The 56306-nt window shown below is 70.2% G+C and carries 56 protein-coding genes and 1 tRNA gene (1 of these 57 running past the window's edge); 23 read left to right on the top strand and 34 right to left on the bottom strand.

The genetic code is table 11. From position 1 onward, the window contains the following. Nucleotides 1-326: 326 nt before the first annotated feature. Both meaB and ABD747_RS11485 read right to left on the bottom strand, forming a co-directional pair. Nucleotides 327-1289, bottom strand: a complete 963-nt coding sequence (gene meaB, locus ABD747_RS11480) for a methylmalonyl Co-A mutase-associated GTPase MeaB (protein WP_344804549.1) — start codon at nucleotides 1287-1289, stop codon at nucleotides 327-329. Nucleotides 1290-1319: 30 nt separating this feature from the next. Next, nucleotides 1320-2513 carry an acetyl-CoA C-acetyltransferase gene (locus ABD747_RS11485; protein WP_344804552.1) on the bottom strand — a complete coding sequence of 398 codons (1194 nt, stop codon included), beginning with the start codon at nucleotides 2511-2513 and terminating at the stop codon, nucleotides 1320-1322. Between the two features lie 79 nt (nucleotides 2514-2592). Between ABD747_RS11485 and mce the strand changes: the two genes are divergently transcribed. The 4 genes from mce to ABD747_RS11505 all read left to right on the top strand — a co-directional run bounded on the left by mce (nucleotide 2593) and on the right by ABD747_RS11505 (nucleotide 6241). Beyond that, the gene (gene mce / locus ABD747_RS11490) at nucleotides 2593-3105 is read left to right on the top strand and encodes a methylmalonyl-CoA epimerase (protein ID WP_425562511.1); all 513 of its coding nucleotides are present in this window, start codon (nucleotides 2593-2595) and stop codon (nucleotides 3103-3105) included. A 33-nt stretch (nucleotides 3106-3138) separates the two neighbouring features. Beyond that, complete coding sequence (locus tag ABD747_RS11495; protein WP_344804554.1) at nucleotides 3139-4338, top strand: DivIVA domain-containing protein; 1200 nt, start codon at nucleotides 3139-3141, stop codon at nucleotides 4336-4338. A gap of 19 nt (nucleotides 4339-4357) precedes the next feature. Further along, a complete protein-coding gene (locus ABD747_RS11500) occupies nucleotides 4358-4963 on the top strand; it encodes a hypothetical protein (protein ID WP_344804556.1) in 606 nt (201 codons plus the stop codon). A 180-nt stretch (nucleotides 4964-5143) separates the two neighbouring features. Continuing rightward, nucleotides 5144-6241, top strand: a complete 1098-nt coding sequence (locus ABD747_RS11505) for a hypothetical protein (protein WP_344804558.1) — start codon at nucleotides 5144-5146, stop codon at nucleotides 6239-6241. Here ABD747_RS11505 and nucS read toward each other — a convergent pair. Continuing rightward, a complete protein-coding gene (gene nucS / locus ABD747_RS11510; protein WP_344804967.1) occupies nucleotides 6193-6912 on the bottom strand; it encodes an endonuclease NucS in 720 nt (239 codons plus the stop codon). The genes ABD747_RS11505 and nucS overlap by 49 nt on opposite strands. Nucleotides 6913-7130: 218 nt before the next feature. Here nucS and ABD747_RS11515 point away from each other — a divergent pair, with 218 nt between their 5' ends. From ABD747_RS11515 to ABD747_RS11535, 5 genes are all read left to right on the top strand, one after another. Beyond that, nucleotides 7131-8342, top strand: coding sequence for a 3-hydroxyacyl-CoA dehydrogenase (locus ABD747_RS11515; RefSeq protein ID WP_344804560.1), 1212 nt, complete (start codon nucleotides 7131-7133; stop codon nucleotides 8340-8342). Continuing rightward, the gene (locus ABD747_RS11520) at nucleotides 8342-8614 is read left to right on the top strand and encodes a hypothetical protein (RefSeq protein ID WP_344804562.1); all 273 of its coding nucleotides are present in this window, start codon (nucleotides 8342-8344) and stop codon (nucleotides 8612-8614) included. Before ABD747_RS11515 ends, ABD747_RS11520 begins: the two co-directional genes overlap by 1 nt. Beyond that, the gene (locus ABD747_RS11525) at nucleotides 8614-9450 is read left to right on the top strand and encodes an alpha/beta fold hydrolase (RefSeq protein ID WP_344804564.1); all 837 of its coding nucleotides are present in this window, start codon (nucleotides 8614-8616) and stop codon (nucleotides 9448-9450) included. Before ABD747_RS11520 ends, ABD747_RS11525 begins: the two co-directional genes overlap by 1 nt. Nucleotides 9451-9524: 74 nt before the next feature. Then, on the top strand, nucleotides 9525-9653 hold the full coding sequence (locus ABD747_RS11530) for a hypothetical protein (protein ID WP_344804566.1): 129 nt from the start codon (nucleotides 9525-9527) through the stop codon (nucleotides 9651-9653). Continuing rightward, nucleotides 9650-9817: a hypothetical protein gene (locus tag ABD747_RS11535; protein WP_344804568.1), complete on the top strand. Its 168-nt coding sequence runs from the start codon at nucleotides 9650-9652 to the stop codon at nucleotides 9815-9817. Before ABD747_RS11530 ends, ABD747_RS11535 begins: the two co-directional genes overlap by 4 nt. On the opposite strand, the gene ABD747_RS11540 is transcribed toward ABD747_RS11535, so the two are convergent. Further along, nucleotides 9798-10292 (bottom strand): hypothetical protein, encoded by a 495-nt coding sequence (locus tag ABD747_RS11540; protein ID WP_344804570.1) that lies wholly within the window; start codon nucleotides 10290-10292, stop codon nucleotides 9798-9800. The two genes, ABD747_RS11535 and ABD747_RS11540, sit on opposite strands and share 20 nt — an antisense overlap. Between ABD747_RS11540 and ABD747_RS11545 the strand changes: the two genes are divergently transcribed. Further along, on the top strand, nucleotides 10255-11250 hold the full coding sequence (locus tag ABD747_RS11545; RefSeq protein ID WP_344804572.1) for a hypothetical protein: 996 nt from the start codon (nucleotides 10255-10257) through the stop codon (nucleotides 11248-11250). The genes ABD747_RS11540 and ABD747_RS11545 overlap by 38 nt on opposite strands. On the opposite strand, the gene ABD747_RS11550 is transcribed toward ABD747_RS11545, so the two are convergent. Next, a complete protein-coding gene (locus ABD747_RS11550; protein ID WP_344804574.1) occupies nucleotides 11228-11920 on the bottom strand; it encodes a peptidylprolyl isomerase in 693 nt (230 codons plus the stop codon). The genes ABD747_RS11545 and ABD747_RS11550 overlap by 23 nt on opposite strands. Before the next feature lie 97 nt (nucleotides 11921-12017). Here ABD747_RS11550 and ABD747_RS11555 point away from each other — a divergent pair, with 97 nt between their 5' ends. Beyond that, nucleotides 12018-12650 (top strand): cob(I)yrinic acid a,c-diamide adenosyltransferase, encoded by a 633-nt coding sequence (locus ABD747_RS11555; protein ID WP_344804576.1) that lies wholly within the window; start codon nucleotides 12018-12020, stop codon nucleotides 12648-12650. Beyond that, the gene (locus tag ABD747_RS11560; RefSeq protein WP_344804578.1) at nucleotides 12647-13693 is read left to right on the top strand and encodes a sugar phosphate isomerase/epimerase family protein; all 1047 of its coding nucleotides are present in this window, start codon (nucleotides 12647-12649) and stop codon (nucleotides 13691-13693) included. The genes ABD747_RS11555 and ABD747_RS11560 overlap by 4 nt, the downstream gene beginning before the upstream one ends. A gap of 92 nt (nucleotides 13694-13785) precedes the next feature. Here ABD747_RS11560 and ABD747_RS11565 read toward each other — a convergent pair whose 3' ends face one another. The 23 genes from ABD747_RS11565 to lysA all read right to left on the bottom strand — a co-directional run bounded on the left by ABD747_RS11565 (nucleotide 13786) and on the right by lysA (nucleotide 36949). After that, complete coding sequence (locus ABD747_RS11565; protein WP_344804580.1) at nucleotides 13786-14778, bottom strand: glycoside hydrolase family 5 protein; 993 nt, start codon at nucleotides 14776-14778, stop codon at nucleotides 13786-13788. Nucleotides 14779-14907: 129 nt separating this feature from the next. Continuing rightward, complete coding sequence (locus ABD747_RS11570; protein ID WP_344804582.1) at nucleotides 14908-15366, bottom strand: DUF2550 domain-containing protein; 459 nt, start codon at nucleotides 15364-15366, stop codon at nucleotides 14908-14910. 59 nt (nucleotides 15367-15425) lie between these two features. Beyond that, nucleotides 15426-15827 carry a F0F1 ATP synthase subunit epsilon gene (locus ABD747_RS11575; protein ID WP_344804584.1) on the bottom strand — a complete coding sequence of 134 codons (402 nt, stop codon included), beginning with the start codon at nucleotides 15825-15827 and terminating at the stop codon, nucleotides 15426-15428. Nucleotides 15828-15833: 6 nt separating this feature from the next. Beyond that, entirely contained in the window at nucleotides 15834-17288 is a 1455-nt protein-coding gene (gene atpD / locus ABD747_RS11580; protein ID WP_344804586.1) for a F0F1 ATP synthase subunit beta, read from the bottom strand. A 43-nt stretch (nucleotides 17289-17331) separates the two neighbouring features. Beyond that, entirely contained in the window at nucleotides 17332-18243 is a 912-nt protein-coding gene (locus tag ABD747_RS11585) for a F0F1 ATP synthase subunit gamma (RefSeq protein ID WP_344804588.1), read from the bottom strand. 34 nt (nucleotides 18244-18277) lie between these two features. Then, nucleotides 18278-19912, bottom strand: a complete 1635-nt coding sequence (atpA, locus tag ABD747_RS11590) for a F0F1 ATP synthase subunit alpha (protein ID WP_344804590.1) — start codon at nucleotides 19910-19912, stop codon at nucleotides 18278-18280. Nucleotides 19913-19974: 62 nt separating this feature from the next. Beyond that, the gene (locus ABD747_RS11595; RefSeq protein WP_344804592.1) at nucleotides 19975-20769 is read right to left on the bottom strand and encodes a F0F1 ATP synthase subunit delta; all 795 of its coding nucleotides are present in this window, start codon (nucleotides 20767-20769) and stop codon (nucleotides 19975-19977) included. A 195-nt stretch (nucleotides 20770-20964) separates the two neighbouring features. Further along, the gene (locus ABD747_RS11600) at nucleotides 20965-21516 is read right to left on the bottom strand and encodes a F0F1 ATP synthase subunit B (RefSeq protein WP_344804594.1); all 552 of its coding nucleotides are present in this window, start codon (nucleotides 21514-21516) and stop codon (nucleotides 20965-20967) included. Between the two features lie 11 nt (nucleotides 21517-21527). Then, the gene (locus ABD747_RS11605; RefSeq protein WP_344804596.1) at nucleotides 21528-21758 is read right to left on the bottom strand and encodes an ATP synthase subunit c family protein; all 231 of its coding nucleotides are present in this window, start codon (nucleotides 21756-21758) and stop codon (nucleotides 21528-21530) included. Nucleotides 21759-21810: 52 nt separating this feature from the next. Continuing rightward, nucleotides 21811-22599, bottom strand: coding sequence for a F0F1 ATP synthase subunit A (gene atpB, locus ABD747_RS11610; protein ID WP_344804598.1), 789 nt, complete (start codon nucleotides 22597-22599; stop codon nucleotides 21811-21813). A 30-nt stretch (nucleotides 22600-22629) separates the two neighbouring features. Continuing rightward, nucleotides 22630-22857 carry a hypothetical protein gene (locus ABD747_RS11615; RefSeq protein ID WP_344804600.1) on the bottom strand — a complete coding sequence of 76 codons (228 nt, stop codon included), beginning with the start codon at nucleotides 22855-22857 and terminating at the stop codon, nucleotides 22630-22632. 99 nt (nucleotides 22858-22956) lie between these two features. Continuing rightward, nucleotides 22957-23454, bottom strand: a complete 498-nt coding sequence (locus tag ABD747_RS11620) for a hypothetical protein (RefSeq protein ID WP_344804602.1) — start codon at nucleotides 23452-23454, stop codon at nucleotides 22957-22959. Nucleotides 23455-23628: 174 nt separating this feature from the next. Then, nucleotides 23629-24762, bottom strand: a complete 1134-nt coding sequence (locus ABD747_RS11625) for a glycosyltransferase family 4 protein (RefSeq protein ID WP_344804604.1) — start codon at nucleotides 24760-24762, stop codon at nucleotides 23629-23631. Next, nucleotides 24763-25785: an L-threonylcarbamoyladenylate synthase gene (locus tag ABD747_RS26705; RefSeq protein WP_425562512.1), complete on the bottom strand. Its 1023-nt coding sequence runs from the start codon at nucleotides 25783-25785 to the stop codon at nucleotides 24763-24765. A 57-nt stretch (nucleotides 25786-25842) separates the two neighbouring features. Continuing rightward, the gene (prmC, locus tag ABD747_RS11635) at nucleotides 25843-26712 is read right to left on the bottom strand and encodes a peptide chain release factor N(5)-glutamine methyltransferase (protein WP_344804606.1); all 870 of its coding nucleotides are present in this window, start codon (nucleotides 26710-26712) and stop codon (nucleotides 25843-25845) included. A 30-nt stretch (nucleotides 26713-26742) separates the two neighbouring features. Next, nucleotides 26743-27822 carry a peptide chain release factor 1 gene (gene prfA / locus ABD747_RS11640; RefSeq protein WP_344804608.1) on the bottom strand — a complete coding sequence of 360 codons (1080 nt, stop codon included), beginning with the start codon at nucleotides 27820-27822 and terminating at the stop codon, nucleotides 26743-26745. 108 nt (nucleotides 27823-27930) lie between these two features. Beyond that, nucleotides 27931-28155, bottom strand: a complete 225-nt coding sequence (gene rpmE, locus ABD747_RS11645) for a 50S ribosomal protein L31 (RefSeq protein ID WP_344804610.1) — start codon at nucleotides 28153-28155, stop codon at nucleotides 27931-27933. A gap of 283 nt (nucleotides 28156-28438) precedes the next feature. Next, nucleotides 28439-30469, bottom strand: a complete 2031-nt coding sequence (gene rho / locus ABD747_RS11650) for a transcription termination factor Rho (RefSeq protein ID WP_344804612.1) — start codon at nucleotides 30467-30469, stop codon at nucleotides 28439-28441. 349 nt (nucleotides 30470-30818) lie between these two features. Next, nucleotides 30819-31763 carry a homoserine kinase gene (gene thrB, locus ABD747_RS11655; RefSeq protein WP_344804614.1) on the bottom strand — a complete coding sequence of 315 codons (945 nt, stop codon included), beginning with the start codon at nucleotides 31761-31763 and terminating at the stop codon, nucleotides 30819-30821. Nucleotides 31764-31771: 8 nt separating this feature from the next. Then, nucleotides 31772-32851 carry a threonine synthase gene (gene thrC, locus ABD747_RS11660; RefSeq protein WP_344804969.1) on the bottom strand — a complete coding sequence of 360 codons (1080 nt, stop codon included), beginning with the start codon at nucleotides 32849-32851 and terminating at the stop codon, nucleotides 31772-31774. A 28-nt stretch (nucleotides 32852-32879) separates the two neighbouring features. Next, nucleotides 32880-34223, bottom strand: a complete 1344-nt coding sequence (locus tag ABD747_RS11665; protein ID WP_344804616.1) for a homoserine dehydrogenase — start codon at nucleotides 34221-34223, stop codon at nucleotides 32880-32882. Between the two features lie 655 nt (nucleotides 34224-34878). After that, on the bottom strand, nucleotides 34879-35544 hold the full coding sequence (locus ABD747_RS11670; protein WP_344804619.1) for an HAD family hydrolase: 666 nt from the start codon (nucleotides 35542-35544) through the stop codon (nucleotides 34879-34881). 4 nt (nucleotides 35545-35548) lie between these two features. Further along, complete coding sequence (gene lysA, locus ABD747_RS11675) at nucleotides 35549-36949, bottom strand: diaminopimelate decarboxylase (RefSeq protein ID WP_344804621.1); 1401 nt, start codon at nucleotides 36947-36949, stop codon at nucleotides 35549-35551. 99 nt (nucleotides 36950-37048) lie between these two features. Here lysA and ABD747_RS11680 point away from each other — a divergent pair. Both ABD747_RS11680 and ABD747_RS11685 read left to right on the top strand, forming a co-directional pair. After that, nucleotides 37049-37123, top strand: a tRNA-Arg gene (locus ABD747_RS11680). Between the two features lie 40 nt (nucleotides 37124-37163). Then, entirely contained in the window at nucleotides 37164-38438 is a 1275-nt protein-coding gene (locus ABD747_RS11685; protein WP_344804623.1) for a glycosyltransferase family 87 protein, read from the top strand. A gap of 257 nt (nucleotides 38439-38695) precedes the next feature. On the opposite strand, the gene ABD747_RS11690 is transcribed toward ABD747_RS11685, so the two are convergent. Genes ABD747_RS11690 through ngcE form a run of 3 tightly spaced genes read right to left on the bottom strand, consistent with a single transcriptional unit; the run spans nucleotide 38696 to nucleotide 42002 of the window. After that, nucleotides 38696-39592: a carbohydrate ABC transporter permease gene (locus ABD747_RS11690; protein ID WP_344804625.1), complete on the bottom strand. Its 897-nt coding sequence runs from the start codon at nucleotides 39590-39592 to the stop codon at nucleotides 38696-38698. After that, nucleotides 39589-40587: a carbohydrate ABC transporter permease gene (locus ABD747_RS11695; protein ID WP_344804627.1), complete on the bottom strand. Its 999-nt coding sequence runs from the start codon at nucleotides 40585-40587 to the stop codon at nucleotides 39589-39591. Before ABD747_RS11695 ends, ABD747_RS11690 begins: the two co-directional genes overlap by 4 nt. Further along, a complete protein-coding gene (gene ngcE, locus ABD747_RS11700; RefSeq protein ID WP_344804628.1) occupies nucleotides 40584-42002 on the bottom strand; it encodes an N-acetylglucosamine/diacetylchitobiose ABC transporter substrate-binding protein in 1419 nt (472 codons plus the stop codon). Before ngcE ends, ABD747_RS11695 begins: the two co-directional genes overlap by 4 nt. A 254-nt stretch (nucleotides 42003-42256) precedes the next feature. Here ngcE and ABD747_RS11705 point away from each other — a divergent pair, with 254 nt between their 5' ends. The 4 genes from ABD747_RS11705 to ABD747_RS11720 all read left to right on the top strand — a co-directional run bounded on the left by ABD747_RS11705 (nucleotide 42257) and on the right by ABD747_RS11720 (nucleotide 48935). Further along, entirely contained in the window at nucleotides 42257-43216 is a 960-nt protein-coding gene (locus ABD747_RS11705; RefSeq protein ID WP_344804630.1) for an N-acetylglucosamine kinase, read from the top strand. A gap of 165 nt (nucleotides 43217-43381) precedes the next feature. Continuing rightward, the gene (locus tag ABD747_RS11710) at nucleotides 43382-47335 is read left to right on the top strand and encodes a multifunctional oxoglutarate decarboxylase/oxoglutarate dehydrogenase thiamine pyrophosphate-binding subunit/dihydrolipoyllysine-residue succinyltransferase subunit (RefSeq protein WP_344804632.1); all 3954 of its coding nucleotides are present in this window, start codon (nucleotides 43382-43384) and stop codon (nucleotides 47333-47335) included. A gap of 19 nt (nucleotides 47336-47354) precedes the next feature. Beyond that, on the top strand, nucleotides 47355-47534 hold the full coding sequence (locus ABD747_RS11715; protein ID WP_344804634.1) for a DUF6104 family protein: 180 nt from the start codon (nucleotides 47355-47357) through the stop codon (nucleotides 47532-47534). Between the two features lie 732 nt (nucleotides 47535-48266). Then, the gene (locus tag ABD747_RS11720; RefSeq protein ID WP_344804636.1) at nucleotides 48267-48935 is read left to right on the top strand and encodes an SPFH domain-containing protein; all 669 of its coding nucleotides are present in this window, start codon (nucleotides 48267-48269) and stop codon (nucleotides 48933-48935) included. Nucleotides 48936-49123: 188 nt separating this feature from the next. Here the strand turns inward: ABD747_RS11720 and ABD747_RS11725 are convergent, their stop codons facing one another. Continuing rightward, the gene (locus ABD747_RS11725) at nucleotides 49124-50095 is read right to left on the bottom strand and encodes a zinc-binding dehydrogenase (protein WP_344804638.1); all 972 of its coding nucleotides are present in this window, start codon (nucleotides 50093-50095) and stop codon (nucleotides 49124-49126) included. 163 nt (nucleotides 50096-50258) lie between these two features. On the opposite strand from ABD747_RS11725, the gene galK reads away from it, so the two are divergent. The 4 genes from galK (at nucleotide 50259) to ABD747_RS11745 (ending at nucleotide 54403) form a co-directional block, all read left to right on the top strand. Beyond that, nucleotides 50259-51413 carry a galactokinase gene (gene galK / locus ABD747_RS11730; RefSeq protein WP_344804640.1) on the top strand — a complete coding sequence of 385 codons (1155 nt, stop codon included), beginning with the start codon at nucleotides 50259-50261 and terminating at the stop codon, nucleotides 51411-51413. Nucleotides 51414-51566: 153 nt separating this feature from the next. Beyond that, nucleotides 51567-52448 carry an ABC transporter substrate-binding protein gene (locus tag ABD747_RS11735; protein ID WP_344804642.1) on the top strand — a complete coding sequence of 294 codons (882 nt, stop codon included), beginning with the start codon at nucleotides 51567-51569 and terminating at the stop codon, nucleotides 52446-52448. 123 nt (nucleotides 52449-52571) lie between these two features. Next, the gene (locus ABD747_RS11740; protein WP_344804644.1) at nucleotides 52572-53558 is read left to right on the top strand and encodes an amino acid ABC transporter permease; all 987 of its coding nucleotides are present in this window, start codon (nucleotides 52572-52574) and stop codon (nucleotides 53556-53558) included. Nucleotides 53559-53599: 41 nt separating this feature from the next. Beyond that, the gene (locus ABD747_RS11745; protein WP_425562515.1) at nucleotides 53600-54403 is read left to right on the top strand and encodes an amino acid ABC transporter ATP-binding protein; all 804 of its coding nucleotides are present in this window, start codon (nucleotides 53600-53602) and stop codon (nucleotides 54401-54403) included. A 51-nt stretch (nucleotides 54404-54454) separates the two neighbouring features. Here ABD747_RS11745 and ABD747_RS11750 read toward each other — a convergent pair whose 3' ends face one another. Next, nucleotides 54455-54907, bottom strand: a complete 453-nt coding sequence (locus tag ABD747_RS11750) for a hypothetical protein (RefSeq protein WP_344804646.1) — start codon at nucleotides 54905-54907, stop codon at nucleotides 54455-54457. 271 nt (nucleotides 54908-55178) lie between these two features. Between ABD747_RS11750 and ABD747_RS11755 the strand changes: the two genes are divergently transcribed. Beyond that, nucleotides 55179-55430: a WhiB family transcriptional regulator gene (locus ABD747_RS11755; RefSeq protein ID WP_344804647.1), complete on the top strand. Its 252-nt coding sequence runs from the start codon at nucleotides 55179-55181 to the stop codon at nucleotides 55428-55430. Nucleotides 55431-55903: 473 nt separating this feature from the next. On the opposite strand, the gene ABD747_RS11760 is transcribed toward ABD747_RS11755, so the two are convergent. Next, a protein-coding gene (locus ABD747_RS11760) for a sensor histidine kinase (RefSeq protein ID WP_344804649.1) crosses the window boundary here: on the bottom strand, nucleotides 55904-56306 show its end. Its footprint extends 1076 nt past the window's final position; 403 of the gene's 1479 nt are visible here — the last part of the coding sequence; its start codon lies off the right edge, out of view; the stop codon is at nucleotides 55904-55906.

The raw sequence follows: 56306 nt of genomic DNA on the forward strand, positions 1-56306 counted from the left end.
CCGCACCCACCACCACAACCTCCCAACGCCGAGGTGTTGCGATGACTACTGGAGACCGCCCGCTCGACGTCCTTCACGCGCGAACTAGGTCGAAGCCGCGCGAAGTTGCCCGCCGGGCCGCGTACGTGACTCGTCCGCCCGAGGCGCCCCGCCAGACTTCCTCCGAGCGCACCCCCGGCCAGCGTCCGATCCACAGCCGCGCCACATGACCAGAAAACCCCGCCGCGGCGGGAAAATCGGGCCCGAAACGGTCGATGGGCCCCGAAAATCCCGCCGCGGCCGGAATCTGGGGCCTGCACTGTGATCGAAGCAGCCGTCTCGAGCAATCAGGGTTCGCCCAGCTGGGCGACCAGCTCGTCCGAGGCGCTGTACGGGTCCAGCCGGCCGTCGCGGACGGCCTCGGCCAGTGAGGCCAGGCCCGCATGCCCGTCGACCCGGAACCGGCTGCGCAACTCGCCGAGGGCGATCGCCTCCACCTCGCGGGCGGCCCGGGCGGTCCGCCGGCGCTGCCAGTTGCCATCGGCGCGAGCGTGCTCGACGAACCGGTCGATCGCCCCGAGCAGCGCATCGGTCCCCTCGCCCCGGGACGCCACCGTGGTGAGCACCGGCGGCTTCCATTCGGTCGCGGCTCGGTCGGCCATCGCCACCATGTTCCGCAGGTCGCGGACCACCGCCTGCGCGCCGTCCCGGTCGGCCTTGTTCACCACGAACACGTCACCGACCTCGAGGATGCCGGCCTTCGCGGCCTGGATCCCGTCGCCCATCCCGGGCGCGACCAGCACCAGGGTGACGTCCGCCAGGCCGGCGATCTCCACCTCGGACTGGCCGACTCCGACCGTCTCCACCACCACCACGCCGCAGCCGGCGGCGTCGAACACGCGCAGCGCCTGGGGTGCCGCGGCGGCCAGCCCGCCGAGGTGGCCGCGGGTCGCCATCGACCGGATGAAGACCTCCGGATCGAGCGTGTGCTGCTGCATCCGGATCCGGTCGCCGAGCAGCGCGCCGCCGGTGAACGGCGAGCTCGGGTCGACCGCGAGCACCCCGACCCGCTCACCCCGCTCGCGCAGCGCGCTGACGAGCGCTGTGGTCGTGGTCGACTTGCCCACCCCCGGCGATCCGGTCAGCCCGATCACGATCGCGCGGCCGGTGTCGGGCGCCAGCGCGCGGAGCACCTCACGCAGCTGCGGTGAGCCGTTTTCGATTAGCGTGATCAGCCGGGCCACGGCTCGCGGCCTGCCCGCCCGGGCCCCCTCGACCAGGGCAGCGACGTCGGACGCCGTGCGCGTCACGGGTCGCGAGGGCTGGGCCATCGGCGCCGCTCAGCCGGCGGTGAGGATCAGGGCGTCGCCCTGCCCCCCGCCGCCGCAGAGCGAGGCCACCGCCGTACCCCCGCCACGGTGGTGCAGCGCGGCTGCCAGGTGCAGCACCAACCGCGCGCCGGAGGCGCCGATCGGGTGACCGAGCGCGATCGCGCCACCGTTGACGTTGACCCGCTCATCGATCTGGCTGTCGCTCAGGCCCAAGGCCCGGGCGCTGGCCACGCCGACCGCCGCGAACGCCTCGTTGATCTCGATCAGGTTCAGGTCGGCGACCTCGATCTGCTGCTTCTTCACGGCGGTTTCGATCGCGTTCGCCGGCTGCAGCTGTAGCGACGAGTCCGGACCGGCCACCGTCCCGTAGGCGCCGATCTCGGCCCACACCGTGAGGCCCAGCCGCTCGGCCGCGGCCCGGCTGGCGACGATCACCGCCGCCGCGCCGTCGGAGATGGGCGAGGACGAGGCGGCGGTGATGGTGCCGCCCTTGCCGAACGCCGGTCGAAGGCCCGCCAGCGACTCCGCGGTCACCCCGGACCGGATGCCCTCGTCCCGGCTCACCGGCACCGGGTCGCCCTTGCGCTGCGGCACCGGCACCTCGACGATCTCGCGGGCGAAGACGCCGTCGGTGCTGGCCGCCTCGGCCCGCTGGTGGGAGCGGGCGGCGAACGCGTCCTGGTCGGCGCGGCTGACCAGGTTCGCTCCGGTGTTGCAGGAGTCGGTGAGCGCGCCCATGGGCTGGTCGGTGAAGGCGTCCCACAACCCGTCGTACGCCATGTGGTCCAGCATCGTCACGTCGCCGTACTTGAAACCCTGACGCGACTTCGGCAGCAGGTGCGGCGCGTTCGTCATCGACTCCATCCCGCCGGCCACCACGACGTCGGCGTCGCCGGCCCGGATCATCAGGTCGGCCACCGCGACCGCGTTGAGACCCGACAGGCAGACCTTGTTAACGGTCAGCGCATCGACCGACATGGCGATGCCGCCCTTGATCGCGGCCTGCCGGGCCGGGATCTGCCCGCAGCCGGCCTGCAGCACCTGGCCCATCACCACCGAGTCGACCTGCTGCGCGTCCAGACCTGCCCGCTGCAGCGCGCCGGCGATAGCGATACCGCCGAGGTCGGTCGCGGACAGACCGGCGAACGCGCCGAGCAACTTCCCGATCGGGGTCCGCGCCCCGCCGACGATGACCGATCCCATGCCCGTGCCGCCTCCCTGCGTCCAGCCCGACCTCTCAGGCCACCCCGACCTCTCAGGCCAGTCTGGCACGCTGGACGGCGTGACCTCCCCCCCTCCGAGCGACCACACGGCCGACCATCCCATCGACCACCCGGCCGGCGGCCTGCTCGGCGAGCTCGTCCTCGCCATCGACCACGTCGGTGTCGCGGTGCCGGACCTGGACGCGGCGATCGCGTTCTACACCGGCACGCTCGGACTGGTGGTCCGGCACCGGGAGGTTAACGAGGAGCAGGGCGTGGTCGAGGCGATGCTCGCCCCTGCCTCGGCGCCGGCCGGCGCGACCCAGCTCCAGCTTCTCGCCCCGCTGGGCCCGACCTCGACCATCGCGCGCTTCCTGGACCGCTCCGGGCCGGGCCTACAGCAACTCGCCTGCCGGGTCGACAATGTGGACCACGCCGCGGGCGTCCTGCGGGGAAAGGGGATCCGGCTGCTTTATGATGCAGCGAGACGGGGAACAGCAAATTCCATGATCAACTTCGTACACCCCAAGGACGCCGGCGGAGTGCTCATCGAGCTCGTCCAGGCCACCGGCTCCTCGGACGACACCGAGTAGTCCGGCAGCGAGCAGGACCCGAGAGGACAAGGCGTGGCACAGGCAGGAAACGACGGGCTGGGGCTCTTCGAGGATGCGGCCAGCGCGGCCGGCAACTTCCCTACCGCTCTTCGCGGATACGACCGGACGGCGGTCGACGACTACGTCCGCCAGCTCGAGGCCGACGCCGTCCAGCGGCGTCGCCACACCAGCGGGCTGGAGCAGCAGGTCCGGGCTCTCCAGGAGGAGGTCGCCCGGCTGCGCGACCAGTCGGTGCCGGACGACGCGGTGGCGAAGGTCGGCGGTCGCACCGGTGAGATCTTGTCGCTGGCCGAGGAGAAGGCCCAGGAGATCATCGACTCCGCGGTCGCTCAGGCCGAGCAGGCCAAGGAGGCGGCCCAGCGCGAGGCCGACCAGCTGCGGACCAACGCGCAGCGTGAGTCCGGCGAGTTGAAGAACAGCGGTATCGCCGAGATCGAGCGGCTGCGCCGCCAGCTCGAGGAGGACACCCGCAACGCCAACGAGAAGACCGCGGCCGAGTCCGCCGCGATCATCGCCTCCGCCCGCCGTCAGGCCGAGGCGCTGAGCGGCAGCGCCGAGCACGAGGCGCAGACGGTGCGGCAGAGCGCGTACATCGAGACCGAGAACCTGCGCCGGCACACCGAGAGCGAGGCCGCGCGGCTGCGGGCCGACGTCGCCGCCGAGCAGGAGGCCGCGCTGGACACCCTGCAGCGGCTGCACGACGAGCACAAGGCGAAGATCGACGCCATGCTCGCCGACGCGGAGCAGCACAACGCCGACTCCTCGGCCCGGCTCGAGTCCGACATCGCCGAGGCGGCCCGGATCCGGACCGAGGCCCTCGCCGAGGCGCAGCAGGTCAAGCTCGCCGCCATCAAGGAGGCCGAGGAGCGGCTGAGCGCGGCCAAGGCCGAGGCGACCGCGATCTCGGAGCGGACCCAGCAGGAGTTCACCTGGCGCAAGGAGCAGCTCAAGCGCGAGACCGAGCGGCTCGGCCGGCGCAAGCAGGCCGTACTCACTCAGCTCGCCAGCCTGTCGGCGATGGCGGAGGAAACCGCCGAGTCGTTCCCCGACCTCGAGGACCTCGACCAGGACTCGTCCGCCGCTGCCCCGGCCGACGCGACCGTGGTGATGCCGAAGCAGAACGCGGAACCGAAGGACGCAGAGACCGACCAGGAGCTGGACGACAAGCTCGACGCCCCGACCGAGCCGGCCGCTGCCGGTTCGAGCCGCTGAGCAGGGGGCGTACGTCGGCATGACGAGTCCCGCACCGGTGTTCCGCCGCGTCCGCGCCGGCTACGAGCCGGAGTCGGTCGATCGCCACCTCGCCCAGCTCGCCGGACGGGTTCGCGCGGCGGACGCCCGGGCTGCCGAGACCGAGTCCGCGCTCGCCGACCGGGAGGCCGCTCTCGCCGCCGCCCAGGCCGAGCTACAGGCGGCTGCCCGGCAGGCCAGGCCCGACCTGGTCGCGTCCGACCTGGTGGTCGACGCGAAGCGGCAGGCCGAGGAGCTGCTCGCGGCGGCTCGCCGGGAGGCGGCACAGATCCGGCTCAAGGCGCAGACCGACGCCGAGCGGCTGAACCAGCAGGCCCGGACCGAGACCGAGGCGGTGCTCGGCCGGGCCCGGCACGCCGCGGCCGTGGTCGACGAGCGGGCCCGCCAGGAGTTCTTCTGGCGCCGCCGCCAGCTGCAGGCCGACGCCGACGAGCTCCGGCTCGAGCAGGAGCGGATCAACCGGCAGCGGGTTCAGCTCAAGGAGCAGCTGAACGCGCTCAGCGCACTCGCGCTGCAACAGGCCACCGCCGCTCCGGCCGTCGAGTTCATGCTGGACGACGACCTGATCGACCAGGCCGCCTCCTGACCCGACCCGCTCCCGGGGAAAGTGTGCGGTTCCGGCAGTGGTGAAGCGCTTCGGATTGTCGTACCTGCACACTTTCCGGAGACGGTGACGGCTCGGCAACCGCGCAGCCTGACAGTTGTCACGGGCAGGAGGTGACGGTCGCGCTAGGCAGTGGCCTGCGCGCGGCGTGACCGTAGGGGCATGAGCTCCGCATCCCGCACTCCCCGCCTCCTGCCGGTCGCCACCCTGGCGCTGTTCTCACCGCTGATGGCCGAGTTCGTGCTCGGCGACCAGTACCTGTCCGGCACCATGAACCCCGGTCAGCAGATCGGCGAGTTCGTACTGTTCGTGCTCTGGTACGGAGCCGGCGCCGTCCTGATTCGCGAGCTCGCTCGCCGCACCGGCCGCGGCTGGCCGACCATCCTGCTGCTCGGGCTCGGTTTCGCGCTGGTCGAGGAGGGTCTGCTGACCCAGTCGCTGTTCAACCCGCACTATCTCGGCCTGGACCTGATCTCGTACGGCCATGTCGGCTGGCTCGGCACCGCGCTGCCCTGGGCGATCTTCGTGCTGTCCATCCACGTGGTCTGGAGCATCGCCACTCCGATCGCCCTGATCGAGGCCATCTTCTCCGGTCCGGTCACCGGCCCTGCACCCGAGCGCTTCCGAGCCAGCCATCCCGATCTCACCGGTCACCCGACCCCGTGGCTCGGCCGGGTCGGGCTCGGGATCGTCGCGGCAGTCATGCTGCTCGGCGGGGCGGCGACGTTCGCGATCAGCTGGGCGATGGGCGGCCACTTCCTGGCCCACCCGGCCCAACTGGCCGGGGCCGCGCTGCTGGCCGCGATCGTCGTCACGATCGCGTTCCTGCTCCGCCCGCGGGCCGTACGTCCGGTCCGGCCCTGGCCGCCGGCGCTGCTGGCCGGTCTCGTGCTGAGCACCGGCTACCAGTTGCTGCGCTACTACCTGCCGGGGCACGTCGACGCCTGGGTCACCACGCTGGTGATGATCGCGGTGCTGGCGCTGGCGATCGTCCTGGCGGCCGTGCTCCGGCTGGACGTGACCGGTCTGGCGGCCGGCGCGGCGCTGACCTACGGCTGGGTCGGCATGATCGCCGCGGTCCCGTTCGGCGTACCCGGCATCGTCGAGCAGTCCGTCATCGTCACGGCGGTACTCGCCGTCGTCGTCCTCGCGCTGGTCAGGCGAGGCAGGCCCGGGGAACCGATCGCTGACGACCGGGCCGGCACGGCGGATCAGAACAGCCGGTCCTCGGACCTGTCCATCCCCCGCAGCGCGTCGTAGTCGACCGTGACGCAGGCGATCCCCCTGTCCAGCGCCAGCACCCGTGCCTGTGGCTTGATCTGCTGGGCGGCGAACACCCCCTGGACGTCGCCCAGCAGTGGGTCGCGGCGGAGCAGATCCAGATAGCGGGTCAACTGCTCGACCCCGTCGATCTCGCCCCGGCGCTTGACCTCGACCGCGACGTACGCGCCGGCCGGGTCACGGCAGAGCAGGTCGACCGGGCCGATCGCGGTGGGATACTCGCGCCGGACCAGCGACCAGCCGTCCCCGAGCGTCTCCGGATGCTCGGCCAGCAGCGCCTGCAGATGGGCCTCGACGCCGTCCTTGACCAGCCCCGGGTCGATGCCGAGCTCGTGACTGGAGTCGTGGTGGATCGCGGCCAGCGAGATCTGCAGCGTGTCGCCGTCGCGGCCGCGGACCTCCCAGACCTCGGTCAGCCCCGCCTCGGTCTCGGCCCCCTCGGCCGGCCGCTCGGTCACCGAGCAGGGCGGGCTCATCCAGTTCAGCGGCTTGTAGGCGCGATCGTCGGCATGGATCGACACCGAGCCGTCCGCCTTGACCAGGATGAGCCGCTTGGCCATCGGCAGATGCGCCGTCAGCCGTCCCGCGTAGTCCACCTGGCACTCGGCAATCACCAATCGCACGGTCGCCCAACCTAGCCGACTCCCCAGCGCCTCGTACGATCCCGGATCCCCTATGGCTTCTCGGATCCCTTGTACGCGATCCAAACTGCTCCAAGGGATCCGAAGACGGCTCGGATCCCCTGCGCAACCCCGGATCCCCTGCACGGGATCCGAACCGCTCCAGGGGATCCGAGGACGGCTCCGGCGCCGGGACGACCCGACCGCTGCCCTCGTACGTGTTCGCGCGGGCATGGAAGACTCGGCGCGTGAACGAGCAGAGTGGAACCTCAGTGGGACGAGCAGCGGTGGTCGGGCTCGGCACGATGGGAGCCGGCATCGCGGAGGTGTTCGCCCGCAACGGCTGGCAGGTCAGCGGGATCGAGGTCACCGACGCGGCGCTGGAGCGGGGGAAGTCGATCCTCGTCAGGTCGACCGATCGAGCGGTCGAGACCGGCAAGCTGAGCACGGCCGACCGCGACGACCTGGTGGGCCGGATCGAATTCGGCGGCGACCTCGCCGCCGTGGCCGACGCCGACGTCGTGGTGGAGGCCGTCTTCGAGGACCTGGCGACGAAGCGGAACCTGTTCGCCGACCTCGACCGGCGCACCCGGCCCGATGCCCTGCTCGCGACCAACACCTCGTCGCTGTCGATCACCGCGATCGCGGCGGCGACCGAGCATCCCGAGCGCGTGGTCGGCGTGCACTTCTTCAACCCCGCACCGGTCCAGCGCCTGGTCGAGCTGATCAGCACCGTACTGACTGCGCCCGAGACGATCGAGCGCGCCCAGCAGTTGCTGGACGACCTCGGCAAGACCACCATCACCTGTGCCGATCGCGCCGGCTTCGTCGTCAACACGCTGCTGGTGGGCTACCTCAACCGGGCCGCCCGGCTCTACGGCGAGGGATTCGCCAGCCGGGAGGAGATCGACGCCGCGATGGTCGAGGCCGGCAATCCGATGGGCCCGCTCACCCTGATGGACCTGGTCGGCCACGACGTCAGCCTCGCCGTGCTGCACCGGATGTACGACGAGACCAAGGACCGGCTCGTCGCCCCGACGCCGGTCCTCACCCAGCTGGTCGAGGCCGGCTGGCTGGGCCGCAAGACCGGACGCGGCTTCTACGGCTACGGTCCCGACGGTGTCACCGACGCTCCCGGCCCGGGCCCCAAGGCACGGGCCAGCCGGGCCGGCGAGCTGCCGATGGCGCTGCTCGCGCCGTACCTCAACTCCTGCCTGAAGATGGTCGGGAGCTGGTATGCCACCCCGGACCAGATCGACACCGGGATGAGCCTCGGCTGCCGGATGCCCAAGCCGTTCGACGTGCTGGCCCAGCTCGGACCGCGGGAGGTGCTCGCCGCCCAGCAGCAGATCTTCGCCGAGTCCGCCGAGCCCGGGGACCGCCCGGCCCTGTTGCTGGAGCGGCTCGCGGCCGCCGACGACCCGGCGACCGCGCTGGTCGCGCTCCGCGAGGTGTTGTAGTGGTCCGGCGGCACAACAAGCACCTCCGCCCGCCGAGGCCACTGAACCCGAGCCTGGGTACGTCCGCGGTCAAGCACGACGGCGCCTGGGTGGTGCGCGCGATCAGCGGCCAGGCGACCCACAAGTCCTACCGCTGCCCCTCCTGCAACCAGATCATTCCCCCGGGCACCCCGCACGTCGTGGCGTGGCCGAAGGAGCCGCCGCCGGGCAGCGACTCCGCGGTGGCCTACCGCCGGCACTGGCACACCGCCTGCTGGCAGCGCCGGCCCTGATGGCACGCACGATCGAGGGTCCCGTCTTCGCGATCGAGCCGGGACCCGACGGTTCGAGCACCGCCGGCCCGCGGATCTGCTTCCTGCACGGCCTGTTCGGCCAGGGCAAGAACTGGACCGGCATCGCGAAGGCGCTGGTCGGCCAGGCGCGCCCGCTGCTGGTCGACCTGCCCAACCACGGCCGCTCGGCCTGGAGCGACACCTTCAGCTACTCCGCCATGGCTGCGGCGGTCGCCGACCTGCTCCGCAGCCGGGGCCAGGGCGATCCGTACGTCCTGGTCGGCCACTCGATGGGCGGCAAGGTGGCCATGATGCTGGCCCTCGAGCACCCGGACCTGGTCGAGCGGCTGTGTGTGGTGGACGTGTCACCGGTTGCCTACCCGGCGGAGGGTGCGGGCAGCCTCCGCCAGTTCGGGACGTACGTCGAGGGCATGCGTGCGCTCGATCTCGCCACCCTGCCCGACCGCGCGAGCGCGGACCGGGAGCTGACGCCGTACGTCGAGGACCCGACCATCCGCGGCTTCCTGCTGCAGAACCTGCGCCGGAGCACCGACGGCACCGGACCGGGCTGGCAGTGGCAGATGAACCTCCGGCTGCTCGGCGACCATCTCGTCGAGATCGGTGGTTGGCCCGAGGGCGAGGTGGCGCCCTACCCCGGGCCGGTGCTCTGGCTCGCCGGGGCCGAGTCGCGCTACATCCGGCCCGAGTACGCCGACGTCATGCGCGCGCTCTTCCCCCGCACCCAGCTGGTCACGATCAAGGGCGCCGGCCACTGGGTGCACGCCGACCGCCCGGACGTCTTCCTCACCGCCCTGCGCCGCTTCGCCGGGCTCTGACCCCGAGTTGTCAGCATCTCAGCACGTCGGAGCGTGCTGAAATGCTGACAACTCGGGTGGGTAAGGATAGGTCCATGACCCCGTTCGACATAGCCCCCAGTCCGACCGAGCAGGCCGGGCCGGTGATCGTCGTGGTCATCCTCGCGGTGATCGCCGCGGCGGTCGTGATCGTGGTGCTGCGCCGGCTCCGGGGCCGGCGGTGAGCCCGGCAACCGTGCTCGCGCTGCTTGCGCTGCCGCCGATGGACGCCGCACCCCAGGGCAGCAACGGGTTCGCCGCCTCGATCGTGGTCGCGTTCGTCGCGATCGGGCTGTTGATCATCCTGGCGAAGTGGACGTCGTCGAAGCCTAGGAAACCAAAGCGGTGAGCGTCTCCAGCAGTGCCGACCCCAGCACGGCCGAGGCGGCGTTGGCGACGAGCGCGCAGCCCAGGCAGGCCAGCGGCCGGCGGCGGACCACCAGCCAGACGATCAGGCCCTCGACGGCGACCACGGCCAGCTCACCGGCCAGCAGCTGTCGACCGCCGTCGAAGCCGAGCGCGACCGACCAGAAGATCGGGTGGGAGACGGCGTTCAGCAGCAGCACCAGCGCCGCGGCGCGGCCCCTGCCGAGCCGGCGCCCGGTCGTGGTTCCGCCCGGACCGGACCCGGTCAGGCCGCACAGCTCGAACATGATCAGGTAGACCGGCAGCTCGATGGCACAGGTCAGCACGAACGCGGGCAGCCAGCCGCCCCACCAGGTCAGCACCCCGCGCAGCGCGTCCACGACCACCAGCCTTCCATCCGTCGCGCTGCTGGTCGGCGGCATGCTGGCCGTCGCCGCGCTCGCCCTGGTGCTGGCCACCCGGGCCCCGCTCGCGACGACGGTGCTCGGCCTGATCCTGTTCGGCGTGCTGCACAACGTGCTCGAGATCAGGTACGTCGCCGGCCGGTTCGCGCCCGTGCTGTCCGGCCGCTTCCTCGGCCTGCTGCTCGCGCTGATCACCGGCATCGTGATCTGCCGGCTGCTGACCGCGTACTGGCCGAGCGGCGCCCGCCAGGCCGAGATCATGCTCGGCTTCGTGGTGCTCGCGGTGGGCGGCGTGTTCGGCCTGCGGACGCTGCCCGGGACCCGCTCCCTTCGCGGCGGGCTGATCGTCTCCGGCATCCTGACGCTGCTGGCGGCCGGCGCGATCGCCTCGCTGGCCTTCCCGGCGTACTACTTCGTCGTGCTGACCCACCTGCACAACCTCGTACCGCTGGTCTTCTTGTGGGAGTGGGCCCGCCGGATCCCGCACCGCGGCGCGCGGACCGCCTTCCGGCTCACCCAGGTGCTGTGGATCGTGCTGCTGCCGCTGGTCATCCTGGCCGGCGCGCTCGACCGGTACGTCGCCGACGGCCCCGGCGTCGTCCAGCGCTTCGTCGGCAGCGGTTCGGCGGTGATCTCCTCGGCCACCCCGCCGGCGCTGCTGGACCAGCTGGGACTGCGCTTCCTGGTGGTGTTCGCCTTCATGCAGACCATGCATTACGTGGTCTGGGTGGGCTTCCTGCCTCGGTTCGGCGCGGACGCCACCGCGTCGTTCGAGGCACGGGTGCCCTGGCTCCGCGGCCGGCGAGCATGGGCCCTCGGGCTCGGCGGCGGCGCCGTGCTGGCTGCCGTCTTCGTCAGCGACTACGTCCAGGGCAAGGCGATCTATGCCGCCTTGGCGTCCTACCACGCCTATCTCGAGTTCCCCGTGCTGCTGGCGCTGCTGATGGCGCCCGCGCTGGTTCGCGGCCGGCCGATCCCCGCCGACGCGGTCAGGCCGGCTTCACCGAGATGATCTGGGCCGGGTTCTTCGGCTTGCCGCCGCCGTACGGGTTGCTGCCGTCATCGCCGTCGGCGGCGATCTTTTTCACCACGGCGACCGAGCCGGCATCCATGGTGGCGAAGATCGTGTAGTTCGGCTGCAGCGGCGAGTCGCCGAAGACGAGGAAGAACTGAGACCCGTTGGTGTTGGGTCCGCTGTTGGCCATCGCCACCGTGCCCGCCTTGTACTGCTCCTTGCCGGTGAGCTCGTCGGCGAACGTGTAGCCCGGTCCTCCGCTCGTCGTACCGGTCGGGTCCCCGCACTGCAGGATGAACATGCCCTTGTCCACCATTCGGGGGCAGGTCGTCTTGTCGAAGAATCCCTGGTCGGCCAACGAGGTGAACGACGCCACCGTGCACGGTGTCTTGCTCCGGTCCATCGTCAGCGTGACGTCGCCCTCGTTGGTCTTCATCACGTAACGGACGGTGCCGGTCTTCGGCACGCCGTACTCGCTCGGCGGCTTGACCGGGCGGGCCGGGTCACCGGTGTCCACGAACTCGCAGTCCTTCGGGCCCGTGGGGGTCGGCGAGGCGGTCGCGGTCGCGTCCTTCCCGGATGCCAGCGGGTCGGTCGTCGGCGTCGTCCCGCACGCCGTGGTGAGCGCCAGCGCTGCCGCCGCCGCCACGCCGATCCATCGCCTCACCCGGCCACCCTGCCACAGCGGGGAGGGACCGTGTCGCAGCGAAACGCTGCCCGGATAGGGTTTTCACCATGCGCCGGGGCCGGGAAGACGGATCGTCATGGTCCACCTGACCCGGATCTACACCCGGACCGGCGACGGCGGGCGGACCCGGCTCGCCGATCTGAGCGTGACCGTCAAGACCGACGCCCGGGTCGAGGCATACGGCGACGTGGACGAGGCCAACTCGCTGATCGGCGTCGCGCTGGCGGCGGGCGGCCTGCCCGAGGACGTGGCCGTCACGCTGGGCCGGATCCAGAACGAACTGTTCGACTGCGGCGCAGACCTGAGCACGCCGCTCGCGGACGACCCCGAGTACCCGCCGCTGCGGATCACCGCCGACTACGTCGAGCGGCTGGAGGCCGAGTGCGACGGCTACGGCGACCCGCTGCCGAACCTACGCTCGTTCGTGCTACCCGGCGGCACCCTCGGCGCCGCCCATCTGCACGTCGCGCGGACGGTCGTCCGCCGGGCCGAGCGCGCCGGCTGGCAGGCGGTGGCCGAACACGGGACGGAGAGTCCCGGCGGCGTGAGCCCGCTAGCCCTGAGCTATCTGAACCGGCTGTCGGACCTGCTGTTCATCCTCACCCGCGTGGTCAATGTCCGGGCCGGCAGCGCCGACGCGGAGGTGCTGTGGGTCCCCGGCGGCGACCGCGAGCAACCCGAAATCCGAGCCGATCAGGAGGATCGATGACACCGAAGGAAGCCACCGGCAAGGCGACCGCCCAGCAGGACCGGCCGGTCACGTTGTTCACCGGCCAGTGGGCCGACCTGCCGTTCGAGGAGATGTGCCGGCTGGCCTCGGAGTGGGGCTACGACGGGCTCGAGATCGCCTGCTGGGGCGACCACTTCGACGTGGCGAAGGCCGCCGAGGACGACAGCTACGTCCAGAATCGCCGCGACATCTTGGAGAAGCACGGGCTCGGCTGCTGGGCGATCTCCAACCACCTCAACGGCCAGGCCGTCTGCGAGGCGATCATCGACGACCGGTACCACAACATGGTCAACCCGCGGGTCTGGGGCGACGGCGACCCCGAGGGCGTGCGGCAGCGGGCGGCCGAGGAGATGAAGACCACCGCCCGGGCCGCGGCGGCGTTCGGGGTGGACACCGTGGTCGGCTTCACCGGCTCGTCGGTCTGGCACTACGTCGCGATGTTCCCGCCGGTGGGCGACGACGTAATCCAGGCCGGGTACGCCGACTTCGCCGACCGCTGGAACCCGATCATCGACGTGTTCGACGAGGTCGGAGTGCGGTTCGCGCACGAGGTGCACCCGAGCGAGATCGCGTACGACTACTGGTCCACGGTGGCGACGCTGGAGGCGATCGGCAACCGGCCGGGCTTCGGGCTCAACTACGACCCGTCGCACATGGTCTGGCAGGGACTGGACTACGTCGGTTTCCTGTGGGACTTCTCCGACCGGATCTACCACGTCGACTGCAAGGACACGAAGCTGCGGATGCACAACGGCCGCAACGGCATCCTGAGCTCACACCTGCCGTGGGCAGATCCCCGCCGCGGCTGGGACTTCATCTCCACCGGGCACGGCGACACCCGGTGGGAGGACATCTTCCGGATGCTCAACCACATCGGCTACGACGGCCCGATCTCGATCGAGTGGGAGGACGCGGGCATGGACCGGCTCGCCGGGGCGCCCGAGGCGCTGGACTTCATCCGGAACCTGAACGCCATCACCCCGCCGACCGCCGCCTTCGACGCCGCCTTCGCCCAGAAGTAGGGCCACCACTCCCCGGAAACTGTGCAGCTCTCGCACCGACACGCCGGTGCGCACTGCGAGACCTGCACAGTTTCCGGGATGGGTGGGTGGGATTACAGGGTGAGCAGGCCGCTCTCCACCAGGAAGCGGAAGTTCCAGTCGTTGCGATCCTCGGTCTTGTAGCTCCAGAAACACCAGCCGAGCGCCGCCGAGAATCCCTCTTGCTGCGCCTCCAGGTAGGCCCTGGTCAGGGCCGGGCGCTCATCGGCCGTACGTCCGCGATAGGCCCGGTCCGGCAGACCGGCACTCCACTCACCGATCAGCACCGGCTGCCAGCGGCTGAGCCAGCGGACCAGCCCGGCGCGACGACGCGCCTTGGCGATGTGGCTCTCGATCGAGCGATGGACGTCCCAGGGATAGAACGCCTGATAGAAGTGGCTGTCGATCACCGTCGGCAGGTCGGCGCTGCCGCGGAGACTGCCGCGCTGGATCCACGGCACGAAGGCGTCGGAGAAGACCACCCGGGTGCCCGGGGCGAGCTGCGAGGCCAGCCGCCGGTACGCATCGCGATGGAAGTGCCGCAGCCGCCAGATCCGCCAGTCCATCGGCTCGTTGACCAGCTCCAGCCCCCACAGCGCCGGGTGCTCGGCATAGCGCGCCGCCAGTGCGGCCAGCGCGCCGTGGGTGTGTTCGCGATGGTGCCGCTCGCGATACCAGCGACGTGGGCCGACCCGCCCGCTGTGGTCCTGGCCGTTCTGCGAGCCCGACGCCGCGTGCAGGTCCAGCAGGACGGCCACCTTGTACGTCGCCGCCCAGTCCATCGCCGCGTCCAGCAGGTCGACGGCACCGAGGTACGGTTCGTCGTCGCCGAGCACCCAGTGCCCGACCGGCAGCCGGATCAGATCCAGTCCGCGCTCGGCGATCCAGGCGATGTCCGCCTCGGTGATCCAGGTCTCCCGGTGCCGGCGCAGCCGTGCCGCGGCGTCCGGGGTCGCCATGAACGTGTATTCGTCGATGGCGTCCGTGCCCGCGAACAGCGACGGCGTCATCCACCGCTCGAGCACCAGCCAGCCACCGAGGTTGACGCCACGCAGCGGCCTGTTCACCGGGCCACTATGTCAGCACCGGGCCCAGCCGCCGCAGCTCGGATCCCCTGTGACGCTTCGGATCCCGTGCAGCCGATCCGAATCGTCACAGGGGATCCGACGTGCTGGGGACGGCGCGGGCCCAGGGCGTCAATACGGGCTGGGCGCCAGGCCGGGCGGCGCGGCTTCCAGCCAGGCGAGCAGCCCGGTCATCGAGTCCGGGTCCATCGCGAGTTCCCACCGCCCAGCCGGCCCGGCAGGCTCGCGGCCGGTGAGGGTCAGCACCCGCTGGCCCTCGTACAGCGCGAGCGCCTCGACCGGGTCGGGGTCACGGCTCTCCAGCACCCGGACGTCGGTCCGCCGCAGCGACAACCGCGGTCGGAAGGCGTAGGAGAAAAAGCGGAACCACTCCAGCATCTCGCCGTTGTAGCGGGCCACGCCGAGGGCCCAGCCGCCGCTCGGGTGCGAGGCGCGCAGCCGCGCGCTGCACTCGAAGGTGCCGCCCTGCCGAGCCAGCCAGCGGCGCCGGACGGCAAGCAGCAAGATGGCGAGCACGACTAACACCAGGGCCGCGACGACGGCCTCGAGCACCCCGAGCCAGGCAGGCATGACCTAGTGTTCCCCCCGGGCGGTACGCGTACACCCCGCTGGCGCCGATCTCACCCGGCCTATTGAACCTTCTGCGCCGCCCGGACCTGAGCCTGGGCCCGGCTGAAGTGCTTCCGGGTGTCCTCGTCGTCCTCGCCGTCGTCGAGGCGGGACTGCGCTTCGGCGAGTTCCTTCTCCGCCCGGGGCAGGTCGATGTCATCGGCCATCCGGGCATACTCCGACAGGATCGACACCCGACCCTGACCGACCGAGATGAACCCGCCGTCCACCGCGACGATCTCGCGATGATTGTCGACGGAATAGATCTCCACACCGCTCGGCACCAGGATCGCGAGTACCGGCTCGTGACCCGGCAGGATGCCGATGTCCCCGTCGGTGGTCCGGGCGATGATGTTGCTCGCCTGCCCGGACCACACCACTCGCTCCGCGGACACCACCTGGACGTCCATCGGATCTGCCATCAGGGCTCAGCCTTCCTTCTGCAGCTCGTCCCAGCGGCGGTGCACGTCCTCCATGCCGCCGACGTTGAAGAAGGCCTGCTCGGCGATGTGGTCCACCTCGCCCTGACAGATCATCTTGAACGCCTCGATGGTCTCCGACAGCGGCACCGTCGAGCCCGGGATGTTGGTGAACTTCGTCGCCATATAGGTGTTCTGGGACAAGAACTGCTGGATCCGGCGGGCCCGGTTGACCATGATCTTGTCCTCTTCGGACAACTCGTCGATGCCGAGGATGGCGATGATGTCCTGCAGTTCCTTGTTGCGCTGCAGGATCTGCTTCACCCGCACCGCGACGTCGTAGTGCTCCTGCCCGATGTATTGCGGGTCCAGAATCCGCGACGTCGAGGACAGCGGGTCGACCGCCGGATACAGACCGCGCGAGGCGATCTCGCGGGAGAGCTCGGTGGTCGCATCCAGATGGGCGAACGTGGTCGCCGGGGCCGGGTCGGTGTAGTCGTCGGCGGGCACGTAGATCGCCTGCATCGAGGTGATCGAGTGACCCCGGGTCGAGGTGATCCGCTCCTGCAGCTGGCCCATCTCGTCGGCCAGGTTCGGCTGGTAGCCCACCGCCGAGGGCATCCGGCCGAGCAGGGTGGACACCTCCGAGCCGGCTTGGGTGAACCGGAAGATGTTGTCGATGAAGAGCAGCACGTCCTGGTTCTGCACGTCGCGGAAGTACTCCGCCATCGTCAGCGCCGACAACGCGACCCGGAGCCGGGTGCCCGGTGGCTCGTCCATCTGCCCGAACACCAGCGCGGTGTCGCCGAAGACGCCGGCCTCGTCCATCTCGTTGATCAGGTCGTTGCCCTCACGGGTCCGCTCCCCCACCCCGGCGAACACCGAGGTGCCGCCGAAGTTGTGCGCGATCCGATAGATCATCTCCTGGATCAGCACGGTCTTGCCGACGCCCGCGCCACCGAACAGACCGATCTTGCCGCCCTGGACGTACGGTGTCAGCAGATCCAGCACCTTGATGCCGGTCTGCAACATCTCGGTCTTGGACTCCAGCTCGTCGAATCGCGGCGGCTGGCGGTGGATCGGCCACCGCTCGGTGATCTCGACCGTCGACGGGTCGGCGTTCAGCACGTCGCCGGTCACGCTCCAGACATGGCCCTTGGTGACATCGCCCACCGGCACCGAGATCGGCGCGCCGGTGTCGCGGACCTCCGCGCCCCGGACCATGCCGTCGGTCGGCTTCAGCGCGATCGCCCGGACCATGTTGTCGCCCACCTGCAGGGCGACCTCCATGGTCATCGTCCGGGTCTCGCCACCGACGGTGGTGTCCACCAGGAGCGCGTTGTAGATGTCCGGCATCGCATCCGGCGGGAACTCCACGTCCACGACCGGGCCGATCACCCGGGCCACCCGGCCGAGGCCGCCCGACGTCTCCTCGGTGCTGGTCTCTTCGATCGTTGCGGTCATCGTGTCCTCGCTTCGTTCTGTCGTTCGATGATCAAGGTGCTGCTCATTCGGCGCTCGCGCTCGCTTCGGCCAGGGCCGCCGCGCCACCGACGATCTCGCTGATCTCCTGGGTGATCTCGGCCTGCCGAGCCTGGTTGGCCTCGCGGGTGAGCCGTTCGATCAGCTGCTGGGCGTTGTCGGTGGCCGACTTCATCGCCCGCTGCCGGCTGGCGAGCTCCGACGCCGCCGACTGCAGGAAGCAGTACTGGATGCGGCTGGCGACATAGATCGGCAGCAGCGTGTCCAGCACCGTCTCCGGGTCCGGCTCGAACTCGTACAGCGGGTGCAGCTCGCCCGGCTGGGCGGGCTCGGCGCCCTCGACCACCTCCAGCGGAAGGAGCCGGATCACGTCGACCCGCTGGGTGAGCATCGAGACGAACCGGGTGAAGACGATGTGGATCTCGTCCACGCCGCCGTCCTCGGTCGGGGTCAGGAACGCCTCGATCAGCCGGTCGGCGATCTCGCGCGCGTGGGCGTACGTCGGTGCCTCGGAGAAGCCGTCCCAACTGCCGGCCACGGTGCGCTGCCGGAAGTTGTAGAACGCCGCGGCCTTGCGTCCGGCGACGTAGGGCACGACCGCCTTGCCGGAGTCGGTCAGCAGCTTGGTCAGCTGCTCACCTTCCTTGATCACCGACGAGGAGTACGCGCCCGCGAGACCGCGGTCGGAGGTGACCAGCAGCATCGCGGCCCGCTTCGGATCGGGCGACTCCGTGGTCAGCGGGTGGTCGACGTTGGAGAACGTCGCCACCGCCGACACCGCCCGGGTCAGCTCGCGGGCGAACGGCGCCGCCGCGTGCGCCCGCTGCTGGGCCTTGATGATCCGGGACGAGGCGATCAGCTCCATCGCCCGGGTGACCTTCTTGATCGTGGTCACCGAGTTCCGGCGCTGTCGCAGCTCCCGCAGGGATGCCGCCATTGCTACCTACCTCCGGCTCGAGCGCGACGCCGAGTCATCGCTTCTGCTTGACGATCTGCTCCTGCTCCACGGACTCCTCGTCGAGCGGCTCGTGCTCCTCGCGCCCGACCAGGAGCTTGCCCTCGGAGGTCTGGAAGCTCTTCTTGAAGTCGGCGATCAGCTTCTTCAGCGCCTCGGCCGAATCGTCGTCGAAGGTCTTCGTCTCGCGGATGTTGCGCAGCACGTCGCCGTTGTGCCGCAGGTATTCCAGCAGCTCCTGCTCGAACCGCAGCACGTCGTCGATCGGCACCTCGTCGAACTCGCCGTTGAGGCCGGCCCAGACGCTGACGACCTGCTCCTCGACCGGGTACGGGGTGTACTGCGGCTGCCGGAGCAGCTCGGTCAGCCGGCCGCCGCGGTCCAGCTGGCGGCGCGAGGTGGCGTCGAGATCGGAGGCGAACATGGCGAACGCCTGCATGTCCCGGTATTGCGCCAGGTTGATCTTCAGCGAGCCCGAGACGTTCTTCATCGCCTTGATCTGGGCGGCGCCGCCGACCCGGGAGACCGAGACGCCGACGTCGATGGCCGGTCGCTGGTTGGCGTTGAACAGGTCGGACTGGAGGAAGATCTGGCCGTCGGTGATCGAGATGACGTTGGTCGGGATGTAGGCCGACACGTCGTTCGCCTTGGTCTCGATGATCGGCAGGCCGGTCATCGAGCCGGCGCCGAGCTCGTTGGACAGCTTCGCGCAGCGCTCCAGCAGCCGGCTGTGCAGGTAGAAGACGTCGCCGGGGTAGGCTTCACGGCCCGGCGGGCGGCGGAGCAGCAGCGACATCGCCCGGTAGGCCTCGGCCTGCTTGGTCAGGTCGTCGAACACGATCAGCACGTGCTTGCCCTGATACATCCAGTGCTGGCCGATGGCCGAGCCGGTGTAGGGCGCGACGTACTTGTAGCCGGCCGGGTCGGACGCCGGGGCGTTGACGATGGTGGTGTATTCCATCGCCCCCGCCTCCTCCAGGGTCCCGCGGAGGGCGGCGATGGTGGTGTTCTTCTGCCCGATGCCGACGTAGATGCAGCGCACCTGCTGCTCCGGATCGCCGGTATCCCAGAACTGCTTCTGGTTGATGATGGTGTCGACGGCGATCGCGGTCTTGCCGGTCTTGCGGTCGCCGATGATCAGCTGCCGCTGGCCGCGGCCGATCGGGATCATGGCGTCGATGGCCTTGATCCCGGTCTGCAGCGGCTGGCGGACCTCTTGGCGGTCCATCACGCCGGCCGCCTGCAGCTCGAGCGGGCGGCGCTCGTCCAGCGGGCTGACGTCGCCGAGCCCGTCGATCGGCCGGCCGAGCGCGTCAACCACCCGTCCGAGGTAGCCGTCGCCGACCGGGACCGACAGCACCTCGCCGGTCCGCTTGACCGGCTGGCCCTCCTCGATCCCCTCGGAGTCGCCCATCACCACGACGCCGATCTCGCGGACGTCGAGGTTCAGCGCGATGCCGAGCGTGCCGTTCTCGAATTCCAGCAGCTCGTTGGCCATCGCCGACGGCAGTCCCTCGACCCGGGCGATGCCGTCGCCGGAGGTCACCACGGTGCCGACCTCTTCGCGGCTGGCCGTCGTGGGGGTATAGGTCTTGACGAAGTTGTCCAGGGCTTCCCGGATCTCTTCGGGTCGGATCGTCAGTTCCGCCATCGTTGTCCCTTGCTCTCCGTTGTTCTTCAGTGTTCGCAGCGCTGTGTCCGGGCCGAGTGCTCTCAGCCGAAGAGCCGCTTGGCGTCGTCGAGTCTCGACGCGACCGTGCCTTCGATGACCTGGTCGCCCAGCTCGACCCGGATCCCGCCGAGCAGGTCCGGCTCGACGATCTCCTGGATGGCGACGTCGCGTCCGGCCTGCTTGGACAGCGCCGCCCGCAGCCGCTGGGACTGCTCGGCGCTCAACGGCCGGGCGACCCGGACCGTCGCCAACAGACGATTCTGCTGGGCCGCGGCCAGGGTGACATAGCCCTCGATGGTGTTGTCGAATGTCCGCTCCCGGGCGACCACGGCACGCCTGGCCAGCGCCTCGGTCGCACCGCCGGCCCTGCTCTGGAGCAGAGCGGTGACCAGGGTCTGCCGATCGGCGACAGAGATCCGGCGATCCGCCAGCGCATTGCGCAGTTCCGGGTTGGACTCCACCAGCCGGGAGAACCGGAACAGCGAGTCCTCGGTCTCGTCCAGCTCGCCGGCGGCCTGTGCCCGCGCCAGCTCCGCGCGCACGGCCTGCCGTTCCAGCGCCGCGGCGAGGGTACGCCCGCCCGGCCAGCGGTCGGCCACCGCCTCGTGCACGATCTTGAGGGTCGCCTCCGACACCCGACCCTCGAGCAGCCGGGACGCCAGCGCCTGGCGATCGCTGTCCGCGACGTTCGGGTCCGTCAGCGAGCGGCGCAGCATGGACGAGGAGTCCAGCGCGTCGACCACGGCGAACAGCTCGGCCGAGATCTGATCGCCGCCCGGCGTCTGGTCCAGCACCGCGTCCAGCGAGCTGATCCGGGCTTCCTGCGAACCGCTCACGACTCATCCTGTTCGCTCGCGCCCGGCGCTTCGAGCCCGCTCATCCGCGGACGCGGTCCGGAAGGCCCACTCGCCTCACCCAGCTGACCTCGCATCGCCTTGCCTTCCGTCCCACGGCCACGGAAGAGCGGCGCGCCTACCCGACGCTCGCTCACGATCTGTCCTGTTCGCTCGCGCCCGGCGCTTCGAGCCCGCTCACGACGTTCCCGCGGTGCTCGACTCGTCCTGGCTCTCCAGATCCGCGATGAAGCGGTCGATGGTGCGACGAGCACGCTCGTCGTCCTCCAGCGACTCGCCCACGATCCGGCCGGCCAGGGTGGTGGCCAGGCCACCGATCTCGCCGCGCAGCTGGGCGACCACCTGGGCTCGCTCGGCCTGCAACTGTGCCTCCGCGGCTGCCCTGATCCGGTTCGCCTCGGCCTGGGCCTGCTCGCGCATGTCGGCCAGGATCTGGCTGCCCTGGGTCTTGGCGTCCTCGCGGATCTTCGCGGCCTCGCCGCGAGCCTCGGCGAGCTGGGCGTTGTATTTCTCCAACGCCGCCGCCGCCTCGGCCTGAGCGTGCTCGGCCTTCTCGATGCCGCCCTGGATAGCCGCCGTGCGCTCCGCATAGGTCTGCTCGAAGCGGGGCACGACGAACTTCCAGATGACGAACGTCAGCAGGAGGGCGAAGACCACCGAGGCGATGATCTCCGACAGGTTCGGGATCAGCGGGTTCTCCGCCGCCAGTGGGATGACGAGGGCGGTCATTGCGACCTCGATCACAGCCCGCCGAAGACGAAGGCGAGCGCGATGCCGATGATCGCCAGCGCCTCGGTCACGGCGAAGCCGATCCAGGCCGTACCCATCATGGCGCCGCGGGCCTCGGGCTGTCGGGCGGTGCCCTGGATGACGGAGGCGAAGATCAGACCGACGCCGATGCCGGGCCCGATGGCGCCGAGGCCGTAGCCGACGATGCCGAGCGAGCCGGTGAGCTCAAGTGCAGTGAGCATGTACTGCTTCCTTTCAGGCTTTCCCTGGTGTGGGTCGAGGGAAGTCGATGGGTCAGTGCTCCTCGGCGATTGCCGAGGAGATGTATTGGGCGGTGAGCACGGTGAAGATGAAGGCCTGCAGCGACTGCACGAAGAGCTCCAGCGCGAAGATCGCCATGCTGAAGACCAGGGAGACCGCGCCGAAGAACTTGTTCACGAACGAGGTGGACTCGAACAGCAGGTACTCGCCGCCGAGCACGAACACCAGCACCAGCAGGTGGCCGGCGAACATGTTGGCGAAGAGACGCAAGGAGAGCGTGATCGGCCGGACGATGATGTTGGAGATGAACTCCAGCGGAATGATCAGCCACCACATGTACCAGGGCACACCCGAGGGCAGGCAGGTCCGCTTCAGATATCCCCACGGGCCGTGCCGGCCGATGCCGGCCGCGTTGTAGACGATCCAGACCAGGCCGGCGAGGCCGTACGCCCAGCCGACGTGGGCGAAGGTCGGCAACAGGGTCAGCGGGAAGACGCCGAACAGGTTGTTGACCAGGATGAAGGAGAACAACGCGATCAGCAGCGGCAGGTAGCGCCTGAAGTCGTGGCCGAGCATGTCGCGCGCGATGCCGTTGCGAACGAAGAAGTACGCCGTCTCGCCGATGTATTGACCCTTGGTCGGGACGAGCTTGTTCTTCCGGGCCATGATCAGCCAGAAGGCCAGCACGATGACCAGCGACAGCAGCGCCTGGAGCATGTACTTGTCCAGCCACGGCACGTTCGGGAAGGGCGGCGGGAAGTCGAAGCTGCTGACACCGGGCGCTTCGAAGCCCCCGGTCTCCAGCGGGATCAGCAGACCCACGCGGGGCCTCCCTTCGATCTGGTCGGACGGTCAGTGATCATCGTCGGCGCCCGCGTCTCTGCGTGCAGGTCGCAGCGGGCCACCGTCGGCACCGCCGAAGCGCTTGATGATCGTGTAGACGGCAAGGGCCGCGCCGAGCACGATCCCCAGCGGAAGCAGGAAGCCCGTGCCCAGGAAGTGATCGCCCAGCCAGCCGAGGCCACCGTAGACCAACACACCACCGATGAGATACGAGAGCACCATGACGCCCTGATCCACGGCGTGAGCCTTGACGCTGCGTTGCGACCGCTCCGCCTTCGACGACGTGCCTTGCTCCCTCATGGCGAGTCACACGGTAGCAGTCGGCTCCCGCGCCGGTCACTGCTCGTCCACGGGTGTCGACGGGGGTTCGTACGGGGTGTCGTAGACATTGATCCTCAGCCGGGAGAAGACGTAGATCTCGACCGCGAGCCAGCCCGCCACCACCGCGATCGTGCTGACGAAAACCGCCATCGGCATCAGTGCCGGCCAGTCGGCACGGTTCTTGCCGTAGGCCAGCAGAACCAGGCCGAGGGCGACCACGCGGCCGGTGTAGCTGGCCATCGAGACGGTCAGCAGGGTGCGCGCGCCGGCGTCGGCGAAGTGCACCATCACCAACTGCCCGACGACGTAGAAGAACAGCACCATGGCCGCACCGAGGGCGGCCGAGATCAGGCCCTTGGCGCCGGCCAGCAGGCCGAAGATCAGCAGGCAGATCGCGGTAGCCACCAGGCCGCCGACGAGGCCGCCGTAGAGCAGTTTGCGCGCCCGGACGACATGGATGCTCGGCCCGGGCGCGCGCTCGGCCTGAGCGGGCTCGTGGCGGGCGGTGGTCATGTCAGGGGAAGCTTTCCGTCGAGGTGGTTCCGGGGCGGATCGGGCGCTGACCTGCCCGGACGAATCCGGTCCTGGGCAGAGATGAAAGTTAACACAAGTGACACTCAGGCTGCCGCGCCGTCCCGCCTCGGAGGCACACTTGTGACGCATTCCACCGCGGGTCCGGCCGATCGGTCAGACGTCGCCCCGCCGGGTGCGGGACTTCGGGTCCACGGGCTTGCCCAGCGTGATCACCAGCAGGATCGCGGCGAAGAGCAGCAGTAGAGCGGCCACCGCCAGCGGCTGCCAGTCGCTGCGACCGACCAGACCGAGCGCGATCACGCCGAAGGAGACCAGCGCCGACCAGCCGTACATCAGCAGCACCGCGCGGCGCTGGCTGTGGCCGCGCTCCAGCAGCCGGTGATGCAGGTGCTGCTTGTCGGCCACGAACCACCACTTGCCCGCGTACGTCCGGCGGACGAAGGCCAGCACCAGATCCAGGAACGGCAGCGCGAGGATCGCCAGCGGCAGGATCAGCGGCAGCACGGTCGGCAGCAGCCGACCGCTGCCGTCGGCGAGCTGAGAGGTGTCGATCTGGCCGGTGAGGCTGATCGTCGAGGTGGCGAGCAGCAGCCCGAGCAGCATCGCGCCCGAGTCGCCCATGAACATCCGGGCCGGGAAGAAGTTGTGCGGCAGGAAGCCGAGGCAGGCGCCGGCGATGGCGACGGTGATCAGGCTGGCCGTGGTGGCCCGGGTGAGGTCCTGGGTCACGGTCAGCAGGTAGGAGTACGCGAAGAAGGCCAGCGCGCCGATCCCGACCACGCCGGTGGCGAGGCCGTCCAACCCGTCGACGAAGTTCACCGCGTTCGAGCAGAGCACGATGAAGAAGACCGTGATCGCGATCGACGCGGTGCCGTCCAGGGAGACGGTCTGCCCGGGCAGCGGGATCCAGAGCATCCGGACCCCCAGCCCGACCGCCAGCCCGGCGGCCAGCACCTGGCCGGCGAACTTCGGCAGCGGCGGCAGGTCGAACATGTCGTCCAGCACGCCGACGACGCAGATCACGGCGGCGGCGACCAGCACGGCCCGGGAGTCCTGCTGGACCAGGGCCTGCCGGCCGAGGAAGGGCAGCTGCCAGGAGAGCAGGATCGCCGCGGCGACGCCGACCAGCATCGCGAGTCCACCGAGATAGGGCATCTCGATGGTGTGCACGTCGCGGTCGCGGACCTTGGCCAGTGCGCCGGTCTTGAACGCGAGCCGGCGGCACAACCCGCTGGTGATGAAGGTGACGGCCGCGGCGATCAGCATCACCAGCAGGTACTCGCGCACTCAGTTCTCCGTGCCCGGTCGATCGGGATCGGGACTGTCGCGCTCGAACAGCGAGGGCTGGTCCGGGTCGACGTCGGGATGGGTGATGCCCAGCTCGTCCGTGGTCGGTTCGTGGTCGGCGGCGCCCGGTCCGGTTTCCACCGGCGCCGGCTCCTCGGCACGGGCGTAGCCGGCGTCCTTCGACCAGACCGGCGCCGGCTCCGCCGGCGGCGGCGTCATCGACACCACCCGCGGCGCCTCCTCGGGCTCGGCGCCGGTCGACGGGCTCTCCTCCACGTCGTGCCCTGAGCCGGTCGAAGGGCTTTCCTCCACCTCGGGCTCGGCCACCGGCTCGTCCGGATCCACCACGTCGGGACAGATCTGCCGGATGGTGGTCACCCCGAGGGCGCCCTTGCGGAGCACGACTCCGGCGTCGGAGGAGGCGAAGTCGACGATGGTGGACGGCTCGCCGTGCCAGGGCCGGGCGCCGCCGTCCAGATAGACCGCGACCCGGTCGCCCAGCTGGTCGACCGCCTGGTCGCAGGTGGTGGCGGCCTTGCGGCCGGAGATGTTGGCGCTGCTGACCGCCATCGGGCCGGTCCGGCGCAGCACCTCCCGGGCCAGCATGTCGTCGGGCACCCGCAGTGCGATGGTGCCCTCGGTCTCGCCGAGGTCCATCCGCAGGCTCGGCTGCGCCTTGCAGATGATGGTCAGCGCCCCCGGCCAGTGCTTCTGGACCAGGTCCCGAGCCGCCTGTGGCACGTCCACGGTCAGTGCCCGCAGCAGCGACGTGTCCGCGATCAGCACCGGCGGCGGCATGTCCCGCCCCCGACCCTTCGCGTTCAGCAGCCGCTGCACGGCGTCGGCCGAGAAGGCGTCCGCCCCGATCCCGTAGACGGTGTCCGTCGGCAGCACGATGCAGTCGCCACGCTCGATCGCCTGGCGGGCCGTCTCGGCCGCCACCTCGATCACGCCCGGGTCGTCGTCGGTGCAGTCGAAGCGCCGGTATCCCGCATCGCCGTCCCCGGCGTCCTCCTCACTCACTCGACCCATCCTGCCAGCAAGTCGGCGGGGACGTGGTCAGGCGAAACGTGCCGCCCGTCACCGTGCCCGCGCCCGACGTACGGCCGTGACGAAGCGTGGTCGCCCGCTCAGGTCCCTCCGGTCGCGGACGGTGTGGAACTCGGTCGAGGCGAGCACCACGCCCGGCGCGGCCTCGCCTTGTGCGTCCGCGTGCTCGAAGCAGAGCAGCCCGCCGTCAACGAGCAGCCGGGCGGCGACGTCCACCAGCACCCGGATCGCGTCCAGCCCGTCGTCGCCGGAGAACAGCGCCACGGTCGGGTCGTGGTCGCGGGCCTCCGGCGCGACGCTGGCATAGGCGTCCAGCGGGATGTACGGCGGGTTGGCGATCACCAGGTCGACCGTGCCGGTCTCCCCCGGCAGCGCCGCGGCCATGTCCGCCACCACCAGTTCGGCGCCGGTGCCGGCCAGGTTGGCCCGGGCGTACGTCGCCGCCTCGGTGGAGAGCTCGACGGCGATCACCCGGGTCGGCGCCGCCTCGGTGGCCAGCGACGCCGCGATCGCGCCCGAGCCGCTACACAGGTCCACCGCCCGGGGCACCCGTCCGGCCGCGATCAGTTCCCGCAGCCGCTCGATCGCCCAGCCGGTCATCACCTCGGTCTCCGGCCGCGGCACGAACACGCCGGGACCCACCGCCAGCTCGTGATGCCGGAAGTACGCCTTGCCGGTCAGGTGCTGCAGCGGCTCCCGGCCCGCGCGGCGAGCGATCAGGGCCTCGAAGACGGCGCGATCGTCCTCCTCAACCGCCGGGTCCAGCAGCAGCCGGCCCGGATCGAGGTCGAGCACGTGAGCCAGCAGCAGCCGCGCGTCGACGGCCGGCGACTCAACCCCGGCCGCGGCGAGCTCGGCGGCGGCACTCCGGACGAGATCACCGGCTCGCGTGGCACTCATCGGTCCACCCGAATGGCACTCACGTCGCCGTCAGGTCGGCTGGCCGACGTGCGCGAGCCGCTCGCTCAGGTCCGCGTCCTGCAGCGCGGCGACGACCGCGCCCAGATCCCCGGCCAGCACCTGGTCCAGGTTGTAGGCCTTGTAACCGATCCGGTGGTCGGAGATCCGGTTCTCCGGGAAGTTGTACGTCCGGATCCGCTCGGATCGGTCGACGGTGCGCACCTGGCTGCGCCGGGCGGCCGAGGCCGCGTCGGCCGCGGCCTCCTCGGCCGCCGCGGTCAGCCGGGCGCGCAGCATCCGCATCGCCTGCTCACGGTTCTGCAGCTGGCTGCGCTCGTTCTGGCAGGACACCACGATGCCGGTCGGCAGGTGGGTGATCCGGACCGCGGAGTCGGTGGTGTTCACCCCCTGGCCGCCGGGCCCGGAGGATCGGAAGACGTCGATCCGCAGGTCGTTCTCGTCGATCTCGACCTCGGTCTCCTCGACCTCCGGCATCACCAGCACGCCGGCCGCCGAGGTATGGATCCGCCCCTGCGACTCGGTCACCGGAACGCGCTGCACCCGGTGCACGCCGCCCTCGAACTTGAGCGCGCCGTACGGCATCGAGTCCGGGTCGCCGGCGGCGCCGGCCTTGACCGCGATGGTGACCGACTTGACCCCACCGAGGTCGGTGTCTTGGGAGTCGAGCACCTCGATCTTCCAGCCGCGGGTCTCGGCGAACCGGGTGTACATCCGGAGCAGGTCGCCGGCGAACAGCGCCGACTCCTCCCCGCCCTCGCCGGACTTGATCTCCATCAGCGCGTCACCGGAGTCGTTCGGGTCGCGGGGGGCGAGCAGCCGGGTCAGCCGCTCGGTGACGGCGTCCAGGGCGGTCGCCAGGTCGTCCGCCTCGGCGGCGAAGGCCGGGTCCTCCTCGGCCAGCTCGCGGGCCGCGGCCAGGTCGTCGGTCAGCCGCTCGTGCTCGGCCAGGGCCTTCACGATCGGGGTCAGCTCGGCGTAGCGCCGGCCGACCTTGCGGGCCCGTGCCGGGTCGGCGTGCACCGCCGGGTCGGACAGCGCTCGCTCCAACCCGGCGAACTCCTCCCTCAGCGGAGCCGCAGATTCGAACATCGCAGAACCTCTCAGAAGAAAGACGAAAGGGGCCGCCCTCCATCGGACTGCGCCGATCGGGAGGGCGACCCCTGGGTCGACGCGAACCCTCACGGGTCCGCGGTCGCGCTACTTCTTCTTGCCGGCCTGCTGCTTGGCGTACCGCTTCTCGAAGCGGGCGACCCGGCCGCCGGTGTCGAGGATCTTCTGCTTGCCCGTGTAGAACGGGTGGCAGGCGGAGCAGACCTCGGCGTGGATGACGCCGTTCGGTGCGGTGCTCCGGGTGGTGAACGTGTTGCCGCAGGTGCAGGTCACCTGGGTCTCCACGTACGTCGGGTGGATGTCGGCCTTCATGAGTTTCTCCTTGATCTGTGGCGGCACCGGGTCGCCTCGAAATCCAGCGGCGTGAACCGGCACCAACGGAGTAGTTTGCCGCACTCCAGGCGCGGCCAACAAACCGAACGCGCCCGGCGCCCGCTTTAGTCCCGGATTTCGTCCCCGTGCGGTCTCGCCTGCCCGCCCCTCCCCCAGCCCGGAAACTGTGCGGCTCCTGCACCGACACGCCGGTGCGAGCTGCGACTACGGCACAGTTTCCGGGACGGGAGCGGGTCTTCGCCAGGGCAGGTGCGGCCGGTGGCTACGAGCCGCCGCCGACGGAGGGGATCGTCTTGGTGATGGCCATCAAGAACTCGGCGTTGCTGCCGGTCTTGCGCAGCCGGTCGAGCAGCATCTCCAGCCCCTGCAGGCTGTCCAGTCCGGATAGGACCCGGCGCAGCTTCCAGACGATGGCCAGCTCCTCGCGGCTCATCAACAGCTCCTCGCGGCGGGTGCTGGAAGCATCCACGTCGATGGCGGGGAAGATCCGCTTCTCGGCGATGTCGCGGCGGAACCGGAGCTCCATGTTGCCCGTGCCCTTGAACTCCTCGAAGATCACCTCGTCCATCTTCGAGCCGGTCTCCACCAGCGCGGTGGCGAGGATGGTCAGCGAGCCGCCGCCCTCCACGTTGCGGGCCGCGCCGAAGAACTTCTTCGGCGGGTACAGCGCCGCGGAATCGACACCACCGGACAGGATCCGGCCGGACGCCGGTGCCGCGATGTTGTACGCCCGGGACAGCCGGGTGATGCCGTCCAGCAGGATGACCACGTCGTGGCCGAGCTCGACCAGCCGCTTGGCCCGCTCGATCGCCAGCTCGGCGACCGTGGTGTGGTCGTCGGCCGGCCGGTCGAAGGTCGAGGCGATCACCTCGCCCTTGACGGTCCGCTGGAAGTCGGTGACCTCCTCGGGCCGCTCGTCGACCAGCACCTCCATCAGGTGGACCTCGGGGTTGTTGGTCGCGATCGCGTTCGCGATGTACTGCATCGTCATCGTCTTGCCCGCCTTGGGCGGGGAGACGATCAGGCCGCGCTGACCCTTGCCCACCGGCGACAGCAGGTCGATGATCCGCCCCGCCATCTGGTTGGGCGTGGTCTCCATCTTCAGCCGTTCCTGCGGGTACAGCGGCGTCAGCTTGGCGAAGTCGGGCCGGCTCCGGGCCTGCTCGGGGTCGGTGCCGTTGATCGTGTCGATCCGGACCAGCGGGTTGAACTTCTCCCGCCGCTCACCCTCCCGCGGCTGCCGGAGCGCACCGGTCACCACGTCGCCCTTGCGCAGGCCGAACTTCTTCACCATCGACAGCGAGACGTACGCGTCGTCGGGTCCGGGCAGGTAGCCCGACGTCCGGACGAACGCATAGTTGTCGAGCACGTCGAGGATGCCGGCGACCGAGACCAGGACGTCGTCCTCGGCCACCACCGGCTCGGACTCGAACCGCTCGACGCTGCCACCACCACCACTGCGGCCGCGCCGGTTCTGCCGGTCGCGGTTGCGCCGCCGGCGGCCACGACGACCGCCGCCGTCGTCGTCGTAGTCGCGGTTCTGGGACTGGTTGTCCCGATTCTGCTGGCCGCCCTGCTGAGCCTCGCGGTTCTGCTGGCCGCCCTGCTGGCCGTCGCGGGACTGCTGGTTTCCGCCCTGCTGGTTGCCGCGACGGTTGCGGTCCCGGTTCTGCTGGCCGCGGTCGTCCCGGTTGTCCTGCCGGGCGCCGTCGGCGTCCTCGCCACCCTCGCGGGCGGTCTCCCGGTTGTCGGACCGGACTTGCTCGGCCCGGTCACCCTGCTCGGCCCGATTGCCCTGATCGGCCCCATTGCCCTGCTCGGTGCGGTCACGCTGCTCGGGGCGGTCACGCTGCTCGGGGCGCTGATCGGGCTGCTCGGCTCGGTCGGAGCTCTCCGCCCGGTCGACGCGGTCGGGCTGATCGGTGCGCTGGGGGCGCTCGGACCGCTCGTTGTGCTGGACCGGCAGCTCCTGCTGCTCCGGCCGTCCCCGGCCGGAGTCGGTGCGATCCTCACTGCGGGGCTGCTCGGCCCGGTCCGCCGGCGGCTCGGCCGCGCGATTGTCGGTTCCGTTGCGCTGCCCGGCGTGGCCGTTGGCGGTGCCGCCACCCTGCGCGGTCCGGATGGCGTCGACGAGCTGGCCCTTGCGCATCGAGCCGGTGCCCTTGAGTCCGAGTGTCTGCGCGAGTTGCTTCAGTTCGGCCAGGACCATGCTCTCCAGGCCGGTGCCCTTGCGCTTGCGCTCGCTGCCGGCATTGGCCGCAGGTGCGCTCGTCACTTCGGCGGTGTCTGTCACGTGTTTCCTTTCAGGACGGCGCCAATTGCGACTCGCCCCTTGTCCAGGGCCCCTGTCGGAGGTAGGGGTCACTGCTGGATCTGTGTCGTTGCGTCGAGGTCGTCTGGCACGTCGGCCCACAGGCAATCGTTCCGGCGACGCGTCGACGATCCGACGCGTTCGAGGTGATCACTGTGCACGAGCCGTGGTCACGACGACCTCGGGTATGCGTACCTGACCGGAATCCGTGGGACTGTCCAGACCGGGCCTCTGGGGATCCGACTCACCGGCAGGCACTATCAGGCTAGCACTACTCCCAACGCGGGTCCCACATTGCCGCCGACTCGCCGCAGGGTGAAAGCCCGCCGGGTCACAACTCCCTTTCTGCCCGCGCCACCACCCGTACGCCGCCCCCGGTCCGCAGCCCCCGGACGGCGAACCCGGGCGTGTCCCGGGCGATCAGGCCGGCGACCTCATCCCCCCTGGTCAGCGCCAGGACGGTGGGCCCCGCACCGCTGATCAGCGCCGCGTGCCCGTCGGCCCGCAACCGGCGTACGAGCTCGGCCGAGTCCGGCATCGCCGGCGCGCGGTAGGACTGGTGCAGCCAGTCCCGGGTGGCAGCCGGCAGCAACGACGGGTCCGCGGACATCGCGTGCACCAGCAGCGCGGCGCGTCCGGCGTTCGCCGCGGCATCGGCGTGCGGCACGGTCGCCGGCAGCAGGCCCCGGGCCACTTCGGTAGCGACCGGCGCCGCCGGCACCCAGACCACCGCGGAGATCTCCGGCAACACCGGCACACCGGCCACCCGGACCGTACCCTCCGGGTCGCGCTCGTCGGCGTAGGCCAGCACGAAGCCGCCGTGGATCGCGGCCGCGACGTTGTCGGGATGTCCCTCGATCCGGTTCGCGTGCCGGAGCAGCCAGTCCGGGTCGAGCGCGCGCCCCGCCAGCGCCAGCGCGCCGGCCAGCCCGGCGACGATGGCCGCTGACGACGAACCGAGGCCACGGCCGTGCGGGATGGTGTTGTGGCTGCGGACCCGCAGGCCCGGCACCTCGACCCCGAGATCGGCCAGCCCGGCCCGCGCGCTGGACACGATCAGGTGCCGCTCGTCGGTCAGTACCTGGTCGGCCCCCTCGCCGGTCACCTCGGCGACGAAGCCGTCCTCGATCACCTCCAGGCCCACCCGGTCGTGCCATTCCAGGGCCAGCCCGAAGCAGTCGAAGCCGGGGCCGAGGTTGGCGCTCGTGGCGGGTACGTCCACCACGGCCCGGGTGCCCACGGCGAGCGAACCGGTCTCCTCCTCCGTCTCCCGCACCCGGCGACTCAGTCGGTCAGGCCGCAGGCCCGCGCCACCGCGTCGACCTCGGTCGGGACGATCTCGGCGGCCACCGACTGCCGGCGCGACAACGCGGTGTCGACGTCCTTGAGCCCGTGGCCGGTCACCGTGACGGTGATCAGCTGACCGGAGTCGACCTCGCCACGGGCGTGCTTGGCCAGCAGGCCGGCAACCCCGGCGGCCGACGCCGGCTCGACGAAGACGCCCTCGCGGGAAGCCAGAAACGCTTGTGCAGCAAGGATCTCGTCGTCACCGACGGCTTCGAAGAGGCCGCCGGACTCCTCCTTGGCAGCGATCGCCAGCTCCGTCGAAGCGGGATTGCCGATCCGGATCGCGGTGGCCACGGTCTCGGGATTGCGCACCGGGTGGCCGAGCACCAGCGGGGCCGCCCCCGATGCCTGGAACCCCCACATGCGCGGTGTTCCGGCTGCCCGGCCGGCCCGCGCGTATTCGGTGTAACCACGCCAGTAGGCCGTGATGTTCCCGCCGTTGCCGACCGGCAGCACGTGCAGGTCGGGAGCATCGCCGAGGGCGTCCACGATCTCGAACGCGGCCGTCTTCTGGCCCTCGATCCGCACCGGGTTGACCGAGTTCACCAGCGCCACCGGGAACTCGTCGGCGAGCGCGCGGGCCAACGTCAGGCAGTCGTCGAAGTTGCCCTCGATCTGGACGACCTTGGCGCCGTGCACGATCGCCTGCGCCAGCTTGCCGGTGGCGATCCGGCCCGCCGGCAGCAGGACGAGCGGTTGGAGACCGCCGCGGGAGGCGTACGCGGCAGCCGAGGCCGAGGTGTTCCCGGTGGAGGCGCAGACCACGGCCTTCGACCCGGCTCCGGCGGCGACACTGATCGCCACCGTCATGCCCCGGTCCTTGAACGACCCGGTCGGGTTCGAGCCCTCGACCTTCAGCCAGACCTCGCAACCGAGGACGGTGGACAGCTCCTCGGCGGGGACCAGCGGCGTGCTGCCCTCCCCGAGAGTGATCACCGGGTCGGTGTCGGTCAGCGGCAACCAGTCTCGATAGCGGTTGATCACGCCCGGGACGGCGTACCCACCGCGCCGGGACATGTCGGGATCGGATCCGGCCTCAGTCATCTCACTCACCCTCGACTCGCATCACACTCGTCACCGCACGGACAGCGTCCAGGTCTCGCAGGTCGTCCACGGTCGCGCTCAGGTCGGCGTCGCTCGCCCGGTGGGTGACGATGACCAGCTGCGCGTCGGCTGCCCGGCCCTGCTGCCGTACGGTCTGGATGGAGACGCCGTGCTCGGCGAAGCACTGCGCGATCTGGGCGAGCACACCGGCCACGTCGGCCACCTCCAGGCTCAGGTGATAGCGCGTGATCACCGAGCCGATCGGGCTGATCGGGCGGGCGGCGTAGGTCGACTCCCCCGGGCCGGACGCCCCGCGCACCCGGTTGCGGGCGACGGTGACGAGATCGCCGAGCACCGCGCTGGCGGTCGGGCCGCCGCCGGCACCCGGGCCGTAGAACATCAGCCGGCCGGCCGAGCGGGACTCGACGAACACCGCGTTGTACGCACCGCCGACCCCGGCCAGCGGGTGCGACCTCGGGATCATGGCCGGGTGGACCCGGACCGACACGGACTGCTCCCGGCCGTCGTCGCCCGAGGACAGCTGGCAGATCGCGAGCAGCTTCACCACCGAGCCCATCTCGCGCGCCGACGCGATGTCGGTGGTGGACACCTCGGTGATCCCCTCGCGATAGACGTCGCCGGCGGTCACCCGGGTATGGAAGGCGAGCGAGGCCAGGATCGCGGCCTTGGCGGCGGCATCGAACGCCTCGACGTCCGCGGTCGGATCGGCCTCGGCGTAGCCGAGCTCCTGTGCCTCCGCCAGCGTCTCGGCGAAGCCGGCGCCCTCGGAGTCCATCTTGTCCAGGATGAAGTTGGTGGTGCCGTTGACGATGCCGATCACCGAGGTGATCTCGTCGCCCACCAGTGACTCCCGCAGCGGCCGGATGATCGGGATCGCGCCCGCCACCGCTGCCTCGAAATAGAGATCGACGCCCGCCTGCTCGGCCGCGGCGAACAGCGTCCCGCCGTCCTCGGCCAGCAGCGCCTTGTTGGCCGTCACCACCGACTTGCCGTGCCGCAGCGCGGCCAGGATCAACGACCGGGCGGGCTCGATCCCGCCGATCACCTCGATCACCAGGTCGACGTCGTCCCGGGTCACCAGCGCCGGGGCGTCGGTGGTGAACAGCGCCGGGTCGATGCCGGCCCGATCGCGCCCGGCGCGGCGCACCGCGATGCCGACCAGCTCGAGCGGTCGGCCGACCCGCGCCTGCAGGTCGTGCGCCTGACCGATCAGCAGCCGGGCCACCTCGCTGCCCACCGTGCCGCAGCCGAGCAGCGCGACCCGGAGCGCGGTCGACCGTTCCGCCTGGGCGTCGAGCGCAGGGGAGGTCACAACGGTAGTCACGGCGGTGCGGTCCTTGCTGTCGTTCGGGCTGTGTCGGGGCCGGTCGGGTGACGCGGCGCGTGCGGAAATCCTTGCGTGCGGGCCGTCGTCCGGCGAACCTCATTGTTCACCATGTGGTCCACGACAGCGGAATTCGTACCACCTGGCGTCGCCCAGCTCCCGTCGTCTCACTCCCGCCCGCGCACTCCGCACGGTGAATATGGCGACTCCGACCCTGCGCGTCAGACCCTGCGCGCGCGGTGCGGACCGAGCCGAGCCAGGTGCAGAGTCGCCACGGCAGGGCTCGGTAGTGACCCCAGCTGCTACTTCGCGCGCCGCCGTGCGACTTCGCTCGCCCTCGACGATGGGCGAAGTCGCTGTTGGACGCGCGAAGTGGGGGCCGGCGAGCGAGTCCCGTTCCCGTCGACGCCAGCAGTCGGCAGACCCCTCGCTGCCCACCGAACAGCCGTGGTCAAGACATCGCAGCCCGCGGCTTTCGGCTCCACCTGTCGCCGATCGACCTCGGAAACGGGAGATAGCGTTTTCCGAGGCAGGTTTCGGTCGCGCGAGGTCGATCGGCGACACGACGCGCTGCGCCGAGCTCCCGAGCGACACGACTGCAGCGCGGGGGCGGACGCTCAGTGCGACACGAGCACCGTCGTCCGCACCGTCGGGGTCAGGCTGGGAGCAGCACCGAGGCGAGCTCGGGGACGTCGTCGGCGACGGCACTCGGCCCGGCGGCCAGCAGCGCCGTCCGGGTCCCGGCGCCCCAGGTCACGCCGACCGTGCCCATCCCCGCGGCCCGGCCGGCCTGGATGTCCACGACCGCGTCACCGACGTAGACGCATTCCGCCGGCTCGACCGCGAGCCGGCGGGCCGCGAGCAGCAGCGGGTCCGGATGCGGCTTGTGCAGTGGCGTGTCGTCCTGGCTGGCCAGGATGTCCACGCTGCCCATCATGTCGAGCGCGGCGAGTCCGAGCTCGATGAAGTCGGCCCGCTTGGACGACACCACCCCGATCCGCACGCCCGCGCCGGCCAAGGCCCGGAGCAGCTCCGGCACTCCCGGCACCGGCCTGATCAATTCGTCGTGGTGCTTGCGGTAGAAGTCGCGGTAGGTGGCCATGGTCGCCTCGGACTCCCCCGGCCGAACCTCCTCCATCAGCAGCCGCAGCGGCCGGCCGATCCAGGACAGCAGTTCGGCTTGCGGCACCGACTCGCCCAGCGCCGCGCGGAAGGAGGCCATGATCAGATCGACGCTGTCGGCCAGGGTGCCGTCGAAGTCGAACAGCACCACCGGCCAGCGCGGTGCGGCCGCGGCCGTCACCCCGTCACCCGGCGTCACCCGGTCATCCGACATCGAGCGCGAGCAGGTCGTCGATGGTCTCGCGCCTGACCAGTGTCGTGATCTCGGCATCCTCCACCCCGACGACCGGCGGCCGGGGAACGTGGTTGTAGTTGCTGGCCATCGAGTGGCTGTACGCCCCGGCGGCGGGCACGGCCAGCAGGTCGCCGGGTGCGATGTCGGCCGGCAGGAACTCGTCGCGGACCAGGATGTCGCCACCCTCGCAGTGCTTGCCGACCACGCGGGACAGCACCGGCGGCGCGTCCGAGCGGCGTGAGGCGAGCGTCGCCGAGTACTCCGCGCCGTACAGCGCGGTCCGGATGTTGTCGCTCATCCCGCCGTCGACGGCGACGTAGAGCCGGCTCGAGCCGCCGTCGAGCAGCACCTTCTTCACCGTGCCGACCCGATACAGCGCGAACGTGCTCGGCCCGCTGATCGCCCGGCCGGGCTCGATGGACAGGTGCGGCACCGCGATCCCGAGCGCCGCACACTCACCGTCCACGATGGCGCGCATGGCGCCGGCCAGTGCAGCGGGGGTGGCCGGGGTGTCGGAGCTGGTGTAGGCGATCCCGAACCCGCCGCCGAGGTCCAGCTCGGGCAGCGCGACGCCGCAGCGGGCGGAGAAGTCGGCCGCCAGCCGGAGCGTCCGGCGGGCGGCGACCTCGAAGCCCTCGGTGTCGAAGATCTGCGAGCCGATGTGGGAGTGGATCCCGATCAGGTCCAGCACGTCGGACTCGTGACAGGCCCGCAACGCCTCGGCGGCCTGCCCGCCGGCGATCGAGAAGCCGAACTTCTGGTCCTCGTGGGCGGTGGCGATGAACTCGTGGGTATGCGCCTCGACGCCGGTGGTCACCCGGACCATCACCCGCGGACGTACCTCCAGATAGCGGGCCAGCCGCTGCAGCCGGCCGATCTCGTCGAAGGAGTCGACGATGATCCGGCCCACCCCGGCGGCCAGGCCGGTCCGCAGCTCCTCCTCGCTCTTGTTGTTGCCGTGCAGCCCGATCAGCGCCGAGTCGACGCCGGCCCGGAGCGCGACGGCCAGCTCGCCGCCGCTGCAGACGTCCACCCCCAGCCCCTCGGCCACCACCCAGCGGGCGACCGCCGTACACAGGAAGGACTTGCCGGCGTAATAGACCTGCCAGCCCGCGAACGCCTCGGCGAACTCCCGGGCGCGCGCCTTCAGATCGGCCGCGTCCACGACGTACGCGGGGGTGCCGACGGCGGCCGCGATCCGGTCGACGTCCAGCCCGGCGACCTCCAGCACGCCGTCCGCGGACTTGTCGACGTTGCGGCTCCACAGCTTCGGCAGCAGCGCGTTGACGTCGTCGGGCACCGACAGCCAGTGCGGCGCGCGCGCGGCCGGGTCGACGTGGATCTCGCCGGCGACATGGATGTGCGTCACGCCCGCCCACTGTGCCAGATCTCCGCCGGGCGCGACCGGCGCAAACAGGTTCCGGCAGCGGCCGTCGAACCTGGTACAGTCCTCTTCGGCCCAGATCCGGCCCCCGTAGCTCAGGGGATAGAGCACCGCCCTCCGGAGGCGGGAGCGCAGGTTCGAATCCTGCCGGGGGCGCCAACGAGGTGCTGTGCGGACGCGAGCACTAGCGAGGGGAAGCATGCTGGGTCGCATCCAGGACTGGTTCGACCGCCGCGGCAACGGGTGGACGGTGCTCGGCGGATGGATCCTCACCCGGATCCTGATCCTGCTGATCTTCGCCCTGTTCGAGCGGTTCGTGATCGGCGACGTCTACTACTACCACCGCAAGATCGTCGCGATGTTCGACGTCGGGCTGCCCCAGACGCTCAACGAGTATCCGACCCCGGTGGCCTGGATCCTGACCATCCCGTACGTCCTCGGCGCCGGCACCCAGACCGGCTACGCGATCGCCTTCATCGCCGGCATGATGGCACTCGACGCCGCGTTCACGTTTCTGCTCTGGCGGCACAACGGGCGTACGCACGACCGGTCGATCAACTTCTGGCTGCTGTTCGTGCTGTTCGTCGGACCGCTGTCCTATCTCCGCTTCGACATCCTGCCGGCGGTGCTCGCCGGGGCCGCGGTGCTGTACGCCCGCCGCACCCCGTGGCTGACCGGCGTGCTGACCGGCCTGGGAGCCGCGATCAAGCTCTGGCCGGCGCTGCTGTGGCTCGCATTTCTCGCGCACCGGCCGACCCGCCGGACGGTGACGGTCGCCTTTCTCGCCTCGGGAGTCGGGCTCGCCCTGGTCAGCCTGGTCTTCGGCGGCTGGAGCCGGCTGGTCTCTCCGCTGACCTGGCAGTCCGGCCGGGGGCTGCAGATCGAGTCGATCTGGGCAACGCCGCTGATGATCGCCCGAGCCGGCGACCCCCGCCAATGGACGGTGGACATGTCGCCGTTCCAGGCGTACGAGATCTTCGGGCCCGGCGTGTCGGTGCTGCTGGTGCTGAGCAACGTCGCAACCCTGCTCGGGCTGGCGGCGATCATCGCGTTGTACGTCCGCGGCTTCCGCGCCAAGGCTCCCGACGCGGTCGCGGTCGGCCTGGTGGTGCTGTCCATCGTCGGCATCATGATCGTCACGAACAAGACCCTCAGCCCGCAGTACCTGCTCTGGCTCGGCGGCCCGATGGCGGCCCTGTTGCTGCTCAAGCGGAATCAGGTCACCGAACCCGAACAGCGCACGATCCGCCGGCTGGCCGGGCAGCTGCTGGTGCTCGCCCTGCTCACTCAGCTGGTCTTCCCGCTGCTCTACAACGGCCTGCTGGGCGGCGGCGGCCGGCCCATGCTGGTGCTGGCCACCGCCGTCACGGCCCTGCGCAACCTCGCGCTGCTGGCCTTCGCCGTCGAGCTGGTGATCCAGGCCTGGCGCTTCCTGGGAGTGGACCGAGCCTCGGTCTCCGTCGAGTCTGCCTGACGCCTGCCCAGCCCGCCGGTCCCCGCCCGACGCAGCTCCGCCCCGCACCGGCGCGCTATCACTGCGCGCAGGTGCAGTTCAGTCGACTTCGCGCGTCCAACCGCGACTCGCCGGGGAAGGCGCGCGAAGTCGCGTTGGCACGCGCGAAGTCGCGGTGGCAGCCGGCGGGAAATCGAGCCTGGGTCGTCTCGCCCGGCTGCAAGCACGGCCCAGCGCGCGGGGCAAGGGCTTGCTCGAGCGGAGCAAGCCAGCCCCCTCTACTTGTTCGTGCCCTGCGAGACCGAGCCCTGGAGCTGGCGCTGGAAGATGATGTAGACGATCAGCACCGGGGTCACCGTGATCACTACGGCGGCGAACAGCTGGCCGAAGTCGACCGCATAGCCGGCCTGCGAGGCGAAGGCCGCCATGCCCTGGGACAGCACGTAGTTGTCCACGTTCGTGTTCAGCGCCACCGGGATCAGGAACTGGTTCCACAGCCCGAGGAAGTTGAAGATGGCCACGGTGGTGAACCCCGTCCGCGCCATCGGCAGCATGATCCGGAAGAACGTCGCCCACTCCCCCGCACCGTCAATGGCGGCCGCCTCGGCGATCTCGTCCGGCAGCGCCTTGAAGAACGAGAACAGGAAGAACACGGTGAACGGCAGCGCGAATGCCACATAGGTGATGATCAGCCCGGGGAGCGTGTTGAGGATCCCGAAGTTCTTCAGCGTGAAGAACAGCGGCACGATGGCCAGGAAAATCGGGAACGTCAGGCCGGCCAGCATCAGGTAGTAGATGGCCCGGCTGCCGAAGAACCGGAAGCGGGCCAGCACATAGGAGCACATGGCGCCGAGGATCATCACGATCACCAGCGCCGAGCCGACCACGATGACGGTGTTGGCGAAGTAGTTGCCGATGCCGGCGGTCGTCCACGCCCCCGTGTAGTTCTCCAGGTGGAGTCCGTCCGGGAGCGAGAACGGGGACTGGAAGATCTGGCTGGTCGTCTTGAACGACGTCATCAGCGTCCACAGCATCGGCAGGATGACGATCGCCACCCAGACGATCAGCACCACGTGGGACACGCCGCCGAACACCTTGTCGCCGGGGGTCTCGGTCGTCTTGCGCGGCTCCTGCCCGGCCAGCGGGTCGACCTTGGCGGTCAACGTCGAGCTCATCGGGCGTCGTCCTTTCCACCGAGCAGCCGGCTCACCCCGAAGACAAGGCCGGCGAAGATCAGGGTGACGGCGGCGAGCACGACGCCCATGGCACAGGCGACCCCGAACTGGCCCTTGGTGAACGCGGTGGTGAACAGCTGCTGCGCCATCACCAGGGTCGAGTTGTTGGGTCCACCGCCCGGGTTCAGCGCGGCCATGTAGACGAACGCGTCCAGGGCGAGGATGCCGAGATAGATCCACGCGGTCTGCACCGTGTCGCGGATCATCGGCAGCGTCACGCTCAGCATGATCCGGAGCCGGCCGGCGCCGTCGACCCGGGCAGCCTCGTAGTACTCGGCCGGGATGCCCTTGATCGCGGCGACGAACAGCACCATGTAGAAGCCGACCATGCTCCACACGATGACGAAGATGGTCGCGGCCATCGCCGTCCGCTCGTCGCCGAGCCAGGGGAAGTCCTTGGCCCCGTCGAAGCCGAGGGCGACCAGGATGCCGTTCAGCAACCCGTTGCTCGGGTCGTAGATCAGGCTCCACATGATGCCGATCACGATGGCCGGGATGACGTAGGGGAAGAACGACACGGTCCGGTAGAAGCCGGAGGCCTTGAGGCCACGGGTCTGCCCGCGGCTGCTGCCGCTGACGGTGACCAGCGAGGCGAAGACGAAGGCGATCACGATGGTGACGAGCGGCAGCACCACGGCCAGCAGGATGTTGTTGCCCATCGCCGTCAGGAAGATGTCATCGGTGAAGATGCGCTTGAAGTTCGCCAGGCCGACGAAGTTCTGGGTCGGGCTGAAGCCGGACCAGTCGGTCAGCGCGTAGTAGCAGGCCTGGATGAACGGCGAGACCACGAAGACCAGATAGATCGCTAGCGGCAGCCCGAGGAAGACGACCATGAAGCTGATCCGGTCGAACGTGAGCTTCCGCCGGAGCCCGCCCCGTCGCCGGGCCGGGGCGAACTCGTCCCGGTCCGGCGACACGTTGAGCGTTGCGGTCACTTGATCTCGATCTTCTTCACCGAGCTGTCGTTCGCGACCTTGTCGGTGATCTCCTGGAGCTTCTTGGTGAGGTCGGCCACCGCCAGCTTGCCGTCGAGGAAGCTGTTCCAGACGACGAGCTGGTCGGTGTTCATACCGTAGTAGTCGACGAACTGCCAAGAGAAGATGTTCTGCCCGGCTGCCTCCAGCATCTTGGACTGAGACACCAGGGCGGTGGAGCCGAACCCGTCCTCGGGCACCGTGCCCTTGACCACGGTCGGGGCCAGCTTCGTCTTGGCGAAGTTGGTCGCCGCGTCCTTGGACAGCATCACCCGGAGCAGCTCCTTGCCGCCGGCCATGTTCTTGCCCTGGGTCGGCACGACGAAGGGCTCGCCGGCCGCGCTGTGCAGCGCCTCGTACGGCATCTTGCTGCCGCTGGTCGCCGTCGGCTCGGGCGCGCCGGTCATCTTGAAGCCGTCCTTGGTCTGCTTCTTCATCTCGTTCTCGATCCAGCTACCCGACGGATAGAGGATCGCGTCCTGGTCGTTGCTCCACTGCGCCTGGGCGGCGGTGAACTGGGTGCCCGAGCCGCCCGGCTTGAACATGCCCGCATCGATGATCTTCTTCATCGCGGTGAACACCGACTGGACGGCCGGCTGCGACCAGCTGTCCGGCTTCAGGTTCTCCAGGGACAGCCGGACCTCGTCGCCGCCCTCCTTGATGGCCGAGGCGATAGCCAGGGTCTGGTAGTAGGTCGCGGCCTCCTTGCCCCAGACGAACAGGTACTTGCCCTTGTCCTTGGCTTTCTGGCCCAGCGCGTACGCCTCGTCCCAGGTCTTCGGCGGGGTCCAGCCGTTCTGCTCGAACAGCGACGCCGAGTACCACAGCGCGTAGACGGTCAGCGCGTAGTTGATGGCGGCCAGCTTGCCCGAGTAGGTGCCCGGCTCGAGCACCCCGCCGAACAGCGTGTCGCGGATCTTGGTGCCCTCGAGGTTGTTCGCGTCGATGACGCTGGTCAGGTCCTCGAGCTGGTCGATGATGGTGTTGACGCCGATCGCGCCCGCACCCGAGTTGTCGATCATGTCCGGCGGGTTGCCGGCCACGAACCGCGGCTGCAGCTCCTGGGCGATCTTCGTCGACGGCGAGACCTTGACGGTCACCCCGGAGTGGACCTGCTGCATCTTGTCGGCCGCGAACTGCACGTAGTCGATGCCGTAGCCGCCGTTGAAGATGACCGCGTCGACCGTGCTGTTGGCCGCCACGCCGAACGGGTTGTCAGCGGAGACCGAACCGGCGGCGGAGCTGGCGCCGCTGCTGGACGAGCCGCCGCCCGCCGCGCACGAGGCCAGTGCCCCGCCGAGCGGAGCAACCGCAGCCGCAGCCAGGGCGAACCGCAGGAACTGTCGGCGCGCCAGCGGTTTTGAGTCCATCGTCATGGTCGTTGTGCCTTCCTCGTCGGTGCGGACGCCCGCACGCGTACTGTCTGGGCTCGCTCGGTGGGTCGCCCAAGGGTGATATGTGTGAACCGGAAGAGGAACGATCCTCCGCAGCCCTTGGTGCCCCCTCCCTTTGGTCTACACCACACCATACGGGAGAGTGCCCACTTTTCTCACTATCTAGGCCGGAAAATGCACAAACTTGCAACATTGCGCCCCGTAGCGGCCGGATCGCCCGATCCGGAGATGTACTCGTGAGTAACTTGTCCGGCCCGGAGCACGGCCTGGTGGTCGGCGCGGACATCGGGGGTACGTCCACCCGGGTCGCCGTGGCCGACACCTCGGGCCGGGTGCTCGCCCGCGCCGACGGCGGTCCCGGCAGCCCGGTGGGAGTCGGCCTGGACCGGTCGGCGGCCGAGATCCGCGCGGTGGTCGATCGGGCGCTCGCCATCGTCGCGGCGGACGGGGCCGCGGCCGAGGTGCGCGCGTACGTCCTCGGCATGGCCGGCGGCTCGCAGGCCAAGGACAACCCGGCCTTCGCTGCCGCGATCACCCCGGACCGGATCGCCGCTTCGCCGTGGCTGGTCTCCGACCTGGCCGTCGCGTTCTGCTCCGCGACGTCGGCCGAGGAGGGGTACGTCCTGATCGGGGGCACCGGAGCCGTCGCCGGCCGGGTGGTCGGCGCGGACGTGGTGGCCTGGTCGGACGGGATGGGCTGGCTGCTCGGCGACATCGGCTCCGGCTTCTGGCTGGGCCGCGAGGCGGTCCGGCGCACGCTGCTCGCCCTGCAGTCGGGGGCCGCGCTGTCGCCGCTGAACCGGGCCGTGGTCGCCGCCGCCGGGAGTGCCGACTACACGACGCTGGTCAGCCGCTGCTACGCCGAGCGGCCGACCGCGCTCGGCCGGTTCGCTCCCCTGGTCAGTGCGCACGTGGCGGACAGCCCCGAAGCGCCGGCCATCGTCGCGGAGGCGGCCAGCGCGCTCGCCGCGACACTGCTCGCGCTGGCGGTCGAGCCCGGGCTGCCGATCGTGCTCGGCGGCTCGCTGCTCGCCGGGCCCACACCGATCGCCGCCGGCGTCCGGGAACGGCTGGCCGAGCTGTCCAACCCGGTGCTCCCGGCCGGCCCGGGTGCGCTCGGCGCCTGCTGGCTGGGACTGCGATCGATCGGGGTCGCGAGCCGGGAGGTGCACGACCGGTTGGCGAGCCGCCGGTGACTGTCGGCACACAAGGTCGTACCAGGTGGGTTCCTGGTCGTCGTTCTTGGGTAGCCTGACAGTCGGCGGGCGCTGGCGCCCGCCCCGAGGTGCGAGTCGGCGCACCAGCTGGGTGCGGCCGACGAGCCACCGATCGACAACCGTTTGCGATGGAAGAAGGCGAGAGTGGCCACCGTGCCCGAATCCCAGCCCGGCTCGAGTCCTGTCACAGATGACAGTGACTTCGGCGCCAACGACTGGCTGCTGGAGGAGATGTACGAGCAGTATCGCAACGACCCGAACTCGGTCGACGCGGTCTGGGCAGAGTACTTCGCCACGCACAGCGGCCCGAACGGCGCGGCGCCGGCGAAGAGCACCGGCCGCAACGGGTCGGGAGGTTCCGCCGCCGCGGCGCGAGCCGGCCGGCCGGCCGATGCCCCCACCCAATCGAGCTCCACCCAGTCCAGCCCCACCCAGTCCAGCCCCACCCAGTCCAGCCCCGCCCGGCCGAGCTCCGCCCGACCGGCGCACGCCGGTCCCGCCCCGGCTCCCGCCCAGACCCCGGCTCAGCCGGCGCCGGCTGCGTCCCCGGCCGCGTCGAAGCCGGCTCCCGCGAAGGCCGACGAGACCCCGGCGCCGACCAGCCGGCGGACTCCAACGGTGGAGCGGCCGCTGCCCAGCAAGGAGTCACGTCCGGTCAGCCCCGGCGGCCGTGGCGGCGTGCCGGCCGATCCGCCGAACCCGTCCAACCGGCCGAGCGTGAATCTCGAGGAGCCGGTCCGGACCACGCTGCGCGGAGCGCCCGCGCGGACCGCGAAGAACATGGACGTCTCGCTGACCGTGCCGACGGCCACCAGCGTCCGCTCGCTGCCGGTGAAGCTGCTGATCGACCAGCGGGTTGTGATCAACAACCATCTGCGCCGGGCGCGCGGCGGCAAGGTCTCCTATACCCACATCATCGGCTACGCGATGGTGCAGGCGCTGAAGTCGGTGCCGGCGATGAACAACGGCTACGACGTCGTGAACGGCAAGCCGACCATGGTCGAGCCGCGCCACGTGAACCTGGGCCTGGCCATCGACCTGCCCAAGCCGGACGGCACCCGGCAGCTGCTGGTGCCGAGCATCAAGAGCTGTGAGTCCCTGGACTTCGCCCAGTTCTGGGCCGCGTACGAGGAGATGGTGAAGAAGGCGCGCTCCGGCTCGCTGACGGTGGAGGACTTCGCCGGCACCACCATCACCCTGACCAACCCGGGCACCATCGGCACCAACCACTCGGTGCCGAGGCTGATGCAGGGCCAGGGCGCGATCATCGGCGTCGGATCGATGGAGTATCCGCCGGAGTTCCAGGGGTCCGACCCGGACAAGCTGTCGCAGCTCAGCGTCAGCAAGATCATGACGCTGACCTCGACGTACGACCACCGGGTGATCCAGGGCGCCCAGTCGGGTCAGTACCTGGCCCGGTTGCACGCGCTGCTGCTCGGCGAGGACGGCTTCTACGACGACGTGTTCGGTGCCCTGCGGATCCCGTACGAGCCGATCCGCTGGGCGCAGGACGTCAGCTCCGACCACGAGGACCAGGTTCCCAAGCAGGCCCGGATCATGGAGATGATCAACTCCTACCGGGTCCGCGGCCACCTGATGGCCGACACCGACCCGCTGGAGTACCGCCAGCGCAGCCACCACGACCTCGACGTGCAGAGCCACGGGCTGACCCTGTGGGATCTGGACCGCGAGTTCGCCACCGGCAGCTTCGCCGGCGGCCAGGGCCTGATGAAGATGCGCAAGATCCTCGGCATCCTGCGCGACTCGTACTGCCGCACGATCGGCATCGAGTACATGCACATCCAGGAGCCCTCGCAGCGCAAGTGGATCCAGGACCGGGTGGAGCGGCCGCACGAGTCACTGCCGCGCGAGGAGCACCTGCGGATCCTGGAGAAGCTGAACTCCGCGGAAGTGTTCGAGACGTTCCTGCAGACGAAGTTCGTCGGCCAGAAGCGGTTCTCGCTGGAGGGCGGCGAGTCCGCGATCGCGCTGCTGGACGAGGTCTGCGAGCAGGCCGCCGACGGCGGGCTGGAGGAGGTCTGCATCGGCATGCCGCACCGCGGCCGGCTGAACGTGCTCGCCAACATCGTGGGCAAGAGCTACGCCCAGATCTTCCGCGAGTTCGAGGGCAACATCGACCCGCGCACCGTCCAGGGCTCCGGCGACGTGAAATATCACCTGGGCGCCGAGGGCCAGTTCACATCGCTGGCCGGTGCCACCATCAAGACCTCCGTGGCCGCGAACCCGAGCCACCTGGAGGCGGTCAACCCGGTGCTCGAGGGCATCGCCCGGGCCAAGCAGGACATCCTCGACCGGGGCGAGGAGTTCCCGGTGCTGCCGGTGCTGATGCACGGCGACGCCGCGTTCGCCGGGCAGGGTGTGGTCGCGGAGACGCTGAACCTGTCGCAGCTGCGCGGCTACCGCACCGGCGGCACGATCCACATCATCGTGAACAACCAGGTCGGCTTCACCACGTCGCCGACCGAGTCGCGCTCGTCGATGTACTGCACCGACGTGGCCCGGATGATCCAGGCGCCGATCTTCCACGTGAACGGTGACGATCCGGAGGCCTGTATCCGGGTCGCCCGGCTTGCCTACGCGTTCCGCCAGGAGTTCAACAAGGACGTCGTCGTCGACATCGTCTGCTACCGCCGTCGCGGGCACAACGAGGGCGACGATCCGAGCTTCACCCAGCCGCGGATGTACGACCTGATCGAGAAGAAGCGCTCGGTGCGCAAGCTCTACACCGAGGCGCTGATCGGGCGTGGCGACATCACGATCGAGGACGCCGAGGAGGTCATGACCCGGTTCCAGCAGCGGCTGGAGGGCGTCTTCAAGGAGGTCCGCGACCCGGAGCTGCCGGCCAGGGATCCGTACTACAACCGGGTGCCGGACTATCCGAGCAAGGCGGCCGCGAAGCACGGCACGGCCATCACGATCGAGACGCTGAAGCGGATCGCGGACGTCCACACCACCTTCCCGGACGGCTTCAGCGTCCACCCGAAGGTGATGCCGCAGCTGCAGCGCCGGGCAGCGGCGATCACGCAGGGCCCGATCGACTGGGCCACCGGCGAGATCCTCGCCTTCGGCTCGCTGTTGATGGAGGGCCGGACGGTGCGGCTGACCGGCCAGGACAGCCGGCGGGGCACCTTCGTCCAGCGCTTCGCCGCGATCGTCGACCGCGTCACCGGCGAGTCCTGGGTGCCGCTGAAGCACCTCGACGAGGAGCAGGGCAAGTTCCACATCTACGACTCGCTCCTCAGCGAGTACGCGGCGATGGGCTTCGACTACGGCTACTCGGTCGCCCGGCCCGAAGCACTCGTGCTGTGGGAGGCCCAGTTCGGCGACTTCGCCAACGGCGCGCAGACGATCATCGACGAGTTCATCTCCTCCGGTCAGGCGAAGTGGACGCAGAAGTCCGGGGTCGTGCTGCTGCTGCCGCACGGGTACGAGGGCCAGGGTCCGGACCACTCGTCCGGCCGGATCGAGCGCTGGCTGCAGCTCGCGGCCGAGGACTCTATCGCCGTCGCCCAGCCGTCGACGCCGGCCAGCCACTTCCACCTGCTGCGCAAGCACGCGCTGGACGCCCGGCACCGGCCGCTGGTCATCTTCACCCCGAAGTCGATGCTGCGGAACAAGGCGGCGGTCTCCCAGCCGTCGGACTTCACCAACGGCGCTTGGCACCCGGTGATCAGCGACTCCTCCATCGAGGACCGCGAGAAGGTGACCCACGTCGTGCTCTGCTCCGGCAAGGTGCGCTGGGACCTGGTGAACGGACGCTCGCACGCCGGCAAGACCGAGACGACGGCGATCGTCCCGGTCGAGCGGCTGTATCCGGTTCCCGGCAAGGAACTCGCCGACGAGCTGGCGAAGTATCCGAACGCGAACGACTTCCGCTGGGTCCAGGACGAGCCGCTCAATCAGGGTGCCTGGTCGTTCATGGCGCTGAACCTGCCGAGCATCTTGAGGGGCCAACTGCCCGGTATCGACATCGAGCTGACCCCGATCACCCGGCCAGCGTCGTCGGCGCCGTCGGTCGGCTCGGCGAAGGTGCACGAGCAGCAGCAGCGGGCGCTGGTCGAGGCTGCGTTCGCCTGATCGCCGACCGGTCAGACCGATGTATTTCACCGATCGCGGCATCGAGGAGCTGGAGGCACGCCGGGGTGGCGACGAGGTCACCCTGGCCTGGCTCGCCGACCAGCTGCGGACGTTCGTCGACCTGAATCCCGAGTTCGAGACGCCGATCGAGCGGCTCGCCACCTGGCTCGCCCGGCTCGACGACCCCGACGACGACTGACCCGGACGGCGACTGACCAGACGGCGACTGACCAGACGGCGACTGACCAGACGACGACTGACCAGACGACGACTGACCAGACGACGACTGACCAGACGACGACTGACCAGACGACGACTGACCAGACGACGACTGACCAGACGACGACTGACCAGACGACGACTGACCCACGACGACGACGGACCGCGGTCCCCTGCCCCTCCGGTCCCCTGCCCCTCCGGTCCCCTGCCCCTCCGGTCCCCTGCCCCTCCGGACGGGCGCTGCCGCCTCTCCATCACTTCGCACGTTCAACCGCGACTTCGCTCGCCCTCGACGGTGAGCTAAGTCGCGCTGGGGTGAGCGAAGTCGCCCGGGGCGGCGTCGAGTGCGACGTGAGGGCCCGATGGGGGCGATCTGGTCGGGAGATCGCCCGGCTTCGGCCGATGGCGGCGGGCCGAAAACCGGTGGCGGGCGGTCCGCGCGATCCCTAGGGTTCTGACTGCCCGGATCAGCGGTGACGGCCGGCGTACCGGTCCAGATGCCGCGCGTCGTACCCGGGCACGCAGCTCGCAAGGCTGCCGGAACAAGTGGTTCTACTCCTCCTTTGGGCGTCGTCCGAACGGCCTGCCCAGCGGGGCGCTCTGCGACGCCGCACGGTCAGGACGACGTGGGTCGTCCCGCGCTCCGTTGAGCCGGTCGGGCGGCGCCCGTCGGGGAGAGGCACACACGCCCGGATGACGGGAGGAGGTCGGGATGGGAGTGTTCGACATCGTGGTCGGTCGCCACGAGCAGGTGCTGGTGATCCGTGACGGGGAGGTCGTGACCGTGCTCGGTCCCGGCCGGTATCGCCGCCGGCGCCGGACGGCGTACGAGCGGGTGGACGTGCGCGAGCGCGTCACCGGGATCGGCGCGCAGGAGATTCTGACCGCGGACGGGGTCAGCGTGAAGGTGACCGCGTCGCTGCGCTGGAGCGTGCTCGATCCGCTGGCCTACACCGCGGTGACCGACGCCGAGGCCGTGGTCTATCTGGCCGTCCAGATCGCGCTGCGGGAGGAGCTTGCGGGCCGGGAGGCCGGTGAGCTGATCCGCTCGGGACGCCGCGAGTCAGCGCCGGCGCTGCTGGCGGCCGCCCGCTCGGCGGCGGTCTCCGTCGGCATCGACGTCGTCGACGTCGTGGTCAAGGACGTCGTGCTGCCGGCCGAGCTGCGGGCCGCGTACGCCGAACTCGTGTCCGCCCGGCAGCGTGGTCTGGCCCAGCTGGAGACCGCGCGGGCGGAGAGCGCCGCGCTGCGGTCGATGGCCAACGCGGCGAAGCTGCTGGACGACCACCCGGCCCTGGCTCGGCTCCGGCTGGTCCAGGCGGCGACGTACGGCAGCAAGCTGGTCCTCGACGACGGCGCGCGGCGCGACCCCGACCGCTGACCGACGCCCAGCTTCCCGCCTCCCCGCCTTCCTAGGCTCCCCGCCTCCGGGGCTCCCCGCCTCCCGGGCTCCCCCGGAAACTGTGCAGTTCTCGCAGTCCGCACCGGCGTGTCGCTGCAAGACGCGCACAGTTTCCGGAGGGGGATCGGGCGGGCGCGGGGAGCGGGGATGGGCGGGGACCGGGCGGGTCAGGGTTCGAGGACGATCTTGCCGAACAGGTCGCCGTCGATCATGGCGGCGAAGCCGTCGGCGGCGTCAGCCAGCGGCAGGGTGCGATCGATCACCGGACGTACTCCGGTGGCGACCAGGAAGCGCAGCAGCCGCTCGAACTCCGCCCGGGTGCCCATCGTGCTGCCGATCACCCGCAGGGGCCGGAAGAAGATCTTGGTCAGCTCGGCGTTGGGCAGGTCCGGGCCGGAGGTGGTGCCCACCGTCACCAGCCGGCCGCCGGGCCGCAGCGAGTTGATCGAGTGCGACCAGGTCGCCGCACCGACGCTGTCCAGCACCGCGTCGACCCGGTCCGGGAGGCGCTCACCCGACGCGAACCCGGCGTGCGCGCCGAGCGCGACCGCCCGCTCGGCCCGCTCCGGCGTGCGCGAGGTGACCCAGACGCGGAGCCCCGCGGCCCGGGCGAGACTCACCGCAGCGGTGGCGAAGCCCCCGCCGGCACCCTGCACCAGCACGGTGTCGCCCGGGCGGAGGTCCGCGGAGGTGAACAGTGCGCGGTACGCCGTCAGCCAGGCGGTCGGCAGGCACGCGGCCTCGGCGAAGGAGAGCTCGGCCGGCTTGGCCACCACGTTGCGCGCCGGCGCCCGGACGGCCTCGGCCAGCGTGCCCGGATAGCGCTCCGAGAGCAGCGAGCGGCGCGGGTCGTAGGTCTCGTCGTCGCCGCCGAACAACGGGTCGCCGACCACCGGATAGACCACGACCTCGCGGCCGTCGGACGTGACCCCGGCGGCGTCGCAGCCCAGGATCATCGGTAGTCGGTCGGCAGGCAGGCCCACGCCGCGCAGCGAGAACACGTCGTGATGGTTCAGCGCCGCCGCCCGGACACTGACCTCGATCCAGCCGTCAGGCACCGCCGGCGGCTCGATCTGGTCGACCCTAAGCGCCTCGAGTGGATCGTCGGCGTCGGCGGTGACGGCATACGCGGCGAGCATGGCTGGATTCTAGGTTTCGCGCTCGACCCGAGAATCCGCCCCTCGTCGACCAGGCCGGCACTGCCCGCCGCGTATGCCACCCGGCGGGCTCCTGCCGAGGGACGGATTCTCGGGTTGATTGCTCGCGAACGATCCACGCAGCGGCCGCCGATAGAGTGCACGAATGACCGATGCCCGCGCCGACGCCGTCGCCGACTCGTTCCAGGAGATCATCGGAGCCGCACCGGCGGGCGTGTGGGCCGCGCCCGGACGGGCGAACCTGATCGGCGAGCACACCGACTACAACGACGGCTTCGTGATGCCGTTCGCGCTGGAGCAGCGGATCACCGTCGCGGGCGCGCCGCGCGGCGAGCGGACCTGGTCGGTCACGTCGGTGAACAACGACGACACCCAGAGCTTCGGACCGGACGACCTGGTGCCCGGGATGAGCGGCTGGCAGTCGTACGTGGCCGGCGTGGTCTGGGCGCTGGAGCAGGACGGCCACGACGTCCGCGGCGCCGATCTGGTGCTGTCCTCCGACGTACCGCTGGGTGCGGGGCTGTCTTCGTCGGCGGCGCTGGAGTGCGCGACGCTGACCGTGCTGGCCGACCTGAGCGGCCTGGAGATCGAGCCGATGGCGCGGGCCCGGCTGGCCCGGCGCGCGGAGAACGAGTTCGTCGGCGCGCCGACCGGCCTGATGGACCAGGCGGCCTCCACCCTGTGCCGGGCCGAGCACGCGCTGTTCCTGGACTGCCGCAGCTTCGAGACCCGGCACGTCCCGCTTGACCTGGCCTCGGCGGGCCTGGAGATCCTGGTGCTCGACACCCGGACCCCGCACGCGCTGGTCGACAGCGAGTACGCCACCCGCCGGGCCAGCTGCGAGGCGGCAGCCCGGATCCTCGGTGTCTCCGCGCTGCGCGACGTCGACGCGGCGGGTTTGGATGACGCGCTCGGCCGGCTGGACGACGACGTGATGCGCCGCCGGGTGCGGCACGTGGTGACCGAGAACGCCCGGGTGCTGGCCGCCGTCGAGGTGCTCGGTGAGGGCCGCATCGCCGACCTCGCTCCCCTGCTCGACGCTTCCCACGCTTCCATGCGAGACGACTTCGAGATCACCGTGCCGACCGTCGACCTGGCGGTCGAAACCGCCCGGGCGGCCGGCGCGCTCGGCGCCCGGATGACCGGCGGCGGGTTCGGTGGCTGCATCATCGCGCTGGTGCCCGCCGGGACCTCCGACGCCGTCGCCGAGCAGATCGGCCGCGCATTCGCGGACGCCGGATTCGGGGCGCCCGCGCATTTCGTCGGGATCCCGTCGCCTGGCGCCCGCCGGCTGGGCTGACCATCACGCCTTCGTACCAGTCCCATTACATAGCGCTAGATCGACGGTTAGCCGTTGTTTGCGTGCAAGTATCTGATCTAGACGGCAGCGTCGGCGGCGATGTGCGTGCCCGACCTGCTCCAGCGGAAAAAGATTCGTCCTTGGAGGAATGACGTGAAACTCAGAGTCAAGGCAGCCCTCGCCGCCGCCGCGATCGGCGCGCTCGTGCTGAGCGCCTGCGGATCCAACTCGTTGAGCGGTGGCGACGCCTCGCCCGCCCCGAGTGTGTCTGTGAGCGCCAATGCCGACCTCAACGCGAAGCTGCCGGAGAAGATCCGCAGCGCCGGCAAGATCGTGGTCGGCACGGACGCGAGCTATGCGCCCAACCAGTTCACCGAGGGCGACAAGATCGTCGGTAGCGAGGTGGACCTGTTCGACGCCGTGGCCAAGAAGCTCGGCGTCACCGCGGAGTGGCAGAACGCGCCGTTCGGCAGCCTGATCCCGGGCGTGACCAGCAGCAAGTACGACATGGCGGTGTCCTCCTTCACCATCAACCCGGATCGGCTCAAGCAGGTCCTGATGGTCAGCTACTTCTCCGCCGGCACCCAGTGGGCTACCGCGGCCGGCAACCCCGCCGGCGTCGACCCCAACAACCCGTGCGGCAAGACGGTCGCCGTCCAGGCCAACACCGTTCAGGACCAGGAGGATCTGCCGGCCCGGCAGAAGAAGTGCGGGTCGAACCCGATCAAGATCCAGAAGTACGCCGGCCAGGACACCGCGACCGCCGCGGTGGCCACCGGCAAGGCGGACGCGATGCTGGCCGACTCGCCGGTGACGGCGTACGCGGTGTCCAAGTCGGGCGGCAAGCTCGAGCTGCTGGGCGACGTGTACGACGCCGCCCCGTACGGCGTCGTGGTGTCGAAGGACAACCAGCAGCTCGCCGACGCGGTCGCGGAGGCGCTGAAGGCCATGAAGGAGGACGGCAGCTACGAGAAGATCCTCAAGGCCTGGGGCACCGAGGGCGGCGCCGTCGACACCTTCGAGGTCAAGCAGTGACCACGGTCGCGCTCCGCGCTCCCCGGTCATGAACTCCGCCAGGTCTCGCGCGCTCGTCGTGTTCTGTGCCGACGAAACGCGTGTCGGCACAGAACATTTCTGCACTCGCGAGAGGCTCCGCTCATGACCGAGCCGGCGACCCAAACACAGACCGTCGAGGAACAGGACCGGCCCGGCATCATCGATGCCGTGCCGGTCCGGCATCCGTGGCGCTACGTCGCGATCGCCGTGCTGGCGGTGCTGGCCCTGATGTTCCTGCACCTGCTGCTGTTCAACCCGGCCTTCAACTGGCCCTTCGTCTTCGAGGCGATGAACCAGCAGGTGGTGATCCAGGGCTTCATCAAGGGCACCTTGATGTGCACGGTGCTGGCGATGTTCTTCGGTGTCATCGGCGGCGTGATCCTGGCCATCATGCGGCTGTCCACCAACCCCATCCTGCGTGGGGTGTCGTGGCTCTACACCTGGTTCTTCCGGGCCATCCCGCGACTGGTGCTGCTGACCATCATGGGCGTGCTCGGCATCTTGTTCCCGCTGAGCAAGGGCGGGCTGAGCATCGGCGTGCCGTTCGACTGGGTGTTCATCAAGTGGCTCGGGCTGTCCGGTGACTGGCGTTTCTACAGCGTCGACGCCAACACGCTGTTCTCGGGGTTCGTCGGGGCCATCGTCGGCCTGGCGGCCTCGGAGGCGGCCTACATGGCCGAGATCGCGCGCGCCGGCATCAACAGCGTGGACAAGGGGCAGATGGAGGCCGCCCAGGCGGTCGGGATGAGCCGCAGTCTGGCCATGCGCCGGATCGTGCTGCCGCAGGCGATGCGGGTGATCGTGCCGCCGACCGGCAACGAGACCATCGCGATGCTGAAGGACACCTCGCTGCTGATCGCGCTGCCGCTGTCGACGGAGATGTTCTTCCAGCTCTCCCAGATCGGCGCCCGGACGTTCCAGCTGTTCCCGGTCTTCGTGGCCGCAACGCTGTACTACCTCATCGCGACCAGCATCTTGATGATCGGCCAGGCCTACCTGGAGAAGCGGTTCGGCCGCGGCTTCGGCACCAAGGTGAAGTCGGACAAGGACAAGGCCGCGGCCGGGCTGCAGGCGGGAGGTGCGAAGTGAGCACCGACACGACCTCCGCAGCACGTCCGACCGAGGGCCACCTGGTCAGAGCGGTCAACGTGATGAAGTACTTCGGTCACAACGAGGTGCTCAAGGGCGTCGACCTGACCGTGGACAAGGGCGAGGTCGTCTGCCTGCTCGGGCCGAGCGGCTCGGGCAAGACCACCTTCCTTCGCCTGATCAACCAGATGGAGACGCTCACCGGCGGCCGGATCTGGGTCGGCGGCGAGCTGATCGGGATCGAGGAGCGGGGCGGCAAGCTGCACGTCCGGCACGACAAGGACATCGCCCGGCAGCGGTCGCGGATCGGGATGGTGTTCCAGCGGTTCAACCTCTTCCCGCACATGACCGCGCTGGAGAACGTCGTCGAGGCGCCGACCAAGGTCAAGAAGGTGTCGAAGGCGCAGGCTCAGGCCGACGCGATGCAGCTGCTCGAGATGGTCGGGCTGAAGGATCGGGCGAGCTTCTATCCAGCCCAGCTGTCCGGCGGGCAGCAGCAGCGGGTCGCGATCGCCCGGGCCCTGGCGATGAAGCCCGAACTGATGCTGTTCGACGAGCCGACCTCTGCCCTCGACCCGGAACTGGTCGGCGAGGTACTGAACGTGATGCGCGACCTCGCCAAGAACGGGACCACGATGATCGTGGTCACCCACGAGATGGGCTTCGCCCGCGAGGTGGCCGACCGGGTGGTGTTCATGGACGCCGGCGTGGTGGTCGAGGAAGGGGCGCCCAACGACGTACTGCTCAATCCGCAGCACGAGCGCACCAAGACGTTCCTCAACCGCGTGAAGCAGCAGGCCGAGGTGGAGGCTCGGCACGCCGAGGAGCTCGCCGGACTGGACTGATCGGGGCCCGCCCCAGACCGAACGTGGGCACCAGCGGCAGGGTGAGTCGATTCAGCCTTGCCGTTTCCGCCCACCTTTCCCGGTCGGGTCCGGGGTCGAGTCGGGATCGGGCCCCGGCGCCGGGTTCGCGTCACGCGGCAGCAGGGCGGCGGTCGAGCTCGCCACCAGGACGCCGACGACGGCGACGACCGCGGTCACCACGAGGATGGCGGCCAGCCAGGCGTCGGCTCCAGAGCGTAGAGTCCAGGCGATCGGCAGCTGGATCAGCTGGCTCGCGACGGCCGGGCCCCTGCTCCAGCGCCGGCGCCTGAGCAGTCCTCGGGCGACGAGGCCGAGGAATACCCCGTAGGCCGCGAACCCGACCCCGGCAGCGATCGACGACGAGCCGTCGATCTCCCTCAGCTGCAGGACGGCCAGGCCGAGCAGACCGAGTGCCTCCACGGCGAGCACCGATGCGGCGACGACTAGCCCGGGTGCCCGTCCGGTCGAGCGCGGAGTCGTCACGGCTCCCACTGTAGGGCTGCGGACCAGTGCGTCAACTGGCCTGATCGGGGTATGACCAGCGGGAACGGTGGATCGGCTGCCGTCCTGGGCGGAACCTGAGGGCAAGGTGAAATGTGAGCGACCCGACGCCTCAAACCCTTGTGCGGACCGCCCGGCATTTGGAAGTCTTGGGGAGGCCGAGCGCTTCAGTGTAGAGGACTCGCAATTTCCCTCGAACGGGGGCTCCGCCTGCGGATCCCCCGAGCCATGAGATAGGAGTGAGGTTCCCCATATGGATTGGCGCCACAAGGCCGCCTGCCTGGACAAGGACCCGGAACTGTTCTTCCCGATCGGAAACACCGGTCCGGCCCTGCTCCAGATCGAAGAGGCCAAACAAGTCTGCCGGGGGTGCTCCGTCAAGGACGCCTGCCTGCAGTGGGCGCTGGAAGCGGGACAGGATCACGGGGTCTGGGGAGGCCTCAGCGAGGACGAGCGGCGGGCCCTGAAGCGGCGCGCGGCCCGGGCTCGGATCCGCACCGCCTGAGTCCGTACGTCCGCGTGCGGCACATCACCTCGTCCAGCAACCGACACCACATCACCGTCAACCAGATCAGCAACACCCACCTCAGCGCCGGGCCTCACGCCCGGCGCTGATCTCTGTCCCCGGCGTCCGAGCCACGTCTCCGGTCCCGAGCGCCCTTCGACAGGCTCAGGGCACAATTCCGGTCTCAAGCGCCCTTCGACAAGCTCAGGGCACCTGTCCGGTCCCGAGCGACCCTTCGACAAGCTCAGGGCACATGAGAAGGTCCGCAAAACCCAGCGACCACCGACGCTGCGCGCCGGGGAGTGCAGGAGCGTTCGGTGAGACACGCCTTTCCGTCTCACCGAACGCGACGAACGAGCCGGCCTGAAGCGCAGCGGAGCGCGGAGCGAGGCTTGCCGAGCGGAGCAATCAAGCTCAGCCGGCCTGAAGCGCAGCGGAGCGCGGAGCGAGGGCTTGCCCGAGCGGAGCAATATTCATTGCCGGCGGCGGGGCTGACCGAGCGAGATCTCGACCACCGCACGGGTGCCCTGACCGGCCGGATTGGGCCCGAGATCGAAGGTGCCCTCCAGCTCGGCCACCAGCGTCCGCACGATCGACAGGCCGAGGCTCCGGCTGCCGGCAGGGTCGAAGTCCGGCGGCAGGCCGACCCCGTCGTCCACGATCTCCACCCGCAGCCGGCGGCCCATCGTCGTCGGGATCACCTCGACCCGGCCCGGGCGGTCGGCCAGCCCGTGCTCGATCGCGTTCTGGCAGAGCTCGGTCAGCACCATCGAGAGCCCGGTGGCCACGTCGGCCGAGACCTCGCCGAAGGTCCCGATCCGGACCGTGGACGCGTGTGCAGCGGCCGCCGCCACGTCACCGACCATCCGGAGCAAC

Source organism: Microlunatus ginsengisoli (assembly GCF_039537205.1).
GTDB classification, from domain to species: Bacteria; Actinomycetota; Actinomycetes; order Propionibacteriales; family Propionibacteriaceae; genus Microlunatus; species Microlunatus ginsengisoli.

Excerpts from the sequence above, each read along its gene's own strand:
- ABD747_RS11485 (WP_344804552.1), bottom strand. The coding sequence starts at position 2,513 with ATGGGATCGGTCATCGTCGGCGGGGCGCGGACCCCGATCGGGAAGTTG.
- ABD747_RS11500 (WP_344804556.1), top strand. The coding sequence starts at position 4,358 with ATGACGAGTCCCGCACCGGTGTTCCGCCGCGTCCGCGCCGGCTACGAG.
- ABD747_RS11505 (WP_344804558.1), top strand. The coding sequence starts at position 5,144 with ATGAGCTCCGCATCCCGCACTCCCCGCCTCCTGCCGGTCGCCACCCTG.
- ABD747_RS11525 (WP_344804564.1), top strand. The coding sequence starts at position 8,614 with ATGGCACGCACGATCGAGGGTCCCGTCTTCGCGATCGAGCCGGGACCC.
- ABD747_RS11530 (WP_344804566.1), top strand. The coding sequence starts at position 9,525 with ATGACCCCGTTCGACATAGCCCCCAGTCCGACCGAGCAGGCCGGGCCG.
- ABD747_RS11545 (WP_344804572.1), top strand. The coding sequence starts at position 10,255 with ATGCTGGCCGTCGCCGCGCTCGCCCTGGTGCTGGCCACCCGGGCCCCG.
- ABD747_RS11555 (WP_344804576.1), top strand. The coding sequence starts at position 12,018 with ATGGTCCACCTGACCCGGATCTACACCCGGACCGGCGACGGCGGGCGG.
- ABD747_RS11560 (WP_344804578.1), top strand. The coding sequence starts at position 12,647 with ATGACACCGAAGGAAGCCACCGGCAAGGCGACCGCCCAGCAGGACCGG.
- ABD747_RS11570 (WP_344804582.1), bottom strand. The coding sequence starts at position 15,366 with ATGCCTGCCTGGCTCGGGGTGCTCGAGGCCGTCGTCGCGGCCCTGGTG.
- ABD747_RS11575 (WP_344804584.1), bottom strand. The coding sequence starts at position 15,827 with ATGGCAGATCCGATGGACGTCCAGGTGGTGTCCGCGGAGCGAGTGGTG.
- atpD (WP_344804586.1), bottom strand. The coding sequence starts at position 17,288 with ATGACCGCAACGATCGAAGAGACCAGCACCGAGGAGACGTCGGGCGGC.
- ABD747_RS11585 (WP_344804588.1), bottom strand. The coding sequence starts at position 18,243 with ATGGCGGCATCCCTGCGGGAGCTGCGACAGCGCCGGAACTCGGTGACC.
- atpA (WP_344804590.1), bottom strand. The coding sequence starts at position 19,912 with ATGGCGGAACTGACGATCCGACCCGAAGAGATCCGGGAAGCCCTGGAC.
- ABD747_RS11600 (WP_344804594.1), bottom strand. The coding sequence starts at position 21,516 with ATGACCGCCCTCGTCATCCCACTGGCGGCGGAGAACCCGCTGATCCCG.
- ABD747_RS11605 (WP_344804596.1), bottom strand. The coding sequence starts at position 21,758 with ATGCTCACTGCACTTGAGCTCACCGGCTCGCTCGGCATCGTCGGCTAC.
- ABD747_RS11620 (WP_344804602.1), bottom strand. The coding sequence starts at position 23,454 with ATGACCACCGCCCGCCACGAGCCCGCTCAGGCCGAGCGCGCGCCCGGG.
- prmC (WP_344804606.1), bottom strand. The coding sequence starts at position 26,712 with ATGAGTGCCACGCGAGCCGGTGATCTCGTCCGGAGTGCCGCCGCCGAG.
- prfA (WP_344804608.1), bottom strand. The coding sequence starts at position 27,822 with ATGTTCGAATCTGCGGCTCCGCTGAGGGAGGAGTTCGCCGGGTTGGAG.
- rpmE (WP_344804610.1), bottom strand. The coding sequence starts at position 28,155 with ATGAAGGCCGACATCCACCCGACGTACGTGGAGACCCAGGTGACCTGC.
- thrC (WP_344804969.1), bottom strand. The coding sequence starts at position 32,851 with ATGTCCCGGCGCGGTGGGTACGCCGTCCCGGGCGTGATCAACCGCTAT.
- ABD747_RS11685 (WP_344804623.1), top strand. The coding sequence starts at position 37,164 with ATGCTGGGTCGCATCCAGGACTGGTTCGACCGCCGCGGCAACGGGTGG.
- ABD747_RS11690 (WP_344804625.1), bottom strand. The coding sequence starts at position 39,592 with ATGAGCTCGACGTTGACCGCCAAGGTCGACCCGCTGGCCGGGCAGGAG.
- ngcE (WP_344804628.1), bottom strand. The coding sequence starts at position 42,002 with ATGACGATGGACTCAAAACCGCTGGCGCGCCGACAGTTCCTGCGGTTC.
- ABD747_RS11715 (WP_344804634.1), top strand. The coding sequence starts at position 47,355 with ATGTATTTCACCGATCGCGGCATCGAGGAGCTGGAGGCACGCCGGGGT.
- ABD747_RS11720 (WP_344804636.1), top strand. The coding sequence starts at position 48,267 with ATGGGAGTGTTCGACATCGTGGTCGGTCGCCACGAGCAGGTGCTGGTG.
- ABD747_RS11725 (WP_344804638.1), bottom strand. The coding sequence starts at position 50,095 with ATGCTCGCCGCGTATGCCGTCACCGCCGACGCCGACGATCCACTCGAG.
- galK (WP_344804640.1), top strand. The coding sequence starts at position 50,259 with ATGACCGATGCCCGCGCCGACGCCGTCGCCGACTCGTTCCAGGAGATC.
- ABD747_RS11740 (WP_344804644.1), top strand. The coding sequence starts at position 52,572 with ATGACCGAGCCGGCGACCCAAACACAGACCGTCGAGGAACAGGACCGG.
- ABD747_RS11755 (WP_344804647.1), top strand. The coding sequence starts at position 55,179 with ATGGATTGGCGCCACAAGGCCGCCTGCCTGGACAAGGACCCGGAACTG.